Here is a 56,788-nt window from a genome sequence, read left to right as displayed (position 1 = left end):
GCCGCTTCGCGGGCTTGCAACAGCGTCAGGGTCAAAGAAGGTCTGGGGTTGGCCATGTTCGAACTGTGTGAATGGGCGAGTCGGCAGCTTAGTGTCGTCGCCAGGCGGCTGCAAGAAGCAAAGCCGCGCTATGTCACTGTGGAAGGGGGTTCTGTGGGAGCAAAGCTTGCTCGCGATGGAGGCGCCTCGATTTCTGAAAGACCTCATCGCCAGTATTCGCGAGCAAGCTTTGCTCCCACAGAAATCCCTCCCGCCACCATTCAGCGCAACCCCGATTGCCGCTGGCGATACTCCCCCGGCGTGAGCTGGGCGTAACGTTGGAAAAACCGACTGAAATACGCCGGGTCCTTGAAGCCGAGCTGGTAGCAGATTTCATTGGCCGAGCTGCCGGTGAACAACAGCAGTCGCTTGGCCTCCTGCATCAACCGCTCCATGATCAGGCGCTTGGAAGGCAGGTCGGCGATGCGACGGCACACGTCATTGAGGCGCGCCTCGGTCACGCCAATGCCTTCGGCGTAGCGCGACAACGGCCAATGCTGCAGGTAGTGGGCCTCGATCAGCTCGTTGAAGCGGTGAAAGATCTTCAGGTCTTCATGCCGCGCCGGCCTGGCTTCCAGGGAGTTGGAACACAACCGCAGCAAGCTGATCATGATCAGTCGCGTCAACCCGTCCAGCGCCGCGCTGCGCCCCGGATGCCCCGCCACCACCTCCTCGCTCAGTTCCTCGAACAGGAATTCCAGGCGCCGCACCTCCCCCGCCTGCCCAGGCCCCAGTTGCGCCAAGGCCACGCAGGCGGCCGGCATCTGCACGCCAGCCGGCGCCAGGCTCGGGTCAGCATCGATCAGTTGCCACACCAATTGCTGGCGCACCGTCAGCACATGCCCGTCGCTGTCGGCCTCGGTCACGAAGGCATGGGGAATGGTCGGCGGCGTGAGGAAGAACATCGGGCCGGATTCGACGTACTGCTGGTCATCGAGGTATACGCGCACGGTGCCACTCTTGACGTAGTGCACCTGGAAGAACCGGTCGTGGCGGTGCACCGGCATGTTGCGGCCGAAAAAACCCGCCAGGTTGGCGAGCCGGTCGTAATGCACTTCGGCGTCGCTGTAGCGCTGGTCATACACCTGACCAATGTTGATGTTCGGAATCGGCTGGCGGTCGGTCATCACGCAATGCTCGTTTTTATGCTGATTCAGGTACCTGCCGCTCTCATCCTGCACCGAATCTGGCAAGGCAACCAGTGCCGGTCATTCTGTCACGCTTGACGATAGTTAACATCTTAATTATAACTGTTAACACATTAACAATAACCGCAGAGCCCTCATCACTCTGCCATCGCCAGGAGACAAGCATGAGCCGTGCCCTGCATGACGTCGCGACCGGCACCCTGTTCGGGGTCGCGCTGAACTACCAGGGGCTGCTGAAACAGCGCCTCGCCGAGTTCGAGCAACCGCCCTATCAGAAGCCGCCGCTCAAGCCCGTTCTGTTCATCAAGACGCCCAATACCCGCAACCGGCACGACGCCGACGTGGTTCACCCCGGTCACGGCGAAAGGCTGCAACCAGGACCGGCCCTTGGCGTGGTGATGGGCAAATCGGCCAGCCGCGTCAGCGCCGCCGAAGCCCTGGACTACGTGGCCGGCTACACCATCGTCAATGAATTCAGCCTCCCGGAAGACAGCTATTACCGCCCCGCCGTCAAGGCCAAGTGCCGGGATGGCTTCTGCGCCATCGGTCCGGAACTGGTGCCGACCGCCCAGGTGACCGACCCCCACAGCCTGGCGATCACGCTGTACGTCAACGGCGAGGTTCGCCAGCAAAACAGCACGGCCAACTTCGTTCGCAACATTCCCCAGTTGATTGCCGAAATCAGCGAGTTCATGACCCTGCATGCCGGCGATGTGCTGATCACCGGTACGCCTGAGGGCCGGGTCGATGTTCTGCCCGGTGACCGTGTCGAAGTGGACATCAGCGGCCTGGGCCGCCTGGTCAATACCGTCGTGGCCGAGCAAACAGGAGCAGATTCATGAAACACGCGCGCATTCGTTTTGAAGGCCAGGAGCACGCCGTCACCGTCGAAGCCCACAACGCCGTGCGCCTGGCCGACGGTCGCCTGCTGGCCGAAGACCAGGTCCAGTGGCTGCCACCGGCCAGCGGCAGCATGTTCGCCCTGGGCCTGAACTACGCCGATCACGCCGCCGAACTGGCGTTCAAGCCACCGACCGAACCCCTGGCGTTCATCAAATCGCCCGGCACCTACACCGGCCACAACCAGGCGACCTGGCGCCCCGACAACGTCGTCTACATGCATTACGAGTGCGAGCTGGTGGCGGTCATCGGCAAAGCCGCGCGCAACGTCAAGCGCGAGGATGCACTGAGCTACCTGGCCGGCTACACCGTGTGCAACGACTACGCGATCCGCGACTTCCTGGAAAACTACTACCGCCCTAACCTGCGGGTGAAGAACCGTGACGCGACAACGCCCGTCGGCCCCTGGATCGTCGATGTGGCCGATGTGCCGGACCCGAGCAACCTGAAGCTGCGCACCTGGATCAACGGCGAGTTGCGCCAGGAAGGCAGCACCAAGGACATGATTTTCGACATCCCCTACCTGATCGAATACCTGTCCAGCTTCATGACCCTGCAGCCCGGCGACATGATCGCCACCGGCACGCCGGAAGGCTTGGCGGACGTAATGCCCGGTGATGAAGTGGTGGTGGAAGTGGAAGGCGTGGGTCGCCTGGTCAATCGAATCGTTAGCGAAGCCGAGTTCTTCGCATCCCGTAAAGAGGCTTGAGCAGCATGATCAAACACTGGATCGACGGCCGTGAGGTCGAAAGCAAAGACGTCTTCGTCAACTACAATCCGGCCACCGGGGAGGCCATCGGCGAAGTCGCCAGCGGCGGAGCCGAGGAAGTCGCCCAAGCGGTCGCGGCGGCCAAGGAAGCGTTTCCGAAATGGGCCAACACCCCAGCCAAGGAACGCGCCCGGCTGATGCGCAAGCTCGGTGAATTGATCGAGCAGAACGTGCCGAAGCTGGCCGAACTGGAAACCCTCGACACCGGTTTGCCGATCCACCAGACCAAGAACGTGCTGATCCCACGCGCCTCCCACAACTTCGATTTCTTTGCTGAAGTCTGCACGCGGATGGACGGCCACACGTATCCGGTCGACGATCAGATGCTCAACTACACCCTGTACCAACCGGTGGGTGTCTGCGCGCTGGTGTCGCCCTGGAACGTGCCGTTCATGACCGCGACCTGGAAGACCGCGCCGTGCCTGGCGCTGGGCAACACGGCTGTGCTGAAGATGTCCGAACTGTCACCGCTGACCGCCAACGAGTTGGGTCGCCTGGCGGTCGAAGCCGGCATTCCCAGCGGTGTGTTGAACGTGATCCAGGGCTATGGCGCCACCGCCGGCGATGCGTTGGTGCGCCACCCGGATGTGCGGGCGATCTCTTTCACCGGCGGTACCGCCACCGGCAAGAAAATCATGCAGACCGCCGGGTTGAAAAAGTACTCGATGGAATTGGGCGGCAAGTCGCCGGTGCTGATTTTCGAAGACGCCGACCTCGAACGTGCCCTTGATGCGGCACTGTTCACGATTTTTTCCCTCAATGGCGAGCGCTGCACCGCCGGCAGCCGGATCTTCATCCAGGAAAGTGTCTACCCACAATTCGTCGCCGAGTTTGCCGCCCGCGCCAAACGCCTGATCGTCGGCGACCCGCAAGACCCGAAAACCCAGGTCGGCTCGATGATCACCCAGGCCCACTACGACAAGGTCACCGGCTACATCAAGATCGGCATCGAAGAAGGCGCCACCCTCCTGGCCGGTGGCCTGGAGCGCCCGGCCAACCTGCCGACGCACTTGAGTCGCGGCCAGTTCATCCAGCCGACGGTATTCGCCGACGTCAACAATAAGATGCGCATCGCCCAGGAAGAAATCTTCGGTCCGGTGGTGTGCCTGATCCCGTTCAAGGATGAAGCCGAAGCCTTGCAACTGGCCAACGACACCGAATATGGCCTGGCCTCGTATATCTGGACCCAGGACATCGGCAAGGCCCATCGCCTGGCCCACGGCATCGAGGCCGGCATGGTGTTCATCAACAGCCAGAACGTACGCGACCTGCGCCAGCCTTTCGGTGGCGTAAAGGGTTCCGGAACCGGTCGCGAAGGCGGACAGTACAGCTTTGAAGTGTTTGCCGAGATCAAGAACGTTTGCATTTCCATGGGCAGTCATCACATACCGCGTTGGGGGGTATGACGTAGAGAAAATCTGGTGATAAACCTTGTGGCAAGGGGATTTATCCCTGCTCCTGTGGGAGCAAGGCTTGCCCGCGATGAAGACTATGCGGCCTACCAGAAATCGAGTCGCCTGCATCGCGAGCAAGCTTTGCTCCCACAACCGAGATTCAACAAGAACAATTTTTCAGGAGAATCATCATGGGCGAAGTCGTCCTGGCTGCGAAAATCTGCCACGTTCCCTCGATGTACCTGTCGGAGCTGCCCGGCAAGCACCACGGTTGCCGCGCCGCAGCGATTGCCGGCCACAAGGAAATCGGTCGCCGCGCCCGTGAGCTGGGCGCCGATACCGCCGTGGTGTTCGACGTGCACTGGCTGGTCAACAGCGCCTACCACGTCAACAGCGGCGCGCACTTCAAGGGCATCTACACCAGCAACGAGCTGCCGCACTTCATCAAGAACATGGAGTACGAATACTCGGGCGCCCCGGAACTGGGCGAACTGATCGCCGCCGAGGCCAATGCCGTGGATGTGCGCACCCTGGCCCATAACATCCCAAGCCTTGAACTGGAATACGGCACGCTGGTGCCCATGCGCTACATGCACATGGATGTCCCGCAAGACCAGAAATTCAACGTCGTGTCGATTGCCGCCTGGTGTGCCTGGCATCGCCTGCAGGACAGCTTCGCCTTCGGCGCCGCCGTGCGCCGGGCCATCGAGAAAAGCGATCGCAAGGTACTGGTACTGGCGTCCGGCTCGTTGTCCCACCGCTTTTCCGATGATCGCAACGCCGAAGCCAACATCCATAACTGGACGCGGGAATTCGACAAGCAGGTCGATCTGCATGTCGTCGAAATGTGGCGCCAGGGCCGCTGGAAAGAGTTCTGCGCCATGCTCCCGGACTATGCCGAACACTGCTTCGGCGAAGGCAAGATGCATGACACGGCGATGCTGCTGGGGTTGCTCGGCGGGCCGGACTACGACAAGCCCGCCGAAATCATCACCGAGCCTTTCGGCAGTTCCGGCACCGGACAGATCAACGCCATTTTTCCAGTCTGAACAGCAGCCGCAAGCGACAAGCTGATCGCTTTCAACTTGTCGCTTGCGGCTTACAACTCAAAGCTGCCGACGCAGGAGGCCCCCATGCCCCATTTCATCGCTGAATACACCGACAATATCGAACAACAAGCCGACCTGCCCGGCCTGTTTGAAAAGGTCCATGCCTTGCTGGGCGAAAGCGGCGTATTTCCCCTGGGCGGCATCCGCAGCCGTGGCGTGCGCCTGGACACCTGGCGCATGGCCGACGGCAAGCACGACTACGCCTTCGTGCACATGACCTTGAAAGTCGGCCATGGCCGTGACCTGGCCACCCGCCAGAAAGTCGCGGAAAAACTCTTCGAGGCGATCACCGCGCACTTCGCCGAACTCCAGGCCCAACGCCTGCTGGCCCTGTCATTCGAGATGATCGAGCTGCACGAGCAACTCAACTTCAAGGCCAACAACGTCCACGCCTTCCTCAAGGGCCAGGCCTCCTGAATCCGTCTGCCCCGCACTCCCCATCGGCCTCTCTGACAAAAAGTACAAGATCATGAGCACAGCCAATACCGCCGACACGGCCGGCACCATCGCCCACGACCGCACCCATGCCACCATCACCTGGCGGCTGATGCCGCTGTTGCTGGTCTGTTACCTCTTCGCCCACCTGGACCGCATCAACATTGGCTTCGCGAAGATGCAGATGAGCGCCGACCTGCAGTTCAGCGACACGGTCTACGGCTTCGGCGCCGGCCTGTTCTTCATCGCTTATGCGCTGTTTGGCGTGCCCAGCAACATGGCCCTGGACCGGGTGGGCCCGCGGCGCTGGATCGCCACGCTGATGGTGGTCTGGGGCGCCCTGTCCACCGGCATGTTCCTCATCGAAAGCGCCGCCGGTTTCTACGTGTTGCGCTTTCTGCTGGGCGTGGCCGAGGCCGGTTTCTTTCCTGGCATCCTGGTCTTTCTCAACCGCTGGTATCCGGCCCGGCGCCGGGCCCAGGTGACCGCGTTGTTTGCCATCGCCGTGCCAATGGCCGGGGTGATTGGCGGGCCATTGTCCGGTGGCATTCTCGAGCATTTCCATGACCTTGGCGGCCTGCGCGGCTGGCAGTGGATGTTCGTCATCGAAGGGCTGCCGGTGATCCTGCTCGGCCTCGTTGTGCTCAAGTGCCTGCCGGACAGTTTCGAGACGGTCAACTGGCTCACGCCACACGCCAAGCAACAACTGCGTGAACAACTGAGCCTTGAAGAACAGCGCAAATCCATCACCTCGTTTTCGGCGATTCTCAACAATCCGCAGGTCTGGTTGTTGGTGGCGGTGTACTTCGCCGTGATGCTGGCGGTGAACACCCTGGCCTTCTGGATGCCGACCCTGATCCACGGCGCCGGCATCGGCAGCGACGGCAAGGTCGGGCTGCTCAGCGCAGTGCCCTACCTGGCCGGCTGCTTTTTCATGATCGGTTGCGGACGCTCCTCCGACCGCCATCGCGAACGCCGCTGGCACCTGTGCGTGCCGCTGTTGATGGCCGCGCTGGGCATTGCGGTCGCCGGACTTTCCCCGGGCAATCCGACCCTGGTGCTCAGTGGCCTGATCGTCGCTGGCATGGGCGCCAGCGCGGCGTTGCCGATGTTCTGGCAAATGCCGCCGGCCTTCCTGTCCAACGGCACCCAGGCCGCCGGCATCGCCCTGATCAGTTCCTTCGGCAGCATCGCCTCATTCTTCGCGCCCTACCTGATCGGCTGGATGCGCGACACCACCCAGAGCGCCAGCCTCGCCCTCTATGTGCTGGCCCTGCTCATCGCCCTTGGCGGCTTGCTGGTGCTGCGCACCCGGGCTGCCATCGTCAATCCTCAATAAGAGACCCTTGCCATGCTTGACCAGACCTTCATCCAACAAGCCGCCGCCCGCCTCGACCATGCCGAACGCTCCCGCGAGCAAGTGCGGCAGTTTTCCCTCGACCACCCGGACATCACCATCGAGGATGCCTACGCCATCCAGCGTGCCTGGGTGGCCCAAAAGATCAAGGACGGGCGCAAGTTGGTCGGCCACAAGATCGGCCTGACCTCCCGAGCCATGCAGGTGTCGTCGAACATCACCGAACCGGACTACGGCGCGCTGCTCGATGACATGTTTTTCGATGAAGGCACCGACATCCCGTTCGAACGCTTCATCGTGCCACGGGTGGAAGTGGAGCTGGCGTTCATCCTCGGCAAGCCGTTGAAAGGCCCGAACGTGACCGTGTTCGACGTGCTCGACGCCACCGAATGGGTGATCCCGGCGCTGGAAATCATCGACGCGCGCATCCAGCAGATCGACCCGCAGACCAAGGCGACCCGCAAGGTGTTCGACACCATTTCCGACAACGCCGCCAACGCCGGGGTGGTCATGGGCGGTCGCGCCGTACGCCCGACCGAGATCGACCTGCGCAAGGTGCCGGCGGTGCTCTACCGCAACGGCGTGATCGAAGAGTCCGGCGTCTCGGCCGCGGTGCTCAATCACCCGGCCAAAGGCGTGGCCTGGCTGGCGAACAAGCTGGCGGCCTATGACGTCACCCTGCAACCGGGACAGATCATCCTCGGTGGCTCCTTCACCCGCCCCGTGGCCGCCAACCCCGGCGACACCTTCCATGTCGACTACGACATGCTCGGTTCCATCGCCTGCCGTTTCGTCTGATCGGAGAACGCCCCATGGACATGCCCATCAATACCTTCAAGCAACGCCTGCGCAGCGGCGAAGCGCAGATCGGCCTGTGGCTGGGATTGGCCGATGCCTACTGTGCGGAACTGGCGGCCAATGCCGGCTTCGACTGGCTGCTGATCGACGGTGAACACGCGCCCAACGACTTGCGCACCCTGCTCGGCCAGCTCCAGGCCGTGGCGCCCTACCCCAGCCAGCCGGTGATACGTCCGGTAATCGGCGACACGGCGCTGATCAAACAAGTGCTCGATATCGGCGTGCAAACCTTGCTGGTGCCGATGGTGGAAAGCGCCGATCAGGCGCGCGAACTGGTGCGCGCCATCCACTATCCGCCCCACGGTGTCCGCGGGGTCGGCAGTGCGCTGGCCCGGGCGTCGCGCTGGAACAGCATCCCCGGCTACCTCGACAAGGCCGATGAACAGATGTGCCTGCTGGTGCAGATCGAAAGCCGCGAGGGCCTGGCCAATCTGGATGCCATTGCGGCGGTGGAAGGCGTGGATGGGGTCTTCATCGGCCCGGCGGACCTGAGTGCGTCCATGGGCTTTCGCGGTAACCCCGGCCACCCGCAGGTGCAAACGGCCATCGAAGACGCCATCGCCCGCATCCGCCAGGCTGGCAAGGCCGCCGGGATTCTCAGTGCCGATGAAAAACTGGCCCGCCGCTACATCGAACTCGGCGCGGCGTTTGTCGCCGTGGGCGTGGATACAACGGTGCTGATGCGGGGCTTGCAGACACTGGCGGCGGCGTTCAAGGACACACCAAAACCTGCGACGGGTGGTGTGTACTGATCGGTATCAAATGCCTTGTGGCAAGGGGATCTGTGGGAGCAAAGCTTGCTCGCGAAACAGGCACCTCGGTCTCTGGAAGACCGCAGCGTCTTCATTGCGGGCAAGCCTTGCTCCCACAGAAAACAACCAGCCCGGGTTCTCAGCGCCTGATCGCCTTCAGGTCATTGAGCAAGCCCAGCAACGTCTGCAGTTTTTCCTGCCCCAACTTGTCCTGCAAGCGCTGGTAATTCTCTTCCATGCTCTGGCTCATCGAATCGAAGCTCGCCTGCCCTTGCGGCGCCAGGCGCACCAGCACCCGCCGCTGGTCCTGTTCGGCCTTGCGCCGCACCACCATGCCCGCCGCTTCCATGCGCACCAACACGCCGGTCATGCTGGGCTTGAGGATGCAGGCCAGTTCGGCCAAGCGATTGATCTCCAGCTCATCGTGCTGGCTGAGAATCCGGATGACCCGCCATTGTTGTTCGGTCAAGCCATGTTGATTGAGGGAAGGTCGGAAAAAACCCATGGCCGCTTCGCGGGCCTGTAGCAGGGTCAGGGTCAAGGATTGGCGCGGCTTGGGCATGGAGTAGGTTCGCGAGAAGACTTAGTTAATGAGTTAACTAAATCTTAACAGCTTCCAACTCATGCTGGACTATCCATTCACAGAATCTGGATCAAACGATGGCCCCTGTGGCGAGGGAGCTTGCTCCCGCTGGGCTGCGCAGCAGCCCCCGGCTCAGCTGTCATAACCCTGTGGGAGCGAGCTTGCTCGCGATAGGGGCCTGCCAGTCAACATCAACATCGACTGGTCGACCGCCATCGCGAGCAAGCTCGCTCCCACAGAAATGCATTTGCCTTACCGGGGCAGATGCCATTCATGTCGCTCAAGCGCCCTTGATCACGCCCTTGAGCACTTGCTTGAAATGTTCGACCTGTTCCTCGCTGAACTGACCGAACACCTTGTCCTGCTGTTCCTTGGCAATCGCCCAGAGCCCTTCGGTCTCATCGATACCCTTGGCGGTCAGGCGTACCCGCTCACCTTCATCGCTCACCAACCCCTTGCGCTTGAGATTGGCCACGGCTTCTTCGATCTCGCGCACCGGCATCGCCACCTCCCGCTGCAAGTCGCACAGGTTCAGCCCGGCGTCGTTCTCCAGCACCATCAACATCCGCGCCTCACTGGTGCGCAAACCGGTGGACAACTGACGCGGCTGGTAGCTGGCCTGGTAGGCTCGCAGCGCCTGGGTCATCAGGTAGTACAAGTTGTGGCTCAAGCGTCCCTGGAAGTGACTGCTGGGAGACTGGCCCTCTTCCCGTTTGGTCATGCGCGTGTGGGGCAGCACCATCGAGTAGGCGCCCTGGTGATAGAGCAAGGGCGAGCGTCCGAAATCGTCAAAGGCCACGACCTTGCCGATCATGATCCAGTGATCGCCACCGTCGACCTGCTGGAATTTTTCACAGTGAAAACGCGCCGAGCAATCGACGAACACCGGAGCTCCGCCTTCGCCGGTCTCGAACTGGATTTGTGCGAAGCGGTCCTCCTTGGGTCGCGCGAAGTTGTTCGACAGGTCGATCTGGTCGGCGGCCAGCACGTTCACCGCAAAATGGCTGGCGGCTTCGAACACTTCGTGGCTGCTGGAGCGCTTGTCGATGCTCCACAGGATCAGTGGCGGGTCCAGGGACACCGAGTTGAAACTGTTGGCCGTCACCCCGACCTTGCGGCCATCTTCAGTGGCGGCGGTGACCACGGTCACGCCGGTGGCAAAGTTACCCAGGGCCCGGCGGAACGCGCGGGTATCGAAAGCGGTATCGCAAAGACTGGACATGCAAGACTCCCGGCCGCCTCAAGGGACGGCCTCGATTATTGTTCTAAGGACAGGCGGTCAAACCATGGACGGATCGGGCTCGAGCCCCATCAGCTCACGACCGAGGATCTGCGCGCAGACGTCGTAGTCGGTGTAGGCATGGGCGCCAGTCAAGTGAGCGTCGCGGAACAGCCGTTGCAACTCGTTGTTCTCGAACCAGGCGCCGCCGCCGGCTGCCTCCATCAAGCGGTCGACGGCCTGGATGCACATCTTGGTGGCATAACCCTGGTTGGTCCGCCAGAACGCCAGGGTTTCCCGGCTGGGGTATTCGTGGCGCTCGCCATGTTCAGCGTGCTCCTGCCAGGTTTTCTCCAGGAAGGCACGGGCCGCCGCCACCTGATGGGTCGACTCGGCCAGGCGCATCAACGCCGGGGTGGCGGCACCGACGGCCGCGCCGGTGTAGGCCCGCACGCGGTTGCGGGTTTTCTCGCGAAAGACCTCCAGCATGCGCTCGGCCACGCCCAGGCTGACCGTGGAGAAACCACTGGCGAAATACGGCCGGTACGGCGAGTAGAAAATCTTGCTGTCGGGGTACAGGCCGAATCCGCCGGACTTGCCTTCCATCATGTCCTTGGCTTTCTGGATCCGGTGTTCCGGCACAAAAGCGTTGTCGATGATCAAGGTCTTGCTGCCACTGCCGCGCATACCCACCGCGAACCAGTCATCGCGAATCTCATAGTCGCTGCGTGGCAGCACCGCAAAGCAATAGTCCTGGGTGCCTTCGGCGTTTTTGCGGCGAAACCCCACGATCGCCCATTCGGCATGATCACAGCCGCTGCTCCAGCCCATTTCACCACTGAACATCACACCGCCGTCGACTTCTTCGGTGCGGCCAAACGGTGCGATGCTGCTGCTGGCGGTGGCATCCGGGTCATCGCCCCAGATTTCCTGCTGGGCCTTGGCCGGGAACATCGCCAACTGATGGCTGTGGGTGCACAACAGGCTCATGGCCCAAGCCGTGCTGGCACAGGCACCGGCCAGCAGCGCGATGCAATCGGCGAACTGCGGCAGGGAAATCTCCAGGCCACCGTACGGTTTCGGCTGGAAGGCCCGGTGCATGCCGATGCTTTTGAGCAAGGCGATATTCTCGGCAGGCACGCTACGGTCTTTCTCCGCCTGGAAGGCGTTGGCGGCAATGGCTGGCAGGAGGGGCTTGAGGTCTTCGAGCAGCGGGTTTGGCTTTTTCATGGACGGGCTCTTTTATTATTGGCGTCTGCCGATCCCGCCTTTGCCCGGCAACCCGAGGTTGCACAAACAGCGAGATCAGTGATTAAGGCCGGTCCAGTATGGGCAATCGCGGGCAGCTGAAAAATGCACCTTCCAGATCCAAGATTGTACTTTTCATGGGCCAGGTTCCGACCCCATGGCGCGCTCGGTCAAATCCTCCGGCATGGAGGATCAAGACAAGCGCCCCGCCAGGGCTCTTAATAGAGCCATCCCCTGCCATGCCCCGCGTAGGCGTGGCAACGGAGTTTCCTTTCACTTTGTCAGGTTGCGTCATGATCAATATCGAAACGCCCACCTATTACACGGCCACCAAGAAATACAACCTCAGCTTCCCCACGCTGGAACAGGACGTGGACGCCGATGTCGTGGTCATTGGCGGTGGTTTCTCCGGCATCAATACCGCCCTGGAGCTCGCCGAAAAAGGCATCACCAACATCGTGGTGCTGGAGGCGCGTTACCTGGGGTTCGGTGGCACCGGGCGCAATGGCGGGCAGATCATGGCCGGCATCGGTCATGACCTGGAAAAGATCAAGAAGGACGTGGGTGAAGACGGCCTGCGCCAGGTCTTCGAGATCAGCGACCTGGGCGCCGACATCATCAAGGACCGCATCGCCAAGTACGCTATCGATGCCGATTTCTGCCACGGTTACGGCTACATGGGCTTCAACGCCCGCCAGGAAAAGACCCTGCGAGCCTGGGAAAAAGACTTCAAGTCGATCAACAGCAAGCACGAGATCCGCTTTCTCGGCGGCTCCGACGTGCAGCAGATCATCGGCTCCAAGGCCTACGGCAGCGCGTTGCTGCACATGGGCGGCGGGCATGTGCACTCGCTGAACCTGCTGCTGGGTGAAGCCAAGGCCCTGGTCAGCCACGGGGTGCGGATTTTCGAAAACAGCCCGGCCCTGGAAGTCAGCTATGGCGAACGCATCACCGTGCGCACCGGACGCGGCTCGGTCAGGGCCAGCAAGCTGCTCTGGGCCTGCGACAGTTTCCTCAACAAGCTGGAACCGGAACTGCACCGCTCGACCATCAACACCTACGCCTTCCAGATGATGACCGAGCCGTTGTCGGACGAACTGATCCAGCGCATCAGCCCGATTCGCGGTGCCTACAGCGATATTCGTCCGGTGATCGACTATTACCGCGTCACCAACGAAAACCGCCTGCTGTTCGGTGCCGCGACGCCATTGGTGGAGCACATTCCCCTGGACCTCAAGGCTTGGAACCGGCGCCTGATGCTGAAGATCTTCCCGTACCTCAAGGACGTAAAGATCGACCTGGCCTGGGGCGGTCCGATGGCCTGCAGCCCGAACCTGTTCCCGCAGATCGGCACTCTGCCCGGCCGCAGCAACGCGTTTTTCGTCCAGGGTTACTCAGGCTTCGGCGTCACCCCGAGCCACATCATCTGCAAGGTGCTGGCCGAAGGCATGAGCGAAGGCTCGGCGCGCTACGACCTGGTCAGTTCGATCCACCGCCCGACCATCATTGGCAAAGACGCCATTCGCCCCTTGCTGCTGACCGCCGGCAAGTCCTGGCACCAGCTGTCGGGCTACTGGAACGGCCGGCGTTGATGGTCATGATGCCAGTCAAATAAGCGAAAACCCTGTGGGAGCGAGCTTGCTCGCGAAGACGGCGCAACAGTCAACCTCATACTGCCTGACCCACCGCTATCGCGAGCAAGCTCGCTCCCACAGGGGCCGAGGTTTAACGGACTGGCACTGGACACACCTCACCTTTGTTTTTTCAATCACCAGGAGTCACTGCCATGCCCCTTACCACCCTCAAAAAAGACATCCAGCTGTCCGACCTGGACGCCTGGGGTACCGTCGCCGATCTTGGTTCACAAATTCTCGAAGGCGAAGTCAAGGCCTTCGGCAAGATGACCTTCGGCGCCCCCACCGACCCGGTCAGCAGCGCCTACTTCGGTACCACCCAAGGCAAGTTCCGGATGGTCTACCCGTTCGCCGAACAAGCTACCGTGGTCACCGGTGAAGTGATCCTCACCGACGAGGCCACCGGCCAGAGCACCCGCTACAAGGCCGGCGACAGCTGGTTCGTGACCAAGGGCACACCGGTGCTGTGGGAAATCGTCAGCGAAAGTTTCGTCAAGCACTACTTCGCGGTAGTCTGACCGCACAGGGCTGCCGGTCCCACCGGCAGCCCCCTTGCGAAGGTAGCGACCATGAGCGTCATTCCTACCCAGGACATCGCCGGCCAGTGCCTGCACGCCTTCACCCAGTTGGTTCCCGTCAGCCGGGCGGCCTTCTACTGCGTGGATCGGCAGTTGCAAGCCCACGACTTCAGCCTCCATGGGATGAGCGGCGATATGCACCGCGACTACCTGGACAATTACCGCCAGTTCGACCCGCTACAGCCGCGCCACTGTGCGTCCAGCGAGCTGGCCGTCGTGCCGTTGGGCCTGGCGATGGCCCGCCAGCCGCTGCGTGACAACCATCGTTATCGCGATTTCCTGCAACGCTACGGCGTGGTCGACGTGGTGGAAGTCTTCGCCCACCGCGATGGTCAGCCCCAAGCCGCGATTTCGTTGCTGCGCACCGCCGAGCAAGGCGTCTTCACCCCTCAGCAGTTGAGCCAACTCAGCGCGTTGCAGGCCTTGCTGCAACTGGCCGTGGCCCATTTACCAACCCATGAAGATGCACTGGCCGACCTGACACCCAAGGAACGCCAGATCGCCTTGCTGCTGCGCCAAGGCGTCAGCAACAAACAATTGGCCCGAGAACTGGAGGTAGGTTTGCCGACCATCAAGACTCACCTGATCCACCTGTTCCGCAAGGTGGGTGTGAGCAGTCGCACCGAGTTGGTCAGCGCACTGTTCCTTTGATCAACCATTCGGTTGATAGGCCGCCGTTGCCCGGCACCGCATGATCCGAGTGGCTAATTCAACCACCGGAGCCTTGCACATGAGCACATCTACAGACTGGATCACCGTCGGCGCCCTGGCCGATGGCTTTGCCCCCGAAGCTTTCATCCTGCCAAACCTGGCCGACCTGGACGGCAAGACGTTCACCCTGCATTTCGCCAACGGCTGGCAGATCGAGCATCGCTTCGAGCAGGACACCCTGACCTGGAACGCCGCCGATGGGCACTCCAGCGGCACCGCGACCTACCGGGCCACATCGGTACGCCCGGGCCTGTACCTGGTGGACTTCATCAAGCGCGAAGGCCAGCTGACGTCGTCGGTAAGCCTTGTGATCGATACCGCCAGCGCCGCCTTCACCGCCGTGATCGGCCGTATGCCAAGCCAGCAGGAAACCGGCGAAGGTCTCTACAGCCGGGCGTTGGCCGGCAAGCCACTGACCTCGGTTCAAGCGCAGTTCCTGCACGGCAGCCTCGATCGTCCCTGGCAGCCTGGCCTGTGCCCGCACGCACCGACCACCGAGCTGGTGGGGCTGCGCAACCTGTATCGCTACAGCCCGAGCGAAGTCTACGAACACATTTACCTCAACGACCAGTTCTACTCGTGGCAGTGCCTCAAGGGCGTTGAACAAGGCCTGTGCGACACCGATCGCTGCGACACCTACAAGATCGCCGATCAGTTGTACCTGTTCGTGTGGCGGGAAAAGATCATCCCGACCCTGGGGCTGGTGCTGATCGACCTGCAGCAGCACCGCAGCGACGGCAAGATCTTCGGTTACGCCGGTGAGTCTTTCGATGAGTTTTCCAATTTCCCGGTCAGCTCCTACTGCCAGGTGCTCAATCAGACGGAGTATCCCGATGCCTGACTCACGCACCGTCGTGATCACCGGTGCCGGCACCGGCATCGGTGCCGCCTGCGCCCGCCTGTATGCCGCCGAAGGCGCCGATCTGGTGCTGATCGGTCGCCGTCGCGAGCCCCTGGAAGCACTCGCCAAGGACATCGGCGGCCTGGTGCTGGTGGGCGATGCGGCCTGTCCAAACACCTGGGACGGCTTCGTCGAGCAGATTCGCACGCATTATGGCCGTCTCGACGTGCTGCTGGCCTGTGCCGGTGGCTTGGGCATGGGCAGCGCCACCGAGACTCAGCCATCGGCCTGGGAAGCGGCCCTGCGCAGTAACCTCGACAGCGCCTTCTACAGCGCCCGGGCGTGTCTGCCACTGCTGCAGGAAAGCGCTGGCAACATCGTGCTGATCGCCTCCATCGCGTCGTTGGCGGCAGGCCCTCACGTGTGCGGCTACACCACCGCCAAACATGCGCTGCTGGGCCTCAACCGGTCCCTGGCAAGGGATTACGGGCCTCACGGCGTACGGGTCAATGCGGTCTGCCCAGGTTGGGTCCGCACCCCCATGGCCGATGAAGAAATGCAGGTGTTGATGCAGTTCCATGGCGAAACGTTGCAGCAGGCCTATGACCGGGTCTGCGCCGACGTGCCGTTGCGCAGGCCGGCCAGTGCGCAGGAAATCGCCAACGTCTGCCGCTTCCTGGCCTCGCCTGATGCGTCGATCATCACCGGAGCGACGCTGGTGGCTGATGGTGGCTCCAGCATCGTCGACGTACCAACCCTGGCCTACAGCCGGATGGAGGCCAACGATGTCTGAGGATCTGGATTTCACCGGCCAGACCGTACTGGTCACGGGCGGCGCCCAGGGCATTGGCCGGGCCATCGTCGAAGCGTTTGCCCTGCGCGGGGCCCAGGTGGTCATCGCCGACCTGGGCCTGGCCCGGGCCGAGGCAGTGGCCGACGAATTGGCCGCCGTGGGCTGTCAGGTGCAAGCCGTGGGGGTTGACCTGGCCGACGCGACGGCGATCTTCAACATGATGGCCGCGCTGGAGCAACGCTTGGGGAGGCTGGATATCCTGGTGCACAACGCCGGGTATTTTCCGCTGACGCCGTTCGCCGAAATCACCCCGGCGATACTTGAACGAACGCTGGCGGTGAACCTGTCGGCGCTGTTCTGGCTGACCCAGGCGGCGCTGCCGATGTTCCGGCGCCAGGGCCGAGGCTGCGTGCTGGTGACCTCCTCGGTCACCGGCCCGCGGGTGGCGTATCCGGGGCTCAGCCACTACGCGGCCTCCAAGGCCGGGGTCAATGGCTTCATTCGCAACGCCGCGCTGGAACTGGCGGCCGAGAATGTTCGCGTCAACGGGGTCGAACCGGGCATGATCGCCACGCCGGCCATGGCCAACCTGGGCGACGATGAAGTCAACCAGGACATCGCACGCCGGGTGCCGCTGGGTCGATTGGGCCAACCGAGCGACATCGCCGGCGCCATGCTGTTCCTGGCGTCGAGCCTGGCCAGTTATGTGACCGGGCAGACGTTGGTGGTCGATGGGGGTTCGACCTTGCCGGAGGTTTGAACCTGAGTGGGAGGAGTCAGCTTGCGGTGAGGGTGGATGGACCACCGTCATCGCGAGCAAGCTCGCTCCCACAATTTTTTCCGAGTCGTTCAAGGCATCCGCGACCACCACAGATCCCCTGTGGGAGCGAGCTTGCTCGCGATAACGATCGTCCAGCCAGCGACGACCTTGTTCAAGCCACCCCCTGCCCCACCTGCAAACGACTGGAACGAAATTCCTTGGGCGACAGCTCGAACTGCTTCTTGAACGAACGGCTGAAATGCGCCGAATCGGTAAAGCCCCATTTGTAGGCGATCGAGGTTATGGACTCGTCCCGCAGGAACGGGTTGGTCAGGTCATCGGCGCTGCGCTTGAGCCGGGCCCGCTGGATGTAACGGCAAACGCTGTCGTCCTGCTCTTCGAACAAACGGTACAGATGGCGCACCGAAATATTCAATCGATTGGCCAGGCCCACCGGGCTGAGGCCAGGCTGGGTGAGTGATTCGTCGATGACCTTTTGCACGTAGCTGCGCAAATGGCTGCCTTGCAAGGCCACCCCTTCTTCACGGCCATCGCTCCCCGGCTCCAGGGCCGAGCCCAACAGTGAAACGAAGGCACTCTGCAAGGCTTCACCCTCGCCCGCCGCGCCCTCGCCGTCCGGTGTGTCCTTGCACAGTTGGTCCATCAATACATGCAGCATGCGCCCACAGGCCTTGCTGGACGACACCTTGCCGAAGGTCTTGGTTTCCCCGCCCAATTGCCGCGACACGTCCTGGCGAGACAAGGACAGCACCGCGTGCTCGATCAGGCCGAACGGGGTGATTTCAAGCGCGCCAACGGAATCCATCAACAGCAACTCACCGGGCGCCAACTGGATGCTCCGGCCGTGTTGGGTAATGCGGCAGTAACCGCTGCGCTGGCTGACCAGGAGGCAATCCTGGTCATCATCGTAATCCGCGTTGGGTGAGTGACGCTTGATGTTACCGGCGTTGGTGCGCAGGTTCGCGAGGGCAAGGCCACCCCGATGGACATTCGACACTTCACCAATGAACAACGCGCGATTGAAGGCCAGCTCGGTATCGAAGTGGCCGCAAGTCGCCCGCAGATCCCGGTTCCAGGTGTCCAGACCGTCCTGCCCAACCTGTTGCATGCTCATGGCATTCTCCGCAATGGCTTTTTGTTTTTGTACGGCAATAGTTAACATGTTATCTATATGCACGCAACAAGTACCTGATCGCCAGAGCAGTAGCAGGAATGATGCCAGGACAGCACAACAGAATCAGAGCGTTGCCAACACCCGCTGCAGGCCGCTCAAGGTCGCCAGCAAGACGCCGCGCTGTTCGCGGCTCAACGGGATATAGCGACGAAAGGCCGGCATGCGATTGACCACTTCGCTACCACCCATGTGCTCCAGGCGCACGCACCACTGGCTTCCCTGCAGATCGATGCGCAGCCGTTTGAAATCCAGCGGCATGAGGGCCTGATACAGCGCAGGATCCTTCTCCACGGCCGCCTGCAACCGGACCGCCAGGTCACCGCGCCCGTCCCGTTGCCAGCAACGAATGCCGCTGCGCCGCACAGCGCCGCCGTGGTGCAATTCCAGGCGTGCCGTGCCCTCTCGGGAAGCAGGCACGCGCAGGACGAACTCGGTCATCACCAGGTGCATCAACAACTGCGACTCGGTGCGTTCGACAATCTCCAAGCGCAAGCCGTCGTCGGTGACTGCCGTGGCCATGGCCGGGCCCGCAACCTCGAATCGTGCCAATGCGAGGTTGCGCCGCAAGTGCTCCAGGGTCACCCCGGGCCGATAACCGGCCGGGGCGCGCTGGGTGCTGAACAACTCAAACAGTTTTTGCAGCAGGGTCGACAAACTCGCCCGCAGGTTGCCCTGGCTCATGGGAAAACTCCTTGGCCAGCACGTGTTCCACCGACGCCGGCTTGAATGGATTGACCTTCTGCACCACCAGGGTCCAGAACAAGGCGTACGCCGCTGTGCCGCCGAGCATCACCGCGAAAGGCACGTAGATGTCCGCCGGGTTCATGCCGGGCGGGGTGATGAACCACATGCCCAACACAATGCCGACACTGGACAGGATCTGTGGCAACGGGAACCACGGCGAGCGATAGGCCCGCGGCAGATCAGGGCGACGAATCCTCAGGCTGATCACCGAAACGGTCACCAACAGGTAGGCAAAACTCCAGGCGCACACCGCGGCCAGCACCAGGTGCATGATGTTGTCGGGATTACCGCCCAGCCACAGCGCATGCAGGCAAGGAATCAGCATCGCCACCAGGATGCACAGCAACGGCGTCTTGAAGCGTGGATGCAGGTAAGTGAAGACCTTCGGCAACGCGCCGTCCACCGCCATGCCGTAGAGAATCCGCGGCACGCCGGCCATCAGGGTGTTGATGGTTGCCGCACCGGCAAACAGAAAGCCGATGCCCAGCCACATCGGGCCGATATCGCCCATGACCTGTTCGGCGAACCGTGGAATCGCCATGGGGGTGTCCAGCAGATGCACCCCGCTGGTGGCATCGAGCAGCACGTTTTCCACCTGGCGCTTCATCGCCGCGCCGTAGATGAACATGCAGGCGGCAACGCTGAACAAGCCCAGCATCATCGCCCGGGGCATGGTCCGGGCAGACTGGCGCAGGTCCGGCGCCAGCGGCGTGACGAATTCGCAGCCGACAAACATGAACATGGCCATGCCCACCAGCGACAGCACCGTGACCAGATCGGTGCCCACCACGGACGCGCCGAACCAGCCCTCCAGCTCCACCGCCGGCGCGGCGATCAGGCCCAACACGCCGAACACCATCAGGGTGGTCCACATGCCGAACGTCAGGATGATTTCGGCCCGGCCAAAGGCACTGACACCGAACGCGTTGAGCACGCCAAACACCACCACGAACCCCACGCCCAGCAACCAGGAACCGCCCGCCGATTCGGCCAGGGTGTTGAGGTGCTCGAAGTTCACCAGGGCCATGACCCCGGCCAGGATGGTCTCGGCGGTGCCGGCGAACACATGGACAATCAGGTAGGCCGACAAGGTACCGGTAATCGCGAAGAAACGGCCCATGCCACAGTTGATGTAGTCATAGACCGAGCCGGTGGTCGGGAGAATCGATGCGGCCTCGGCGAACGTCGTCGCCTGGGCCAGCATCATCACCACGGCGATCAGCATCGCCACGGCAAAGGCGCTGCCGCCGATGCCAAAGCCCATGGTCGCGGTGAGAATCACGGGGCTTGCCATGATCAGGCCAATGGTGCTGGCCAACGCGGTGGGAAAACCCACCGAACCCCGGTTCAAGTGCTCGGTGAGCCTGTCATTGATCGACATCGTGCAGATCCTCGAAAGCGGATTTTTAGTATGGATGCTACAGCCGTCCAGGAGCCGGCGATCACGCCTTCCCCAACCGGTCCCTGATCGAAACGGCGTTGCGTGCAGCCTTACTCTGCGCCGCACCCACCCTGGGCGTCTTGCCCATGTCTGCCGCCGGTTTTGTTGCTGCCTGCCAACATCGTCACGCTGGCGGGCTGGATCAACTCCTTGGCAGGCAGATGAAAGACATCCCCGGGTGCCGCTCCCTTTAATACGCACTCTGCTGTCCTATCACACTGGGGAATCCACCATGGAGCACACACGCCGTACACCTTTGCTACGCAATGCCATCGCCCTGGGCATCGCCCTGCTGGTCGCCGATTCATCGGCCCAGGCTTATGAGCTTTACTCCGACGAAGACACCACCGTCACCGGCAACTTCCTGGCGGTCTATGGACTGTTCAACAGCCGCAAGAACTACGACGGCACCGCCGGTGGTTCGAGCTGGCGCGAAGGCTTCATCAAGTATGGCCTGAGTATCGACCAGACACTCGGCAGCCTGGGTAGCGTCTACGGGACGGCCAACCTGGTCAGCTCGGGCACCTGGGGCGATGGTGATGCGGCCGGCCTGAGCGACGGCTCCGAACGCACCACGAAGTTCGACGAAGCCTTTGCCGGCTGGCGCTCGGGCGACCTGTTCCCGGCACTGGGCAAGGACGGTGTCGACCTGTCCTACGGCCGTCAAGTGATCACCCTCGGCGACGGTTTCATCATCAACGACGATGGCCTGAACCTGGGCAAAGGCGTGGCCGATGGCGAGCTCAACCGAGGCGGCGCCTATTACCTGGCGGCCCGGCATGCCTTCGATAAAACCGCCGTTGTGCGCCTGGGCGGCAAGGAAGGCGTGCATGGCAGCCTGATGTGGCTCAAGTCCGACAACCGCGCCCAGGCCAACACCGAGATGGCCGCCGGCACCTTGGAATACACCGCCGCGCCTGGCACCCTCGGACTGACCTATATTCATGGCATCGATGTCGATGACCGCTACGCCAGTGACTTCCAGAAGCAGCGCGACGGCATGGACATCTACAGCCTGCGCGGCGCCGGGAATGCCGGCATCGAAAACGCCCACTTTTCCTTCGAGTACGCCTGGCAGGACAAGGACGCGGGACCGGAGAAAGCCTGGTACGCCGAAGCCGGATACACCTTCGCCGACCTGCCCTGGACGCCGGACCTGACCTATCGCTACAGCCGCTACTCCAAGGACTGGGACTCGATGTTCAATGGCCAGAACCGTGGCTATGGCACCTGGTTCCAGGGTGAAGTGTCGGGCAACTATGCCGGCCCGTTCAACAGCAACACCGCCATCCAGCACGTCGGCCTCAAGCTCAAACCGGCAGAAAACGTGACCATTGGCGCGTTGTTCTTCGACTACCAGACCCTGCACACCCGCGAAGCGCTGAACCTCGACGCGCAGGAGCTGGACCTGTACGTGGAATGGGCGGTCAATGAACACCTGATCGTCACGCCGCTGGTGGGTTTGTACAAGCCTGAGAAAGATGCGGACAACGGGGGCAATCAGGTCGGCGGCAACGGCACCAACGTCTACAGCCAGTTGGTGGTGGCGGTTCCGTTCTAGACGACTGACCGTAGGAGCTGCCGGAGGCTGCGATCTTTTGATCCTTCGCTTGGAACTCAAGTGCCTGGGAAAAGATCGCAGCCTCGTTGCACTCGTCAGCTCCTACACAGCTCCGGAGGATAGCGATTACCTTGTTTATTTGTGCTGGTGCAACATGGTCTGGATCTGATGGGTCGCCTGCCGGGTGCTTTGCGCCAGCTTGCGTACCTCATCGGCCACCACCGAGAAACCGCGCCCGACCTCACCGGCCCGGGCCGCTTCAATCGCGGCGTTCAAGGCGAGCAGATTGGTCTGGTCGGCGATGCCCTTGATCACCCCCACCACCGTGGCAATCTGGGCATAGGTCACCTGGTTCTGCTCCAGCATGCGCTGATGGGTGGACTGGGCCGAGCGCTCATCGCTGATATCCCGTACCGCACCGATGACCCGGACCAGCTGCCCGCGTGGGTCGCGTACCGCCCGCCCGCGTTCGCGGCACCAGATGTAATCGCGACTCTTGTGACGCATCCGGTATTCGAAGACGTATTCACCGCTGGCCTGGGGACCGAGAATCTCCCGGTCGAAAATGGCCATGATCTTCGGCAGGTCGTCCGGGTGGGTGATACCGACTTGGGCATCCCAGCCATCGGGCAAGTCGTCGGGCCCGTAACCCAGCAGCGAACGGAACTGACTGGAAAAGCGCATACCACTGGCCGGGTGCTGGAGATCACCGTCGACCACGGTAATGTCCCAACAACCTTCCGTCAGGGTCGACTGCAGTAGCTCCCAGATCTGCGCATCCTGATGATGTTGCTGTAGTTGCTGGCTGTGTTCACTCAGACGATGTTCAAGCACCTGCTCGCGCTCGCAGGCTTGCTCCAGTTGCTGACGAACCTTGTGCAGCTCACGCTCGCTTTGCTGCCATTGCAGCGTTTGCGCCTCCACGTGTGCCTCGACCTGATGCAACTGCGCAGTGGTGATCGCCATCTGCCGCGCATGCTGCTCCAGGACGGTCCGCAGTGGCGGATACGCGTCGAGCATCGGCGTGTCCTCCCTTTCGCCGGCCAGCACACGCTGCACCTGTGCGATCAACGCCAGTTTCTGTTTGTTGGTCTGGAGAAACATCGCCCGCCCCTTTGCCCATCAAGTCGAAACCGAATCTGATCGCAAACCGGCCGGGCTGGCTTGTCCCTGCCTGCACAGGACCTTGCTCCTGGCTGCCAATCGCGCAGGCTGGCAGCCACAGACATACCGCACGGCAGGCACAGTCAAGCCGGGCGGCCGCGCCGGGATTACCCTCGGGCTTTCCCTTGTTCGCGATCAGGAAACCCTCATGAGCGATATTGCCCTGCTGCCTCAGGTCGAAGCCTTTCTCGGTCGACGCCACGCCCTGTTCATCGACGGTGGCTACGTCGAAAGCCAGAGCCGCCAGACGCTGGACGTCGTCAACCCCGCCACTGGCCAAGTCATCGCCCAGATCAGCGACGCCAACCCCAGCGATATCGATGCGGCGGTGGAATCGTCCCGTCGCGGCTTCAAGCAGTGGTCTCAAACCGCGCCGGCGGTGCGCGGTCATGTGCTGCTCAAGTTGGCGGACCTGTTGGAGCGCAACCGCGAAGAGCTGGCGCAGATCGAAACCTGCCAGTCTGGGAAGATCATCCACATCTCTCGCGCCTTCGAGGTCGACCAGGCCGCGCACTTCCTGCGCTACTACGCCGGCTGGGCGACCAAGATCAGTGGCGAGACGATCACCCCATCGTTGCCCTCCTTCGCGGGTGAACGCTACACCGCGTTCACCTTGCGCGAACCGGTCGGGGTGGTAGTCGGTATCGTGCCGTGGAATTTTTCCACCATGATCGCCATCTGGAAACTGGCGTCAGCGCTGGTAACTGGTTGCAGTGTCATCATCAAGCCCAGCGAGTTCACCCCCCTGACCATCCTGCGCATCGCCGAACTGGCCATGGAAGCCGGCCTGCCGGCCGGTGCCCTGAACGTGTTGACCGGCGGCGGCCAGGTGGGTAAAGGACTGATCGAACACCCAGGCACCAACAAGGTTTCATTCACCGGTTCGGTACCCACCGGCCTGGCGGTGGGCCAGGCGGCCATGGGCGCCGGGTTGACCCGGGCAACTCTGGAATTGGGTGGGAAGAATGCGGCGGGGTTCCTGCGTGATATCGACCCCGAGGTGGCGGTCAACGGCATCATCGAGGCGGGTTTTCTGCATTCGGGGCAAATCTGCGCGGCGGCGGAACGGTTCTTCGTCCACCGCTCGCAGATCGAGTCGATCATGGACAAACTGGCCCAGCGCCTGGGCAAACTCACCATCGGTTCGCCGCTGGACGAACGCACCGAATTCGGCCCTGTGACCAACCGCCAGCACCAGCACAAACTCGCGGAATTCTTCGCCAAGGCCCGTGCGCAGAACAACACCATTGTCCACGGCGGCAAGCTGATCGATGGACCGGGTTGCTACGTCGAGCCGACCATCATCCTCGCCAATCGCCGCGACGACGCCTTGCTCAATGAAGAAACCTTCGGCCCGATCGCCACGTTCTTTCCTTACGACACTGAGGAGGAGCTGCTGGAACTGATGAACGACACGCCCTACGGCCTGAGCGCCAGCCTCTGGACCAACGACCTGGGCAAGGCCCTGCGCATGGTCCCCGCCATCGAAGCCGGTACGGTCTGGGTGAACATGCACACCCTGCTCGACCCGGCCGTGCCTTTTGGTGGCAGCAAATCTTCCGGGATGGGCCGTGAGTTCGGCAGTGCCTTCATTGACGACTACACCGAACTGAAATCGGTGATGATTCGTTACTGAGCAACAAAAGGGCTCTGGAGCCTCCCTCCAGAGCCCTGCCAAAAATCCCCTCTGTGGGAGCGAGCTTGCTCGCGATAGCGGAGGGTCAGCCAACGATGATGTTGAACCTGACACCGCCATCGCGAGCAAGCTCGCTCCCACAGTTTTCCCCGGGTCGTCCAAAGCTTCTGTGCCCACCCAACTCCCCTGTGGGAGCAAGCCCGCCCCTACAATTTCACCGCCGACAGGCGTTGACCGGTGGCACTCGACCGCGCCAGGGTTGGGCGCGCTCCAGTTGGGCAGCCAGGGCCAGCAAGGTGCTTTCCTCGCCAAAACGCCCGGCAAAATGCGCGCCCATCGGCAGGCCATCGGCGCTCCAGGACAACGGCACCGACATCGCCGGCTGGCCGCTGGCATTGAACAGCGCGGTGAACGGCGAATAGCTGTGGTAGCGCTCGATCAGTTGATCCAGGCTCATGCACACATCCTGCAGATCCAGTTCGCCAATCCGCACCGGCTCGCGGGTCAGGACCGGAGTCAGGATCACGTCGTAATCCTGCATGAACACCGCCAACTGCCGGCCGAGAGCATGAATCCATTCCACCGCCGCGGCATATTGGGCGCCGCTGACGTTGCCCTTGTCCCGCAAGATGATCCGAGTGCGCACCTCCAGTTCTTCCGCCTGCACGGCAAACCCACGCATCTGGCCCAGCAGGTCGACATAGTGACGAGAGCTGGCGCCAATGATGGTGAACACATGGTCGAGAAATTCCAGTAATCCCACCGGTAGGCTCACCGGCTCGACACGATGCCCCAGGGCCTCGCACAACCGGGCCGCCTCGCCCACGGCCTGCAGGCTTTGCGGCGCGGTAGGCCAAGGCCCAAGCTGTTCGACCAGGGCGATGCGCAGCGGCTTGGGATCAGCCTGCACCGCCATCACATACGGCAACGCCTGGACCGGTGCGGCATAGGGCGCCCCCAGGTCCATCCCGGCGGTGGCGTCCAACAGCGCCGCACTGTCGCGCACCGACAGGGTGATCGCATGCGGCGTGCCCATCCCCGCCCAGCCCTCGCCCACGATCGGCCCCGACGGCATCAAGCCGCGACTGGGCTTGAACCCGAACACGCCACAGCAAGACGCCGGCACCCGCAATGAACCGCCGCCGTCGTTGCCATGGGCGAACGGCACCACGCGGGCCGCCACCAACGCTGCCGCGCCGCCGCTGGAACCCCCGGCGCTGTGATCATGGCTCCAAGGGTTACGGGTGGCACCAAAGCGCGCGGACTCGGTGGAATACGACGTGCCGAACTCCGGTGAAGTGCTGGTGCCCATCACCTGGCATCCGGCGCGGCGCAAACGCGTCACGACTTCCGATTCGAAGTCCGCCCGAAAGTCCCCCAATGCGCGAGAGCCATTGGTCATCGCCGCGCCGTGGACCGGCGAAAACAGGTCTTTGATCAAGGTCGGCACACCGGCCAGCAGGCCTTGGCCAACTTGTGACGTGCGCGTCGCTTGCCGGGCAGAATCGTACAAACGCTCAGCCACCGCATTGAGCTGCGGCTCGACCCGCTCGAGGCGCTCGATGGCGGTTTCCAGCAGTTCGCCGGGCTGGACCTCGCCACGCCTGACCCACTCGGCCAGCGCGGTGGCATCTTCACTGTCCATCAGTTGGTGGATGTCTTGCATACCCATGTCTCAGATTCCTTATGTCACGACGATTGATGTGAGCCGACGCTGCTCGCCTGCCCCTGGCCCCGTGCGCGCAGGCCGACAGCGACCCAGAGCAGCGCCAAGGCAAAACTGGCCAAGGCCAGCCACTGAATGGCGTGACGCAGGTCACCGGCGAAGACCATCACCAAGGCCACCACCAGCGGACTGACGAATTGACCGATGTACAGGCACGAGGTAAACCCGCCCATGCCGCGGCCGCGGGTGGTGGCGGTCAAGGCATTCATCACCGGCGCCATCACGTTGGGCACCAGCAATCCGGCCCCCAGGCCCTGGATGAACACCGCCACCAATACTTCGTTGTAGTTTTGCCCGCGCATCAGCAGCCACAGCCCCAGGCCCATCAGGCCGAGCAACAGCGCGTTGCAACCGGCGATGCCGAAGCGGCGGCGCAACAACGGCCACATCAGCGAACCGCCCAAGGTCGCCAACAGGCTCAGTCCCGCCGCCAGACCGATCATCGTGCTGGAGGTGATGCCCAGGCTGACCAACAGCGTCGGCGCCTGGATCGGCATGATGAACGTCAGGACCATGCCGCCCAGGATCATCAGGTAGCCGACCAGCAATTGCAGCACGGCGACCTTGGCCGGCGCCGACTCATCGACGCGCTGCTCGACAACCTGCCGCGTCGCCACGGGCGGCTCCCAGAGCACTTTCATCATGACCGGCACCAGCAGCAGTGGCAGCAAATACAACAGGAACGGCGCACGCCACGAGTGCTCGCCGAGCACACCGCCCACCACGAAGAACAGCGCGCCCACCAAGCCGATGGTCACCACCTGCCGGTTGACGTAGCGCAGCCGCTCCTCACCCTGCCAATAGTCGGCGATCAACGTCGCGCAGCAGGTCATCACTGCCGCCTCCATGCAACCGAACAACAGCCGCGCACCGACAATCGAAGGCAGGCTATCGAGCAGGGCCGGCAACGCGCCGAGCAAGGCGTACAACACCGTGGCAATCACCAGCAACGCCTTGCGCCCGACCCGGTCGGCCAACCAGCCCGCCAAAGGCGCGCACACGGCTATCGCCAGGGCGGGACCGGTGATCGCCAACGGCACCAGCAGATCGGCGCGCGGTTCCAAGGGGCCGAATTCGGCGCCCAACCGAGGCAGGATCGGCGTGACCATCACCGCGCCCATGATCGTCAGGCTGCTGCCCAGCATCAGTACCCCGCCTTCGCGCCAACTGGCCTGACGCGACGGGGTGGCCGCCGTTGAAACGGAATTTGATTGGTTCATGGCGAGCCCCTTTTAGAAACTGTGAGAAATTCGCAGCGCCGCGGTGTAGCCCTCGGCGCGGTTTCGCGCATCGAGCTCCTTGTAGACATGCAGCCACACCGGGGGTATGCCGGGCTTGAAGTAGCTCACCGCCGGCCCGACCGCCAATACCCGAGCGCGATTGCCCGCGTCCAGGCCCGGTGCATCGTCGTCGGTGAATTGCCGGTAGTAATAGCCACCCACGCCGACGGTCCACGGGCCGACGTGTTGACCCACGGCGAATTCGTGACGGTACTCGACGCCATTCTTGTAGTCGGTGGCGTGGTTGCGCGTATTGATGTCGGCTTCGAAACTGGAAGACACCTCAAAGCCGCTGTCGGAGATGTACGTGGCGTTGAGGATCGGCGAGAAGGTCCAGTGATTGAGCCCCGGTGAGATCAAGCGATCCTTGTCGTAATCACCGGTGGGAGCCTGGATCTGGAACTGGGCATTGACGAACAGATTCGGCGACAGGGTCCACTGCAGGATCACCGGCAGCACCTGCATGTCGGCCATGCGAAACGGATCGGCCTCCAAGTCCAACGGGCCGACAGGCGTCTGCACCTGTACCGAAGCGTCCATCTGGAAAAACGGCACGACGGCACCGAAGCCATACTTGGCCCCCAGCACGGTGTAATCGGTCATGCGCATGTAGGCGACGCCGATGGACAAGACATCCAGGGAGAAATTGTTGTCCACGGACTTGCCGTGGCGATCCTTCTGCACGTTGGCCGAATAAAACGCGGTACGCAGGCCGACGGTGCCAAAGGGCGTGGCCGGCGGCATCATGCCCGCGCCGAAATCGTAGACCCCGACCGCCGTGGTCGGCGCGCCGTTTTCGGTGCCATGGGCAGCGCCACACACACCGATCAGCCCCAAGGTCAACCAAGTGCAGCGCCAGGCGTTTACTTTTTTATTTTGATTCATCGAATGCCCCTCCAACCCTGTGGTGTTGGGGTCATCCTAGGGAGCCGGCCGCTCAGCCGTTATCCGTTTTCAGCACAGTTGCGTGCGACGCAGGGTTTGTGAAGGTGTCTCGCCGAACAGCACCCGATAGTCGCTGGAAAACCGGCTCAAGTGCCAGAACCCCCAGCGTGCCGCCACCTCCTGTACACCGTGGGCGTGGCTGCCGTTGCGCAGTTCACGGCGCACGGCATTGAGGCGCAACGCCCGCAAATAGGCCACGGGGTTGATGCCCAGGGTTTCCTGGAAGCAATACTGCAGTTTGCGTCGGCTGGCACCGATGTGGTTGCACAGGTCGAGGATCGACAGCGGCTCATCGACATGGGCCAAGGCGTACTCCCGGGCGCGGTCGACCATGCGCTTGCGCGCCGTGGGATTGAGCGGCGGCGCCTCGTCCGGTGCCACCAGTTCCAGTATGTGCAGCATCACCGTGTCACGCAGGCCACGGCGAATCGACTCGTACCCCAGCAATGAGTCACGCCCCTGCTCGCCCCCTTCAAGCTCATCGAACAACGCCGCAAGCTCGGCGGGCAGCGTCGAGTTGCCGAGACGGTAACACTTGGGAAGATCGGTAATTCGAAAGCGACTGCCTTGACGCTCCAGCACATGCTCCAACGCCTGCTCATCGATGGCGACACCGAGCAGATCCAGATGCTGGGGCGTGCGCAGCTCGGGCAGGTTATGGCCACGGGCGACCAACAGGCTGGGCTCGACAATAGGGTGCCCGGAGCAAAAGACCGGCCCATCCGCGCTCAGCGGCACGCTGAAGGTGATGGCGCCCTCCCAGGCCATACCCTGCTTGGTCAGGGCCTGATTAGAGCGGTCGCGCACCAACTGCATCCACTCCGAGCGGAACTCGATCAACTCGCCGTCGAAGCGCCCGGGGGTCAACTGGTCATAGCAAACCTGCCAACCGCCCATGTTCCGGGCATGCTCATCGATGTCCGTGGTGCGGAACCGATTGATCGGCAGCACCGGCAACCCCTCCGACGAGACCGCTGGCTGCGCCATGTTGTCATTGTTCATTGACCCGACCTTTGATGATTCCAGGGCTTATGGGTCAAAGCTCAGGCAAGTTCCATTCCGCCCCGCAGGCCGGTCGTGCAATTGTGCCGAAAACGGATACCGGCTCGGATTCAGCTGCCAGCGTCGGCATGGGCCTCTTCGAAGAAATAGTCCTTCCAGCTGTCGGCCTTGTTTTTCAATACGCCCAGTTCATGCAGTTTCTCGGCATAGATGTAGGTGCGTTGCGGAACGACGGTGAAGTCGATTTCGGGGTCGGTGACGATTTTTTCCACCAGCGCCAGCGGCAACTTGGACTGTTCTACGCGGATGTAGGTCTGGGCAGCGGCCGCTTTGTCAGCCTTGATGATGCCTTGCGCCTCCACCAAGGCGTCGTAGAACGCCTTGTAGGTCTTGGGGTTTTCGTCGTGGAATTTTTCCGTGGTGTAGAGCACGTTGAACGTCGCCGGCCCGCCCAGCACATCATAGGAACTGAGCACCTTGTGCACGTTGGGGCTTTGCAGTGCCTGGTACTGGAACGGTGGGCTGGAGAAGTGCGAGTTGATCTCCGACTGGCCGGCGATCAGCGCCGCCGTCGCATCCGGGTGTGGGAGGCTGACCGAGATGTCGTCGAATTTCTTGAAATGATCGTTGCCGAACACCTTGGCGGTTTCGATCTGCAACGTGCGCGACTGGAACCCGACACCCGCCGCCGGGACGGCGATCCGATCCTTGTCGGTGAAGTCCTTGAGGCTCTTGACGTGCGGGTTGTTGGTCAGCAGGTAGTTGGGCATCGACCCCAGCGAGGCGATGGCCTTGACGTTCTGCTTGCCCCGGGTCCGATCCCAGATCGTCAGCATTGGCGGAACGCCCGCCGACACCACATCCAGGGCGCCGGTCAGCAAGGCCTCGTTCATCGCCGTCGCGCCGGAAATGCTGTTCCAGTCCACTTTGATATCCAGGCCCTGGGCCTTGCCATGCTTCTCGATGAGCTGCTGGTCACGCACCACATCGAGGATCAGGTAGCCGATGCCGAATTGCTGGGCGATGCTGATCTTGCCTTCGGCGTGGGCGAAGGGATTGAGCAGCGCAGAGGCCGCCAGGGAAACCAACAAGGTGAGCGCGGAACGCTTGAAAGCCATGGTCGGGTGAACCTCACAGTAAGGGAAAAGACTGAAGATCACGACTTTAAAGCTATAAGAAAATTAATTTAAATACCGGAATAGCATATCAATAGCACCTAAATGTCCGACATCCGGGTCCATGAAATCGCACTCCCGGACACGATCACTTGATAACCTTGCACACCTCCCCTGACGAACACCCAGCTCGAAGCGAACATGAACGAGATGACCCTGGATGTCGGCATCGCCGCCGAGTCCATTTCCCAACCGCGCACCCTGGTATTCCTCGCGTACCCGCAGATGGGCTTGCTGGACCTGACCGGTGCCCAGACCGTGTTCTGGGCCGCCACCAAAGCCATGACCGAACGCGGCCTGCCCGGCTACGCCATGCACACCGCCAGCCTGAAAGGCGGATTGATACAAAGCGCCGAAGGCTTGGTCGTAGACACCCGTGCCCTGCATGAGCTCGACGGAGCGCTCATCGACACGCTGATTGTGCCCGGCGCGCCGGACATACGGCAGGCGATGATCGACTGTGTCGACCTGGTGCAATGGCTGCGGCTGGCCTCGGTCCTGGCCAGGCGCACCGCATCGGTGTGCAGCGGCACGTTCCTCATGGCCCAGGCGGGCTTGCTGGACGGACGCCGGGCCGCCACCCATTGGGCCATGTGCGAGATGCTCAAGAGCATTTTCCCGTCGATTGAAGTGGACCTCGATGCGATCTTCATCCAGCAGGACAACGTGTGGACCTCGGCCGGTGTCAGCGCTGGCATCGACATGGCCCTGGCATTGGTCGAAGCCGACTGCGGTCGCGATGTAGCCCTGCAGGTGGCCCGTGAGTTGGTGGTGTTTCTCAAGCGCCCCGGCGGGCAGGCGCAGTTCAGCCAACTGTTGCAATTGCAGATGCAGGAGAGCGCCGGGTTCGACGAATTGCACGTGTGGATTTCCGAACACCTGGACGACAACAACCTCACCGTCGAGCGGCTAGCACGCCAGGCCAGGATGAGCCCACGCAATTTTTCCCGGGTCTACAAACACCAGACCGGCCGAACCCCGGCCAAAGCCATCGAGCTGTTCCGCCTTGAAGCCGCGCGTCGAATGCTGGAAGACTCCCAGCGCAACATCGACCAGATCGCCCGCGCCTGCGGTTTCGGTGATGAGGAACGCATGCGCCACACCTTCCAGCGTCACCTGTCGATCTCACCTCGGGAATATCGCAACCGGTTTTCTCGCTGAGCGCGAGACTCTCGCGACTGTTCCGTCAGGCCACTCGCTTGGATCGCTCCCGCGCGTCGTCCTGCTCGGCCAGAAGCGCGCTGCAACGGGAACGCAACCAACGCTCCCCCGGATCATTGTGCGAGGCGCCGCGCCAGACCATCGAAAGCGCGTGCTGTGGCAAGCAGACAGGGGCCGCTTGCGCCCGCATGCCGGTCACCACGGCCATCGCCTGGGCAACGTAATCCGGCACGATGGCGATCATGTCGCTCTCGGCCAACAGCACGGGCAAGGCGCTGAACTGCGGCACGGTCAACACCACCCGGCGCTGTCGGCCCATCAGGCATAACGCGCGGTCCGAATCATCGATGACATTGCCCATGGACGACACGACGGCATGGGGCCGACGGCAGAATTCGTCCAGGGTCAGTTCGCCGGGCTGCGAATCGGCGCGCAACAGCATCGGTCGAATCGGCCGCAGCGTCTTGCGCCGGGCATTGGCCGGCAGCTCCAGCGTCGGGCTGATGCCCAGGGAAATCTCGCCGCTGGCCAACAGCTGGGAGACCTGCCATTGATCGGCCCGGCGCACCACCAATGTGGTGCCTGGCGCCTCGACCCGCAAGCGTCGCAATAGCTCCGGCAGCAGCGCGTACTCGACGTCATCGCACAGCCCGATATGGAAGGTCGCCTCGCTGGTGGCCGGCTCAAATGCCTGACAGCGGCTCAAGGCAGCGGCGATGCCATCCAGCGCCGGTGACAGATTGGAGAAGATTTCCCGCGCCCGGGAGGTCGGTTCCATCAACCGCCCCGAACGAATGAACAAGGGGTCATCGAACATCAACCGCAGGCGCGCCAGGGCACTGCTGATCGTTGGCTGGCCGAGAAACAGCTTTTCGCTGACACGGGTCACGTTTCGCTCGTGCATCATGGTTTCGAAGACCACCAGCAGATTGATATCAGCACGACGCAGGTCATTTCTGTTCATCATCGTCGTCGCCCCAGGCACCAGGCCATTGAGTCAGGAGTGGACAGGATCGTCGCCTGCGCGCTCCATCAAGGCCTGCGGCGACAAGGTGTTGAAAGCGTAATCCGGAGACAAGCCAGTGTCTGTTGAACGTGGGGACACTCAACTCACCCTTTGGGCGGCTTCATCGATACTTCGGTATATACCCGGCCCCGTATCGAACACCGACTTTGTGGCGAACACTGCCTTTGTGGCGAGGGAGCTTGCTCCCTCGCCACAGGTTTTGTGTTTTGTCCGGCGGTGACGTGGGTTGTTCAAATCCCATTATTGGACCACCAACCTGTGGCGAACACCGACTGTCGTGGCGAGGGTCGGCACCTGGCGGGATTTCAGGGTTTTATGTCCTACCTCAGACAAAGCGGCGCTTCGTAAGATACGAACCGATGCTCTGTCCCCGACATCCCAGAGCGAGACCACGTAAAAACAAAAGGTCTGTCAGCGTGCCCCTACCCTCCGCAATGCTCAAGAACGTCTATGACAGCCTGCGATACAGCCCAAGCCAGAGGGGGCCGCGACTGTCGATGGGCATCAGCACCCACCCACTGGTCAACGCCCTCGGCTGGGCGGTGGGCCTGGTGGTGGCCTGCGGGATTGTCATCATCAACTCCGAAACCCACTCCGACCTGGCCCCCACCCTGCTGTACATCACCTTGTTGTTGATGGCGGCCAACCTGTTCTCCATCAATCTGGTGATCACCGTCGCGCTGATGTGCATGGGTTTGCTCACCGCGATGTTCTTGTACAACGGCGGCTATCACCTCTGGGAATCGACCACCGGCTTCTTCCGTTGCCTGACCGCACTGTCCGCCATTGCCTTCCTGGCCCTGCGCAGCAAACAGGCTTCCGACAACCTGCGGCACAACGAGGCCTACCTGATCGGCGCCCAGCGCCTGAGCCAGACCGGCAGCGTGGGCTTTCGCGGTGATCGACAAGCGTTATCCTGGTCGGAGGAATCGGCACGGATATTCGAGTACCCGCCCAGCAAGACGCCGACGGTGTCGATGATGCTGGAGCGCACCCACCCTGAAGACCTGGAGGCGGCCCGCGCTGTTTTCCAACAGGCCGCCGCAGGCGAACCGCAGATCGAGGTCAAGCTGCGGCTGCTGATGCCTGATGGACGCATCAAGCACATCCACATGATCGCCAGCCCTCTGCCCGCCCAGCATGGCCGCTTCCAGTACCTCGGCGCACTCATGGACGTCACCGCCAGCAAGCAGGCCGAAGAAGCGTTGTTCCGCGCCCAGAGCCAACTGGCCCACGTCACGCGCTTGACCTCCCTGGGGGAAATGGCCGCGTCCATTGCCCACGAGGTCAACCAGCCATTGACGGCCATCACCAGCAGCGGCGAAGCCTGCCGCCGGTGGCTTGAACGTGCGGAACCCGATCTCGGGGAAGCCCTGGATTGCCTCGACCGAATCGTCGCCAACGGCTGCCGCGCCAGCGAGGTCATCAACGGTATCAGGGCGTTATCGCGCAAGTGCGACCCGTTGCGCCAGCCCGAGCGACTGGACGACATCGTCCGCGAGACCCTGAACCTGGTCCAGCAGCAACTGGCTCATCATAAAGTCCGGGCGAAGGTGGACCTGGCATCGACCGACAGCCAGGTCAGCGCAGACCGGGTGCAGCTGCAGCAAGTGATCATCAACCTGATCATCAATGCCTGTCACGCCATGGACGGAGTCAAGGTACACGCACGAACGCTGCACATACGCACCTGGATGGAGGATGACGACGTGCTGCTGGAGGTGACTGACCACGGAACCGGTATTGCCCCCGAGGTCCTGCCGTCCTTGTTCAATGCGTTTTTTACCACCAAGGAAAACGGCCTGGGCATGGGCCTTTCCATCTGCCGGTCCATCATCGATTTCCATGACGGCAGGATCTGGGCGACCAGCGAGGCCGGCCAAGGCACCTCGTTCAGGTTCGCGCTGCCGCGGCTCAGGGGCGCCGCCCTGTCGGGGAGCGAGCAATGAACGCCATGCCACCCACCAGCCCGGTCATCGACAACGCCCCTATCGTCTATATCGTTGACGACGATGCACCGCTGCGCCAATCCCTCGGCAGCCTGCTGCGCTCCATCGGCCTGCAGGTGCATCTGTTCGATTCGGTCGCGCAGTTCATGAACCATCCCAGGTCCGACCAGCCCAGTTGCCTGGTCCCGGATGTGCGGCTGCAAGGTACCAGCGGCCTGGAGTGCCAACGGGCGCTGGCCGCCGCCAACGTCCAACTGCCGATCGTGTTCATGACCGGCCACGGTGACATCGCCATGACTGTGCGGGCGATGAAGGCCGGAGCGGTGGATTTCCTCGCCAAACCGTTCCGCGAACAAGACCTGATCGACGCCGTGACCGCCGCCCATCACCAGGACCGCCGACGTCGCGACGCCGAACGCGGCCATCAGCAAGTGCTCGACCGCTACGCCACATTGACGCCCCGGGAGCAGCAGGTCATGGCGCTGGCGGTGTCGGGCCTGATGAACAAGCAGATCGCCGGGGAACTGGGCTTGAGCGAAATCACGGTCAAGATTCACCGCGGCCAGGCCATGCGCAAAATGTGCGCACACTCGTTTGCCGATCTGGTGCGCATGGCCCAGGTGCTGGAGTGGCGCGGCGAGCAGTAGAAAGTTCATACACACGTATACTTGGCGGAACCATTGGACGGCGTATCTTGCAGTGACACGGGCGCCTTTATGGCTACCTGATATCACCCCCAGGTATCGACATGTCCAACACCGCAACTATTTCAATCATTGATGACGATGAGTCAGTTCGAATTGCATTGGATGGCTTGTTACGTTCCCACGGATATCGGGTTAAGACATACGCGGGTGCCTTGGACTTTTTATCTTCCTGCGAACTTGAAAACACCGCGTGCCTGATATCGGATATTCAAATGCCTGGCATGAACGGCATTCAGATGTACGATCGATTGTCGGCCCTGGGCATTCATATCCCGACCATCTTCATCACCGGCTACCCTGGCATGTCACCCCGTATCAGCGCGGGTGCGCCCGAGCCGGTGGCATTTTTCCCAAAACCTTTCGACTGCGCTGAATTGATCGCCTGCATCGAATCGGTACTTGCCCGGTCCGCTTGACTGCGTCGCCCCCCTCATACCTTCGTATAGATCACCCCTACCCAGGCATAGGCCCGATGACCTTATGTAGAAGTGTTAAATACAGGCCCTGCCAATAAGCTTTCCTACAGCGAACCGAAACTGAATGTGCTCGATGGCAATTCATTGCAGCCAGGCGCTTTTGGAGTACTTCGCGACACGGTCACGCTGAAACAAGTTAAACAATTCAACGTATCGATTTTGTCTTCGGGAGCTCATCATGAAACAACATATTCTGGTTGTTGGCGCAGGTTTCGGCGGGGTCTGGAGCGCGTTGAGCGCGGCCCGGCTGTTGGACCAACATGATCGTAATGACGTGCAGATCAGCGTCCTGGCCCCTCAGGCTGAACTGCGCATCCGACCTCGGTTCTACGAACCGGACGTGCACACCATGGCCGCACCGCTGGGTGGTCTGTTCGGCGCGGTGGGCGTGAAGTTCGTACAAGGCTCGGCGAGCAGTATCGATGTCAGCAACAAACAGGTTGGCTACGTGGATGTGTTCGGTACCCAGGGCACCCTGGGCTATGACCGCCTGGTGCTCGCGGCGGGCAGCCAGCTGGTTCGTCCCGACCTCGAAGGCATGATTGAGCATGCTTTCGACGTTGATGAAATCGAACAGGCAAGCCGTCTCGAAGCCCATATCAAGTCCCTGAAGCGTCTGCCGGACAGCCCGGCCCGCAATACCGTGGTGGTGGCCGGCGGCGGCTTTACCGGCATCGAAACCGCCACCGAAATGCCCGCACGCCTGCGCGCTGTCCTCGGCGAGGACGCAGACATTCGGGTCATCGTGGTGGATCGCGGGCCGCAGATCGGCGCAGCGTTGGGCGACGGCATTCGCCCGTCCATTGTCGAAGCGTCCGAGCACCTGGGGATCGAATGGATCCTCAACGCTTCGGTCGAATCGGTGGATGCCGGTGGCGTCACCCTGTCGAGCGGCCAGCGTATCGAGTCCCATACCGTGATCTGGACCGTGGGGTTCCGCGCCAGTCCGTTGACCCAACAGATACCCGCTACCCGCGATCGCCAGGGTCGCCTGCACGTCGATGCCAACCTCAAAGTCCTGGGCCAGAACGACATATTCGCCACCGGTGACGTGGCCTACGCTGCCACTGACACGCTGGGCAACTATGCGGCGATGTCCTGCCAGCACGCCATCGCCCTCGGCCGCTACGCCGGCAACAACGTCGCGGCCGACTTGCTGGGCGTCGCGCCGATGGCCTACAGCCAACCCAAATATGTGACCTGCCTGGACCTGGGCGCCTGGGGCGCGGTGTACACCGAAGGCTGGGATCGCCAGCTCAAGTTGGTCGGGCAGGAAGCCAAGGACCTCAAGACCCAGATCAACACGGTGTGGATCTACCCGCCCGCAGCTGATCGCGCCACCGCCCTGGCCGCCGCCGACCCGTTGATCCCGGTGGCCTAAACCCGGTTCCGCCCCGGCCAGTCCCTCCTTTCTGCGCCGGTCTTTCCCAGACGCCTGCCAACGATGCTTGGGCAGGCGTTTTTTTCAGGCGCTCGGCCCAAAGCCAGCCTGAATATCGTCACTACCCAGCAAAATCCGTATCAACGCCCGCCCACCGCCCTCCGTGCACAAGGTAAGGTAGGCAGAAATCATCCGGATCGAGGTGTGTCGTGGCGTCCTATTCCTTGCGTCAGCTAAAGTACTTCGTCACCACCGTCGAATGTGGCAGCGTCGCTGAAGCATCCCGCAAGCTGTACATCGCCCAGCCGTCGATCGCCTCCGCCATCAAGGGCTTGGAAGACAGTTTCGGCGTGCAGTTGCTCATTCGTCATCACGCCCAGGGGGTATCGTTGACGCCTGGCGGCGCGCGGTTCTATCGCAAGGCCCAGGAACTGTTGCGCATGGCCCGGGAGTTCGAGCAGAACGCGCTGGCCGATAACGATGTGGTCAGCGGGCAGATCGACATCGGCTGCTTCGAAACCGTCGCCCCACTCTACCTGCCGCGGCTGATCGCCGGTTTTCGCGAGCGCTTCCCGGGGGTGGAAATCCGCGTGCAGGATGGCGAGCAGCAGGAACTGGTGCAAGGCCTCACGGGGGGGCGTTTCGACCTGGCGATTTTCTACGAACACGACCTCGACAGCACCATCGAGACCGAAGCACTGACGGCGCCGCAACGCCCCTACGCGTTACTGCCGGCGGGGCATCGCTTTGCCGATCAGGCCCAGGTGTCGCTGCGCGACCTGGCCCTCGAACCCATGATCCTGCTGGACGTACAGCCCAGTCGCACCTATTTCGTGAGCATCTTCGAAGAGCTGGGCCTGACCCCCAACATTGTCTTCAGCTCGCCGTCCATTGAGATGGTACGCGGCATGGTCGGCCAGTCCTTTGGTTTTGCCGTACTGGTGACTCGCCCGCACTCCACCTGCACCTACGACGGACAACACCTGGTGTGCGTCGACATCGCCGAGGACGTGACCGGTTCGGCGCTGGTGGCAGGCTGGCTCAAGCGCGCCCACCTCACCAAGCCGGCCCAGTTGTTTGTCGACTACTGCAAGGAACAGTTCAAGCAATGGCTGGCCTGAGCCCCAATCAACTCTAGCCACAAAAAACACGGTGCTCGCCACTGGTGGGTGGTCGCAAATAATGGGATTTGAATAACCCGCACCACCGCCCTGCCAAACACAAAACCTGTGGCGAGGGAGCTTGCTCCCGCTGGGGCGCGAAGCGCCCCCAGACCAGGCGGACTGGATCAACCTGGCACACCGCGACAGCAGTGTTGGGGCTGCTGCGCACCCCAGCGGGAGCAAGCTCCCTCGCCACAAAGGGTTGTGTTCGCAACAGGAGCGGTGTCTAGCGAGCCGCCCAGGCGTTGAAACGTTGTTCCAGTTCCTCACCATGGTCGACCCAGAACTCCGCGTCCACGGCTTGGGCTTCAGCCAGGTTGGCCTCGGCGGTGGGCAACTGTTCCTGTACCGCCGTCGGCAACAGCGCCAGTGTCTTGCGGTGCACCGGCCCATAAGGGATGTTTTCCGAAAACACCTTCTGGGTCTGCGGCTGGCTGGCAAAGGCAATGAACTGCTCGGCCAGGGCCTTGTTCGGCGTGCCCTTGACCACGGCCCAGTACTCCGGGTCGTACAGACTCTGCGGCCAGACAATGCTCAGCTTCATGCCTTCCTTTTGCGCCGACGCAATGCGTCCGTTGTAGGCCGCACTCATCGCCACGTCCCCCGCCACCAGCCATTGTGCCGGTTGGGCGCCGGCTTCCCACCATTGAATGTTCGGTTTGATCTGGTCCAGTTTGGCGAAGGCCCGGGATACACCTTCAGGGGTGTTCAACACCTTGTACAGGTCCTGCGCCTTGACCCCATCGGCCAGCAAGGCGATTTCCAAGGTGTACTTGGCCCCCTTGCGCAGGCCTCGCTTGCCCGGGTACTCGGCAACGTTCCAGAAATCCGCCCAGGACCTGGGTGCCTTGGCCAGCTTGGTCTGGTCATAAGCCAGGACCATCGACCACACGTAGGTGGCGACACCACACTCATTGAGCGCACCCGGCACATAGTTGGCCGGGTCGCCAAGGCCGGTCAGGTCGAGCTTTTCGAACAGGCCTTCTTCACAGCCCCGCAACAGCTCGGGGCTTTCCACTTCGACCACGTCCCAACTGGTGTGACCAGCCGCGACCATGGCCTTGATCTTCGACAGTTCGCCGTTGTATTCACCGGCCACGATACTTCCTGCACCGCTGGCGTTGAAAGGTTGGAAGTAGGCCTTGTCCTGGGCCTGCTTGGTGGCGCCGCCAAAGGAAATCACGGTCAAGCTCTGGGGCGCGGCCATGACGTTTGAACTCAACAACGCCAATGCACACGCGATATTGCAACGCAAGGATCTGGACATGAAGCGGTTCCTCGAAAATGCCGGCTCGCCCGCACGAGCCGGTGACGGGACTCAGAGGCGACCGTAAGCGCGGGCGGTGCGATCTACAGCAATACGGGTCTTGTCGACCAGTTCGTTGATGTCGGCATGGCTGGCGACCAGCGCCGGGGCCATGATCATCCGGCCCAGGGTGGAGCGAATGATCAGGCCCTCCTCAAAACCAAAGGTGCGGCATTGCCAGGCCATGTCGTTCTCATTGGCGAAGCGCTTGCGGCTGGCCTTGTCTTCGGCCAGTTGCAGGGCCGCCACCATGCCGGCGCCCTGGATCTCGCCAATCAGCGGATGCCCGCCGAAGGCTTCGCGCAAACAACGCTGCAAGTACGGCCCGGTGTCTTCCTTGACCCGGGTGACAATGCCCTCGTCACGCAGGGCCTTGAGGTTGGCAATCGCCACCGCCGCAGCTACCGGGTGCCCGGAATACGTCAGGCCGTGGGCGAAGACACCGCCCTGCTCCACCAGCACCTCGGCCATGCGCTTGGACAGGATCAGCCCGCCCATGGGGATGTAGCCGCTGGTCAGGCCCTTGGCGATGGACAAGGTGTCGGGTTCGAAGCCGAAATACTCATGGGCGAACCATTCGCCGGTGCGCCCGAAGCCGCCGATCACCTCGTCGGCGCACAACAGCACGTCGTACTGGCGGCAGATGCGCTGGATTTCCGGCCAATAGCTCTCAGGTGGGAAGATCATGCCGCCAGCGCCCTGGAAAGGTTCGGCGACGAACGCCGCGACGTTCTCCGCGCCCAACTCGAGAATTTTTTCCTCCAGTTGCCGAGCGGCACGCAGGCCGAACTCGGCAGGCGTCAGGTCACCTTCATGGGCGAACCAGTAGGGTTCATCGATGTGGGTGACATCCGGAATCACCCCGCCCATCTCGTGCATGAACTTCATGCCGCCCAGGGCCGAAGCGCCCAGGGTCGAGCCGTGGTAGCCGTTCCAGCGGCCAATCATGACCTTCTTCTGGGGCTTGCCGAGAATCTGCCAATAACGACGCACGGTGCGAATCAGCACCTCGTTCGCCTCGGAGCCGGAGTTGGTGTAGATGGCGTGGCTGTAGTGACCCGGTAGCAGGCTGAACAGCAGTTCCGACAGTTCCACCACGGCCGGATGGGTGGTGTGGAAGAACATGTTGTAGTAAGGCAACTGCTCCAACTGACGGCTCGCCGCGGCGGCCAGGTCCTGGCGACCGTAGCCCAGGTTGGTGCACCACAGGCCCGACATGCCGTCCAGGTAGCGTTTGCCGTCGTTGTCCCACAGCGCCAGGCCTTCACCCCGAACGATCACCCGGGGCCCTTCGGCATTGAGGGCTTTCTGGTCGAGAAACGCATGAATGTGGTGCGCGGCGTCCAGCGCCTGGTATTCGCGGGTCGTGCGGTTTGGATTCAGTGGCGCATTCATCAGAGGTCTCCTTGCTTATTGGTCTTGAAGGCTTCGGTGTCCTGGGCGGACGCCAGCGGCTCGGGCTTGAACAATGGTTTGCCCATCACGCACTTGACCCACACCACCGCAATCAGCGAAACGATGCCCAGCACCGCGCCAGCGCTGGCGAAGATCGGAACGGTCATTTCGGGGCTGGGGGATACATGCCAGATGGCAAAGAGCATGCCGGCGATGCCGAACAGCTGGGGCAATGGGTAGAACGGCGTACGGAACGGCCGATGCACATGGGGGTAGCGTCGACGCAGAGCAATCACATTGACGTGGGTGATGATGTAGGCCAGCAGCCAGGCCAGTGCGGCAGCCAGCAGCAGAAGGTTGATGGCGTCAGGGCTGTCGTGCATCAGCAGCAACGGCAAGCCGGTCACCGCTGCGACAAACAGCACCGCGACCCACGGCGCGCCACTGCGCTTGCCCTGCCGCTTGAAGACCCCAAACGCCTGCCCACTGCGGGCCATGCCGAGCAACATGCGCGGGATGGCGGCGAGGGAACTGTTGAGCGTGCTGCACGTAGCGGTGATCGCGGCGGTCACCAGGAATACCTGTCCCGCCTCACCGAACACCGTGGTGGCGAACAGATAATGGGGCAGACCATTGCTGGCCAGCTCCGCTTGTGGAACGGTGAGCAGAGCCCCCAGGCAATACAGGCAAATGACCACGAAGATCACGGTGAGACCGATCATCATCGAGGCCGGAATGTTGCGCTCCGGACGGCGCGTTTCTTCCACCAGCGGACAGACGAACTCAGCCCCGACGAAACCCCACACGGCCATCGCCGCCAGGGCAATCACACCGAGCCCCATGGGGTTCCAGCCAGAATCCGCCACTAGCATCGACACGCTGCTGGCGCCATCGCTTGCCAGCGCACCCAGCCCCATGACCAGCAACATCACCGTCATCACCAGCGCCAAGACAGTCTGCAAGCGCGAGAAAATATCGATGTTGAACAGGTTGAGCACGGTGAACAGGCACAGCACGCCAAGGGCTACGCTCAGCGGTGGCATTGACTGCGGATAAACCTTGTCGATGATGAATTCCATCAGCAGCAACTCCGCCGACAGGGCAAACATCGCCACCACCACATAGCCGGAGAACGTTGCCAGGATCGCCGGGAACTGGCCGATGGCGACTTCGGTGTAACTGCTCAGGCTGCCAGCACGGGGAATCATCAACGCCAGTTCCGAGAACGAACAGGCGTAACTCAAGGCCAGCAGCCAGGCCAGGATCAACGGAATGACAAAACCCATGCCGGCGATGCCGGCGCCTTGCAGCATCAGCACCATGACACCCTGGGAAACCACCAGGCCCACGGCCACCGCCAACAGGGCGCTCAGGCCCAAACGTCGGCGCGGGCCTGCCAGCGAGGGGATAACGGTTTGTAGCGGCACGCTTGAGGAACTGTCCATCGGTTGCTCCATTTTCTTGTTTTAGGGAGAACAAATCGATTGCGGGTGAAGCCTGTGCTGGGGTCGTCAGCCGCGCAGCTGGATCCAGGTGGTCTTGAGTTGCGTGTATTTGTCGAACGCATGCAGCGACAGGTCGCGACCGAAGCCCGACTGTTTGCCGCCACCGAAGGGCACCGTGACGTCCAGCGCATCCACGGTGTTCACCGACACCGTGCCGGCGTTCAGGCGCCGTGCTACGCGATGGGCGCGGTTCAGATCGTCGGTCCACAAGGACGCCGCCAGCCCATAGATGTGTTCGTTGGCCATGGCGATAGCCTGTTCTTCGTCATCGAAGACGCTGATTGCCAATACAGGCCCGAACACTTCTTCCCGGGCCAACTGCATGGCCGGGTGCACGTAGGTAAAAATCGTCGGTTCGATGAAGTTGCTCGAACCCTCGAAGTCCAGCTGGCGACCACCGCAGACCAGGCTCGCGCCTTCGGCCTGGGCCTGCTGGATGTACTGCATGATTCGCGCGGTCTGGCGCGCATCGACAATGGCCCCGGCACGACTCGACGGATCCAGCGGATTGCCCGGCTGCCACAGGCGCGCCTGATCGATCAGGCGTTCGACGAACTCATCGTGGATCGAACGCTGCACCAGCAGCCGTGAGTTGGCCGAGCAGACTTCGCCCTGGTTGAAGAAGATCCCGAACGCGGCTTTCTGTGCCGCCAGGTCCAGGTCCTGGCAGTCGGCGAACACCAGGTTCGGGCTCTTGCCGCCGCACTCCAGCCAGACCTGCTTGAGGTTCGACTGGGCCGAGTACTGCATGAAGTACTTGCCGACTTCGGTGGAGCCGGTGAACACCAGCGAATCGACGTCCGGGTGCAAGCCCAATGCCCGCCCCGCCTGCTCGCCAAGGCCCGGCACAACGTTGAGCACCCCGGGTGGCAACCCCGCTTCCAGGGCCAGTTCGGCCAGGCGCAGGGCTGAGAACGGTGACTGCTCGGCGGGCTTGAGCACCACGCTGTTGCCGGCGGCCAGCGCCGGCGCGAGTTTCCAGGCGGCCATGTCCAACGGGAAATTCCACGGCACCACCGCCGCGATCACACCCAGCGGTACACGGGTGATGGTGGCCAGGACGTTCGCCGCGGAAGGAGCGACCTGGTCGTAGAGTTTGTCGAGGCTTTCGCCATACCAGGCGAACACATGCGCAGCGCCGGGCACGTCGATATTCCAGGCGTCCATCACCGGCTTGCCCATGCTCAAGGAATCCAGCAGCGCCAGCTCTTCGCGATGGGCCAACATCAACTGCGACAGGCGCAACAGCACGGCTTTGCGCTCGGTCGGTGCCATGCGCGCCCAAGGGCCTTGTTCGAAAGCCTTTCGTGCACTCACGACTGCAAGGTCGACGTCCCGTTCACCGCAAGCCACCACATTCGCCAGCCGCTTGCCGTTGGCCGGGTTGATGACCGCGAAGCGGGCACCGTCGAGCGCCTCGCACGGTTCGCCGTCAATCAGGGCGCTGTCACGCAGGCGCAGGTTTGCCGCCCGGGTTTTCCAGTCATTGAAATCGTTCACCGCAATGTCCTTCGGTCAGATGTCGTTGGGGGTGCAGAGATGGCTCGCCAACCGATCCATCAAGCGATCGCAGGCGGCCATTTGTTCAACGCTCACGTATTCGTCGGGCTTGTGCCCCTGGTCCATGCTGCCGGGGCCACAGACCACCGTCGGCACGCCGGCCTGGTGGAACAGGCCGCCTTCGGTGCCAAAGGCGACCGTGCTGAAGGCGTCACTACCGCACAGCCGCGCAACCAGTTGGGCGGGCGCGCTGTCGGGCGACGTGGCCAGGCCCGGGTAGGCCGACAGCGGTTCGAAGCGGATCGCCGTATCCCGCGCCACCGCCTGCATTGCCGGTAGCAGGGTCTGCTCGGCATAACCTTGCAATTGCTCGGCCACCCCATAGGGATCGAAATCCGGCAAGGCGCGCACTTCGAAATCGAAACGGCAGTCGGCCGGGACGATGTTCAGTGCCGTGCCGCCATGGATTACCCCGACCTGCACCGTGGAGAACGCCGGGTCGAAGCGCAGGTCGTGCCGTGAGGGTTCGGCCAGCTGCGCACCGATCTCGCCCAACCGTCCGATCAGGCGCACCGCCTGTTCGATAGCGTTGACCCCGTAAGGGGCATAGGCCGAATGGCAGGCCGCCCCTCGGACATGGCAACGCATCGCCAGCTTGCCTTTGTGCCCCAGCACCGGTCGGAGCTGGGTGGGTTCGCCAATCAGGCACAGGGCCGGTTGCGGAACTCGCCGGACCAACACCTCCAGCAAGCTGTGAACGCCCAGGCAACCCACCTCTTCGTCATAGGAAAACGCCAGGTGCACCGGTCGCCGCAGCGGGCTGGACAAGAACACCGGCACCGCCGCGAGCACCGAGGCCAGGTAGCCCTTCATATCCGCCGTGCCCCGCCCGAACCATTTGCCGTCCATCTCGGTCAGGCAGAACGGATCGACCGTCCAGGCCTGCCCGTCCACCGGCACCACATCGGTGTGTCCGGACAACACCACGCCACCGGGCACCGACGGGCCAATGCTCGCCAGCAGGTTGGCCTTGGTTCGCTCGGCGTTGTAGATCAGCTCGCTGTTCACGCCGAGCTCTTGCAAGTAGTCGCGCACGAACTCGATCAAGGCCAGGTTCGAATCGCGGCTGACCGTGGCAAAGCCCACCAGCTTGGCGAGCAGCGCGCGACTGCGCAGCTCACTCATCGCCCGGCACTCCATAACTCGGCGCCAGGGTCGGGTTGAGCGCACGGGTCAGGTAATCCTGCAATTGCGGCTGATAGGCGAGCCAGAGCTGTTCCAGCTCGCCGATGGGGTTGTTCTCGGCCCAGTCCACCCGCAGATCGACGATGGGCCAGGTCAGGTCATCGACCACCGACAGCGCCGCCGAATGCACCGCCCCGGCCTCCCCGCCCGCCGCTTGCCCGGCCTGCAACGCGCTCATCAAGCGTGACGCAAGACAGCCACCGCTGTGTTCGAAGGCCGTGACCATGGCCTCGATCACCGCAGCGTTGGCCAACAGATTGCCGGCCGCCACGCATTGCTCACCGGCCACCGCGTTGTGGGTGCCCAGGGTATGCTCGCCGCTGAACATCGCCGTGCGCCCTTCGGCATCGATCACCGCCACCTGGCGGTATTGGCTGTAGCCGTTGCGCGGCAGGGTCCGCTCCAACGCCGCTTGTGCCGCCAGGCCGCCGGCCAGTTCATCGAGAATCTGTGGTCCCAGGGCCGGCAGGGTGATGTTCTGGCTCGACACCGCGCCGACGCCCGCGCGCAACCAGGGGCAACGGGCACCGACGGCAATGCTCGAGGAGCTGATGGCAATGCCCAACTGGCCGGTTTCGGCACAGCGTCCAACGATGGAAAAGGTCATGTTCCGCTCCTTATTCAGGGATCACCGCGATCACGTCGATTTCCATCAGCCACTGCGGCTGGCCCAGGGCACTGACCACCAACCCGGTGGAGATCGGAAACACGCCCTTGAGCCACTTGCCGACCTCCTGGTACACCGGTTCGCGATAGCGCGGGTCGATCAGGTACGTGGTGGTCTTGACGATGTGGCTCAGGTCGCTGCCGGCCTCCTCCAGCAACTGCTTGACGTTGCGCATGGCCTGCTCGGCCTGGGCGCGAGGATCGCCAAGGCCCACCAGTTGGCCGTTGAAGTCGGTGCCGACCTGGCCGCGCACGTAGACGGTGTTGCCGGCGCGCACGGCCTGGCACAGGTCGTTGTCCAGCGTCTGGTTCGGGTAGGTGTCCTTGGTATTGAACATGCGAATACGTGTGTGAGTAGGCATCAGCGGACTCCCGAGAGACTGGTTTTCGAACGGTGTGAATCGCTGTCGAGTGCCGGGGCCTGGCGCTGGGCAGCATCTTGATAAGCGAGGTAAATGCGTTGCTTCACGATGTGGTCGGCAATATGCCGGGCGTCATGCCAGACACCCCAGATGAACGCCGAGCCTCGACGTGACAACCACGGCAAGCCGACGAAATACAGGCCAGGCTCACTGCAAACGCCACGCTGATGCCGAGGCTTGCCATTGGCGCCGAGGGCGTCGACCTTCAGCCAGCTGTAATCCACCGAGTAGCCGGTGGCCCAGATGACGCTGGTCACGCCGGTGGCGAGCAGGTCCAGTTCCAGGATCGGCTGGGTCAGGCATTGCGGGTCGGGCAGCAGGTGGCGGGCTTCAGGTTCGAGCGGCAGGTCCAGGCCGTTACGGGCAATGTAGGCGTCGGCGGCATCCAGCAGCGCCAGGTAGTTTTCGTCGCCGCGGGCGATGTTGTCGGCAAGATTCGGTTCGAAGCTCACCACATTGCCGTTGAACGATTTGGTCAGCCCCACCAGGGTGATGCCCTCGTGGGCCAGCCGGCGAAAATCCACGGTATGGCCGCCACGGGCACCGCTCACGGCGATGGTGACGTGCTCCTTGCCCGGCTGGACCGCCTCCGCATCCCATTCGCCCAGCACGCCCAGCCACCAGCAGAAATCGCGGTTGCGATAGGCCCGTGGCGGGCGGTCGTGGGCCCCCACCGAGAGATAGACCTGCTTGCCAGCGCGCCGCAGTTCATCGGCGATCTGCACGCCCGACGACCCCGCCCCCACCACCAACACCGCCCCCTCGGGCAATTGCCCGGGGTTACGATACTGGGCCGAGTGAAGCTGGGTGACCGTGGCCATATCCGGTGCAATCGGTGGGATCACCGGCCGCTGGAAGGGCCCGGTGGCGACGACCACATGGATCGCTTCGATCAGGCCTTCGGAAGTTTCAACGCTGAAGCCCGGACGGCCGACATTGCGCTCCACGCCCTTGACCTCAACGCCGGTACGGATCGGTGCATTGAATTTACGGGCATAGGCTTCGAAGTAATCGGCCACCTGGTCCTTCGTCGCGAAGGCATCCGGGTCGAGCCCTTCGAATTCCAGCCCCGGAAAGCGGTCATGCCAGGCCGGCCCGTTGGCCACCAGCGAATCCCAACGCGCCGTGCGCCAGGCCTCGGCAATGCGGCTGCGCTCCACGACGAGATGAGGCACGCCTTGCCGGCTCAAGTGCTCACTCATGGCCACGCCGGCCTGGCCGGCGCCTATAACAAGCGTATCGATGCGTAGGGTTTCATCAGGCATGTTTGTGCACTTCCGGCAGTAGGTTTGGTTCAGGCAGGCATGGCGCCGCCTCGGGTTCGGTTTTCTTGTTGTTTTGCGGTTGCGGTGATCGAGATGAGGTGTCGAGGCGATTGTGTTGGCAGGCGGGGATTTGCGAAACGAGGGTTTTTGTCGTTGCTGGGAAGGAAAAAAATGGGCTACTGCGCGAGCGTGCTGATCACTGGGACGAGGCGAGTCACTGTGGCGAGGGGATTTATCCCCGCTGGGGCGCGGAGCGGCCCTAATACCAACAACCCGGTGTGTCAGGCAGATTGAGTTGACTGCTTAGAAGGGCTGCTGCGCAGCCCAGCGGGGATAAATCCCCTCGCCACAATATCCAGGAGCGGCACAAATGGGCAGTGTCAGATTTTTTGTGTGCGCGCCGGAAACGCCTTGAGCTCCAGCTTCTCCATCACCAACCCGATGAACGCCGAAACCGCCAGCGGCAACTGCCGCCGGCTCGGATACAGCACATTCAGGCCGAAGCCGCTGCGTTGGTACTGCGGCAGCACGCGCACCAGTCTTTCGGCTTCCAGGTCGAGAGCGCTCAGTGCCCCTGGCAGCACGGCGATGCCCAGACCGGCGACGGTTGCCCTACGCAACGCCTGGGCGGTGTTGGCGTGGAATCGGCTGGCGATCTGCACGTGTTCCTCGATACCGTCCGGGCCGACGAGTCGCCAGTCGGTCAAGCCGCTGGGGTGGGCGAAGCTCACGCCGTCGTGGTGAGCCAGGTCCTGCAGCGAACGCGGTACGCCGCGTGCGGCAATGTAGGCGGGACTGGCAACCATGCCGTCACCGTCGTTCTGCAGCAGTTGGCGACCGACATACCCCGAGTCCTGCAGCGGACCGCCGCGAAAGGCCACGTCGATGCGGTCGGCAATCAGGTCGACACGGGCATCGCTGAGCACAAAATCGAGTTGCACACGAGGGTGTGCGGCTAAAAAGTCGGCCACCCATTCCATCGGGAAAAAATCGAAAAAATCCGCCGGCGCCGCGATACGCACCAGGCCGCTGGGCTCTTCGCTACCCATCATCAGTTCCTGCCCTGCATCCATCAGACCATCCACCGCCTCCACGCAGCGCTCATAAAACCCCTGGCCCACCTGGGTCAACGTGAGTTTGCGGGTCGAGCGCTGCAGAAGTCGCGACTCCAACTGCGCCTCCAACTGTTGGACCCGGCGGCTGACGGTGTTGGCAGGCATGCCCAAGCGCCTGGCCGCCTCGGCGAAGCTGCCGCTGCGGACCACCTGGACAAACAGCGCGACATCGTTGAGATCGAGCATGGCGCCGACATTCCTTCGTTTAATGGATGAGTTCAATCCGATTGTATCGGCTAATCAATCCATTGGCAGGCACTTATCCTTCTCCCATCGAGGCCCAACGCCCAAGACTTGGAGGCAATCCCATGAACAGCATCGTCGCAGCACCGCCGCGCGTCATCGTCCATCGCACTTCCGGCAGCAGCCACGGGCCGATCACCCGACTCATGAGCCCCGGCGACCTGGGCCAGCTCTGCAAGCCGTTCGTGTTTCTCGATCGCATTGCCGCCAAGGCCGACGCCATGCAAAGGGGATTCGGCATGCACCCTCACTCTGGAATCGCCACGCTGACCTATCTGATCGAAGGCCAGGTGATTTACGAAGACACCACCGGCCAATCCGGCACACTGCCCAGCGGCGGCGTGGAATGGATGCAAGCCGGCAACGGTGTATGGCACAGCGGGCGGCCGGTCGCCAGTTCGCCGATCCAAGGCTTCCAGCTCTGGGTGGCGCTGCCGGCGGCTGAAGAAAATGCCCCGCCCCACAGCCTCTATCTGGCACCCTCCGAGATCCCCCGTGAAGGTCCGGCGCGGGTATTGCTCGGCCAATACGGCGCGACCCGCAGCCCTGTTACGGCGCCAGCGGGCATGAATTACCTCGCCGTGCAATTGCAGGACAACGAGCACTGGCGCTACACACCACCGGCCGGGCACAGCGTTGCCTGGCTGGCGGTCAACAGCGGCAGCCTCGATGCGGGCGGCAACGCCAATGCAGGGGAAATGGTGGTATTCGAAGAGTCCGGCGCGGCCATCGACATCGTGGCCCGGGGCGCGACGTCCTTCGTGCTCGGTTCGGCGGTCAAGCATCCCCATGACTTGGTGATGGGCCACTACTCGGTGCACACCAGCGTGGCGGCTCTGGAGAAAGGCGAGCAAGAAATCCAGCGCATCGGCGCCCTTTTGCAGCAAGAGGGTCGGTTGGGCTGACCGACCCTCGATTCAATCCCTGTTCTTAACCGATCCCTTAGAGGTGAATCATGACTGACATCGGTCTCGATCTTCTGTTGTCCCGAGTTCAACTCGGCAAGCTGTCCCTGAAAAACCGCATGATCATGGCGCCGATGACCCGCAGCCGTGCCGGAGCAGGCGATGCGGCCACGGCCCTGATGGCCGAGTATTACAGCCAACGCGCCAGCGCCGGCCTGATCATCAGCGAAGGCTCCCAGGTGTCGGCCCAGGGCAAGGGTTACCTGAGAACGCCGGGGATTTTCACCCCTGAGCAAATCACTGGCTGGAAACAGGTGACCGACGCGGTCCATGCCGAGGGTGGGCAGATGTTTTTGCAGCTCTGGCACGTGGGCCGTCTTTCCCATCCCTTGGTGCAAGTCAACGGCGCCCAACCCGTTGCCCCCTCGGCGATCAAGGCCGATGGCGAGATCTACACCCCCGAAGGCCTCAAGCCCTATGAACTGCCACGGGCGCTGGAGCTCGATGAAATCCCCGGCGTGATCGCCGACTTCCGCCAGGCTGCCGTCAACGCGAAACAGGCCGGTTTCGACGGCGTGGAAATTCACGGCGCCAATGGCTACCTGATCGACCAGTTCCTGCGTGACGGCACCAACCAACGCACCGATGCCTACGGCGGCTCGGTCGAGAATCGCGCCCGTTTCCTCAAGGAGGTCGTCGAGTCGGTGATCGAAGTCTTCGGGGCCAGCCGTGTCGGTGTGCGCCTGTCGCCGATCTTCAGCTACTTCTCGATGAGCGACAGCCACCCACAAGCCACTTTCGACTACACCGCCAGGATGCTCAGCCGCTATGGCCTGGCTTACCTGCACATCGTGGAACTGGGCGAAGGCCCGTTCGACTTCCGGGAGCTCAAGCGCCGCTTCGGCGGGCCCTACATCGCCAATGGCGGCTACAGCGCCGAACGTGCCGCCACCGCCATCAGCCGCGGTGAAGCAGATCTGGTGGCGTTCGGCACACCGTTCCTGGCGAACCCGGACCTGGTGGAGCGTTTCAAACGGGGCCAGGCGCTGCCCCCCCCTGATGCGTCGACGTTCTATCAAGGCGACGAGCGTGGTTATACGGACTATCCGACCCTGGCCAAGGCCCAAGCAGGCCAAGAGGCTTAATAACCGAGACCTGTGGGAGCAAGCCTGCTCGCGATGGCGTCAAGTCAGTCGATATGGAGGTTGACTGACACACCGCATTCGCGAGCAGGCTCGCTCCCACATTTGATCCAGGTCCTCCCCGATCTTCCGGTGGCGCAAGTCCCCTGTGGGAGCGAGCTTGCTCGCGAATGCGGAGTGTCAGCCAACAATGATGTCGAATCTGATACCGCCATCGCGAGCAAGCTCGCTCCCACACTGTTGCCGGTCGGCCGCAATATCTACATCCACCATCAATCTCCTGTGGGAGCGGGCTTGCTCGCGAATGCGGATTGTCAGCCAACAATGATGTCGAATCTGATACCGCCATCGCGAGCAAGCTCGCTCCCACACTGTTGCCGGTTGGCCGCAATATCTACATCCACCATCAATCCCCTGTGGGAGCGAGCTTGCTCGCGATAGCGGTGGCTCAGAATGCATCAAACAGTCAGGTGCTTTCCGGCACATCGATCTGAAGCGGCACCACCCGCCTCGGCGCCGGGCCTGGCTGTGTGACGCTCGTGGCCTCGACCAGTGCTGCGATCGCCTGTTCGGCCATGGTCACCACGGGATGGGACAGCACCGCCTGGACCAGCCCCGTCTTCCGTGTCAAAGGAGTCAGGTCGTGGCACACCACTGCGTGCGTGTTCGGCTGGGAGGAACGGGCCGATGAATCCGGGCGTTTCATGCGCAAGGAAATCCAGGCCTACGTCGACAAGTACTTCAGGTAAACGGATTCATTCCAATAACCGGACTAGCCGCGGCTCGATCGCCTGTTCACTCACCTCAACCCTGGCAGCGTCACCGGCAGCTTGAACCGCCGCCGGCCGGCGCTGCCAGGGTTGAGGTAGAGCCGCTCGCCCCGCCATTCGATCAGTGGTTTATGGGAATGGCCAGTGATCACCAGTCTCACGCCGGGTTCGAGTGGCGCCGGCACATCCGCGATGTCATGGACCAGCAGTACCGGCCACCCCCCCAGGTCGAATTGCAGGCAATCGGCAAGGTGCCCTGCCCACTCGGCCTCCAGATCGTTGTTCCCGCGCACCACGTGCAGCTCGCCGATGGAAGCCAGGGCGTCGAGGATGTCCGGGCTGCCGATATCACCGGCATGAATGATCCGCTCACAGCCTTGCAGCGCGTTAAGCGCTTCGGGGCGCAGCAGGCCGTGGGTATCGGAAATGACGCCAACTTTCATGAAACCTTTCTCCCCAATCCTGTGCCGCCGCTTATACCTGCCTCGTCGCAGTTAGCTAACATGCTGAATTCGAATAGGATAGGCTGCGTCGTGAAAGGTGCAGACCCATCGTGGAAAGGATATGTCAATGCTCGGACGCAAGCAGCCAGAGCCCAAGATCGAAAGCCCCAATGAAGCCTTTTCCCAGCAGGCTGTGCGGGCCGGAGCTGCATTTCGGTTGACCGTGAGTTTCATGCTCGTGGTCGTCATCGCCTTCCTGGCCGTCGAAGGCTGGCGGACCTGGCGCGACTACCGCGCCGCGTTTGCGTCTGCCCGGGATTCGGTGACGAACCTGGCACGGGCGACCGCCCAGCACGCCGAAGATACGATTCGACAAGTGGATGTGGTTACCGCCGCCCTCGCCGAACGCGTGGAGGGCGACGGCCTGCAGAACATGGACGTTCCGCGCATCCATAAGCTATTGGTGCAGCAAGCCGCCATCATGCCGCAACTGCATGGGCTGTTTATCTACGGCCCGGACGGTCAATGGCTGGTGACGGACAAGGAAGTGATCCCGGAAATGGCGAACAACGCCGACCGCGACTACTTCCAATACCACCGCACCCACGAGGATCAAGGGGTGCGCATCGGCGACGTCGTCAAGAGCCGTTCCACCAACGACCTGATCATTCCCATTTCCCGCCGCTTGAACAACCCCGATGGCTCGTTTGCCGGCGTATTGCTGGGGACCGTGAAGGTCAGCTATTTCGTCGACTACTACGGCGACTTCAAAATCGATGGCAAAGGCGCGCTGGTCCTGGCCAAGCGCAGCGGAACGATCCTGGTCCGACGTCCTTTCGTCGCGTCGGTGATTGGCAAGAGCCTCGTCAACAGCGTGATCTTCCGGGAACATTTACCCACCTCCAATCAAGGGGTTGCCGAAGCCAGGGCCGTCGTCGATGACACCGAGCGCCTGTACGGCTACCGGGCCTTGACCACGTATCCGCTGGTGGTGGAAGCCGGCTTGTCCCGCGAATCGATCATCGCACCCTGGCGCCGCGACCTGTTCAAGACCGGTCTGGTGCTGATTTTCCTGATCGCGATACTGGTGGGCTTCGGGCTCATCGTGTTGAGCCAGCTGCGCTACCGCATGACCATGGAGAAACAGATTCGCAGCGCCCACCAGGCCATGCGCGACATGGCGCTGACCGATAGCCTGACCGGGCTGGGCAACCGCAGGCGCCTGGACATCGCCTTGGCCGATGAAATCCGTCTGGCAAGGCGCCAGGGTTCCTCCCTGGCCCTGATCATGCTCGACGTCGATTACTTCAAGCGTTTCAACGACAGGTACGGCCATGCCGCCGGCGACGATTGCCTGCGGGCGATCGCCGCCGCGCTCAGGCAGACCATCAAAAGGCCGGGTGACCTGGCGGTCCGCTATGGCGGTGAAGAATTCACCATGTTGCTGCCCAACACCGACAGCGCCGGGGCCGCCAAGGTCGCGCAGCAAATCCTCGAAGCCGTCAGGGCCTTGAACATCGAACACGGCGACCATCCCTTGGGCATCGTGACCATCAGCGCGGGCGTCACCACCTGCCTGCCGAGCGGCGAAGACGTCACCCCGGCCATGTTGATCAGGGCCGCCGATGCCTTCTTGTACCTGGCCAAGAACACCGGGCGAAACCGTTGGTGCAGCGCCGGCTCGACGCCGGAGTGAACCCGGAGGGGAGCACCGCGCATCGGTCCGGATCGTGCAAACCCAAGTCCACAGGTGCCTGTAAGGCTCCTGCCGGCTACAATGCGCGCTTCGACCGTGACCAGCCTGACTAAAAACAAATGTCCTTGCCCAAACATCATCTGGAATTGCTCAGCCCCGCCCGCGACGTGACCATCGCCCGCGAGGCCATTCTGCATGGCGCCGACGCCGTGTACATCGGTGGCCCGAGTTTCGGCGCGCGTCACAACGCCTGCAACGAGGTGGGCGATATTGCCCGGCTGGTGGAGTTCGCCCACCGCTACCACGCCCGGGTGTTCACGACCATCAACACCATCCTGCACGACAATGAACTGGAGCCGGCCCGCCAGCTGATCCACCAGTTGTACGATGCCGGTGTCGACGCGTTGATCGTCCAGGACCTGGGGGTGATGGAGCTGGATATCCCGCCTATCGAGCTGCACGCCAGCACCCAGACCGACATCCGCACCCTGGCCCGGGCCAAGTTCCTCGACCAGGCCGGTTTCTCGCAACTGGTCCTGGCCCGTGAGCTGAACCTGCAGGAAATCCGTGCCATCGCCGACGAGACCGATGCGGCCATCGAGTTCTTCATCCACGGTGCGCTGTGCGTGGCCTTTTCCGGCCAGTGCAACATCTCCCACGCCCAGAACGGCCGCAGCGCCAACCGTGGCGATTGCTCCCAGGCCTGTCGCCTGCCCTACACCCTCAAGGATGACCAGGGCCGGGTAGTCGCCTATGAAAAACACCTGCTGTCGATGAAAGACAACAACCAGAGCGCCAACATCCGCGCCCTGGTCGAAGCCGGCGTGCGCTCGTTCAAGATCGAAGGGCGCTACAAGGACATGGGCTATGTGAAGAACATCACCGCCTATTACCGCCAGCGCCTGGACGATGTCCTCGAAGACCGCCCGGACCTGGCCCGCGCGTCCAGCGGCCGTACCGCCCACTTCTTCGTCCCCGACCCGGACAAGACCTTCCACCGTGGCAGCACCGACTATTTCGTCAGCGAGCGCAAGATCGACATCGGCGCCTTCGATTCGCCAACCTTTACCGGCGTGCCGGTGGGCGTGGTGGAAAAGGTCGGCAAGCGCGACTTGCAAGTGGTGACCTTCGATCCGTTGTCCAACGGCGACGGGCTCAACGTGCTGGTCAAGCGCGAAGTCGTCGGTTTCCGCGCCAACATCGCCGAGCCCAAGGGTGAATTCGAAGAGGACGGCCAGAAGCGCTACCGCTACCGCGTCGAGCCCAACGAGATGCCGGCCGGGATGTACCAATTGCGCCCCAACCATCCGCTGAGCCGCAACCTGGACCACAACTGGCAGCAAGCGTTGCTCAAGACCTCCTCCGAGCGCCGGGTCGGCCTGGCCTGGGTTGCGCGCCTGGGCGAAGAACGCCTGGAACTGACCGCCACCAGCGAGGAAGGCATCAGCGCCAGCGTCGCCCTGGACGGGCCATTCGGCCTGGCGAACAAGCCGGAACAGGCCTTGGAGCAACTGCATGACCTGCTCGGCCAACTGGGCACCACCGAGTACCACGCCACCGCCATCGAGCTGGATGCGCCCCAGGCGTTCTTCATCCCCAACTCGCAGCTCAAGGCGTTGCGCCGCGAAGCCATCGAAGCCCTGACCGCCGCCCGCATCAAAGCCCACCCGCGCGGTGGCCGCAAGGCCGAGACCAGCCCGCCGCCGGTGTACCCGGAATCGCACCTGTCGTTCCTGGCCAACGTCTACAACCAGAAGGCCCGGGATTTCTATCATCGCCACGGGGTCAAGCTGATCGATGCGGCGTTCGAGGCCCACGAGGAAACCGGTGAAGTGCCGGTGATGATCACCAAGCACTGCCTGCGTTTCTCGTTCAACCTCTGCCCCAAGCAAGCCAAGGGCGTCACCGGCGTGCGCACCAAGGTCGCGCCGATGCAGTTGATACACGGCGATGAAGTGCTGACGCTGAAGTTCGACTGCAAACCCTGCGAGATGCATGTGGTGGGCAAGATCAAGGGGCACATCCTTGACCTGCCATTGCCCGGCAGCACGGCGCAACCCGTGGTCGGCTACATCAGCCCTGAAGACCTGCTCAAGACGATTCCGCGCGCACCGCATTAAACCCATACCCACCGCCCCTGTGGCAGTGGGTACTTACAAAACTGGCATCCGCCACAGATCCCCTGTGGGAGCGAGCTTGCTCGCGATAGCGGCGGCACATCCAGCATCAACGCAAGCTGACCCACCGCTATCGCGAGCAAGCCCGCTCCCACATTGGATCTGTGGTGGACTGAGGATTTGTGAACACCC

General features: G+C 62.5%; 50 protein-coding genes and 3 pseudogenes (1 of these 53 cut by a window edge). 26 read left to right on the top strand and 27 right to left on the bottom strand.

Annotation, left to right across the window (positions count from 1 at the left end; all coding sequences use genetic code 11):
* Window positions 1-56, bottom strand: partial view of a homoprotocatechuate degradation operon regulator HpaR gene (gene hpaR, locus AC3A5O_RS14570; RefSeq protein WP_060742174.1) — the beginning only. 367 nt of this gene lie to the left of the window's left edge; only the first 56 of its 423 coding nucleotides appear in the window; it begins with the start codon at window positions 54-56; its stop codon lies off the left edge, out of view.
* Window positions 57-260: 204 nt separating this feature from the next.
* Window positions 261-1,166: a 4-hydroxyphenylacetate catabolism regulatory protein HpaA gene (gene hpaA, locus AC3A5O_RS14565; protein ID WP_305481485.1), complete on the bottom strand. Its 906-nt coding sequence runs from the start codon at window positions 1,164-1,166 to the stop codon at window positions 261-263.
* 185 nt (window positions 1,167-1,351) lie between these two features.
* Between hpaA and AC3A5O_RS14560 the strand changes: the two genes are divergently transcribed.
* The 8 genes from AC3A5O_RS14560 (at window position 1,352) to hpaI (ending at window position 8,761) form a co-directional block, all read left to right on the top strand.
* A complete protein-coding gene (locus AC3A5O_RS14560; protein WP_305470904.1) occupies window positions 1,352-2,029 on the top strand; it encodes a fumarylacetoacetate hydrolase family protein in 678 nt (225 codons plus the stop codon).
* Complete coding sequence (locus AC3A5O_RS14555; protein WP_487753357.1) at window positions 2,026-2,796, top strand: fumarylacetoacetate hydrolase family protein; 771 nt, start codon at window positions 2,026-2,028, stop codon at window positions 2,794-2,796. The genes AC3A5O_RS14560 and AC3A5O_RS14555 overlap by 4 nt, the downstream gene beginning before the upstream one ends.
* A gap of 5 nt (window positions 2,797-2,801) precedes the next feature.
* A complete protein-coding gene (gene hpaE, locus AC3A5O_RS14550) occupies window positions 2,802-4,262 on the top strand; it encodes a 5-carboxymethyl-2-hydroxymuconate semialdehyde dehydrogenase (RefSeq protein WP_487753356.1) in 1,461 nt (486 codons plus the stop codon).
* 179 nt (window positions 4,263-4,441) lie between these two features.
* Window positions 4,442-5,299: a 3,4-dihydroxyphenylacetate 2,3-dioxygenase gene (hpaD, locus tag AC3A5O_RS14545; protein WP_122569439.1), complete on the top strand. Its 858-nt coding sequence runs from the start codon at window positions 4,442-4,444 to the stop codon at window positions 5,297-5,299.
* Between the two features lie 84 nt (window positions 5,300-5,383).
* Window positions 5,384-5,776 (top strand): tautomerase family protein, encoded by a 393-nt coding sequence (locus AC3A5O_RS14540; protein WP_122569440.1) that lies wholly within the window; start codon window positions 5,384-5,386, stop codon window positions 5,774-5,776.
* A 52-nt stretch (window positions 5,777-5,828) separates the two neighbouring features.
* Window positions 5,829-7,133: an MFS transporter gene (locus tag AC3A5O_RS14535; RefSeq protein WP_305470899.1), complete on the top strand. Its 1,305-nt coding sequence runs from the start codon at window positions 5,829-5,831 to the stop codon at window positions 7,131-7,133.
* Window positions 7,134-7,145: 12 nt separating this feature from the next.
* Window positions 7,146-7,949, top strand: coding sequence for a 2-oxo-hept-4-ene-1,7-dioate hydratase (gene hpaH / locus AC3A5O_RS14530; protein WP_122569442.1), 804 nt, complete (start codon window positions 7,146-7,148; stop codon window positions 7,947-7,949).
* Window positions 7,950-7,963: 14 nt separating this feature from the next.
* Window positions 7,964-8,761 carry a 4-hydroxy-2-oxoheptanedioate aldolase gene (gene hpaI, locus AC3A5O_RS14525; protein WP_487753355.1) on the top strand — a complete coding sequence of 266 codons (798 nt, stop codon included), beginning with the start codon at window positions 7,964-7,966 and terminating at the stop codon, window positions 8,759-8,761.
* A gap of 139 nt (window positions 8,762-8,900) precedes the next feature.
* Here the strand turns inward: hpaI and hpaR (AC3A5O_RS14520) are convergent, their stop codons facing one another.
* The 3 genes from hpaR (AC3A5O_RS14520) to AC3A5O_RS14510 all read right to left on the bottom strand — a co-directional run bounded on the left by hpaR (AC3A5O_RS14520) (window position 8,901) and on the right by AC3A5O_RS14510 (window position 11,793).
* Window positions 8,901-9,323, bottom strand: coding sequence for a homoprotocatechuate degradation operon regulator HpaR (gene hpaR / locus AC3A5O_RS14520; RefSeq protein WP_122569444.1), 423 nt, complete (start codon window positions 9,321-9,323; stop codon window positions 8,901-8,903).
* 301 nt (window positions 9,324-9,624) lie between these two features.
* The gene (locus AC3A5O_RS14515; RefSeq protein ID WP_122569445.1) at window positions 9,625-10,566 is read right to left on the bottom strand and encodes a p-hydroxyphenylacetate 3-hydroxylase reductase component; all 942 of its coding nucleotides are present in this window, start codon (window positions 10,564-10,566) and stop codon (window positions 9,625-9,627) included.
* Between the two features lie 57 nt (window positions 10,567-10,623).
* Window positions 10,624-11,793, bottom strand: coding sequence for a p-hydroxyphenylacetate 3-hydroxylase oxygenase component (locus AC3A5O_RS14510; protein ID WP_122569446.1), 1,170 nt, complete (start codon window positions 11,791-11,793; stop codon window positions 10,624-10,626).
* Between the two features lie 311 nt (window positions 11,794-12,104).
* Between AC3A5O_RS14510 and AC3A5O_RS14505 the strand changes: the two genes are divergently transcribed.
* The 6 genes from AC3A5O_RS14505 (at window position 12,105) to AC3A5O_RS14480 (ending at window position 17,128) form a co-directional block, all read left to right on the top strand.
* Complete coding sequence (locus tag AC3A5O_RS14505; protein WP_122569447.1) at window positions 12,105-13,403, top strand: NAD(P)/FAD-dependent oxidoreductase; 1,299 nt, start codon at window positions 12,105-12,107, stop codon at window positions 13,401-13,403.
* Window positions 13,404-13,597: 194 nt separating this feature from the next.
* Window positions 13,598-13,963, top strand: coding sequence for a cupin domain-containing protein (locus AC3A5O_RS14500; RefSeq protein ID WP_122569448.1), 366 nt, complete (start codon window positions 13,598-13,600; stop codon window positions 13,961-13,963).
* Window positions 13,964-14,014: 51 nt separating this feature from the next.
* On the top strand, window positions 14,015-14,674 hold the full coding sequence (locus AC3A5O_RS14495) for a helix-turn-helix transcriptional regulator (protein WP_305470896.1): 660 nt from the start codon (window positions 14,015-14,017) through the stop codon (window positions 14,672-14,674).
* Window positions 14,675-14,753: 79 nt separating this feature from the next.
* The gene (locus tag AC3A5O_RS14490; RefSeq protein WP_122569450.1) at window positions 14,754-15,575 is read left to right on the top strand and encodes a molybdenum cofactor biosynthesis F family protein; all 822 of its coding nucleotides are present in this window, start codon (window positions 14,754-14,756) and stop codon (window positions 15,573-15,575) included.
* Window positions 15,568-16,368, top strand: a complete 801-nt coding sequence (locus tag AC3A5O_RS14485) for an SDR family NAD(P)-dependent oxidoreductase (protein WP_487753354.1) — start codon at window positions 15,568-15,570, stop codon at window positions 16,366-16,368. Before AC3A5O_RS14490 ends, AC3A5O_RS14485 begins: the two co-directional genes overlap by 8 nt.
* Window positions 16,361-17,128 carry an SDR family oxidoreductase gene (locus AC3A5O_RS14480; protein ID WP_122569452.1) on the top strand — a complete coding sequence of 256 codons (768 nt, stop codon included), beginning with the start codon at window positions 16,361-16,363 and terminating at the stop codon, window positions 17,126-17,128. Before AC3A5O_RS14485 ends, AC3A5O_RS14480 begins: the two co-directional genes overlap by 8 nt.
* A 172-nt stretch (window positions 17,129-17,300) precedes the next feature.
* Here the strand turns inward: AC3A5O_RS14480 and feaR are convergent, their stop codons facing one another.
* From feaR to AC3A5O_RS14465, 3 genes are all read right to left on the bottom strand, one after another.
* The gene (gene feaR / locus AC3A5O_RS14475; protein WP_305470894.1) at window positions 17,301-18,263 is read right to left on the bottom strand and encodes a transcriptional regulator FeaR; all 963 of its coding nucleotides are present in this window, start codon (window positions 18,261-18,263) and stop codon (window positions 17,301-17,303) included.
* Window positions 18,264-18,386: 123 nt separating this feature from the next.
* Entirely contained in the window at window positions 18,387-19,004 is a 618-nt protein-coding gene (locus AC3A5O_RS14470) for a DUF3156 family protein (protein ID WP_487753353.1), read from the bottom strand.
* On the bottom strand, window positions 18,949-20,448 hold the full coding sequence (locus tag AC3A5O_RS14465; RefSeq protein WP_122569454.1) for an APC family permease: 1,500 nt from the start codon (window positions 20,446-20,448) through the stop codon (window positions 18,949-18,951). The genes AC3A5O_RS14470 and AC3A5O_RS14465 overlap by 56 nt, the downstream gene beginning before the upstream one ends.
* A gap of 292 nt (window positions 20,449-20,740) precedes the next feature.
* On the opposite strand from AC3A5O_RS14465, the gene AC3A5O_RS14460 reads away from it, so the two are divergent.
* Window positions 20,741-22,069 (top strand): alginate export family protein, encoded by a 1,329-nt coding sequence (locus AC3A5O_RS14460; RefSeq protein ID WP_487753352.1) that lies wholly within the window; start codon window positions 20,741-20,743, stop codon window positions 22,067-22,069.
* Window positions 22,070-22,213: 144 nt separating this feature from the next.
* Here AC3A5O_RS14460 and AC3A5O_RS14455 read toward each other — a convergent pair.
* Window positions 22,214-22,405: pseudogene (locus tag AC3A5O_RS14455) on the bottom strand (methyl-accepting chemotaxis protein); the annotation flags it as partial.
* 105 nt (window positions 22,406-22,510) lie between these two features.
* Window positions 22,511-22,753, bottom strand: a pseudogene (locus AC3A5O_RS14450) (PAS domain-containing protein); the annotation flags it as partial.
* A gap of 628 nt (window positions 22,754-23,381) precedes the next feature.
* On the opposite strand from AC3A5O_RS14450, the gene AC3A5O_RS14445 reads away from it, so the two are divergent.
* Entirely contained in the window at window positions 23,382-24,869 is a 1,488-nt protein-coding gene (locus AC3A5O_RS14445; RefSeq protein ID WP_305492301.1) for an aldehyde dehydrogenase family protein, read from the top strand.
* Window positions 24,870-25,083: 214 nt separating this feature from the next.
* Here the strand turns inward: AC3A5O_RS14445 and AC3A5O_RS14440 are convergent, their stop codons facing one another.
* The 5 genes from AC3A5O_RS14440 to AC3A5O_RS14420 all read right to left on the bottom strand — a co-directional run bounded on the left by AC3A5O_RS14440 (window position 25,084) and on the right by AC3A5O_RS14420 (window position 30,940).
* Entirely contained in the window at window positions 25,084-26,541 is a 1,458-nt protein-coding gene (locus AC3A5O_RS14440; RefSeq protein ID WP_487753351.1) for an amidase, read from the bottom strand.
* Between the two features lie 17 nt (window positions 26,542-26,558).
* Window positions 26,559-27,815, bottom strand: coding sequence for an MFS transporter (locus AC3A5O_RS14435; protein ID WP_122569460.1), 1,257 nt, complete (start codon window positions 27,813-27,815; stop codon window positions 26,559-26,561).
* A 12-nt stretch (window positions 27,816-27,827) separates the two neighbouring features.
* Window positions 27,828-28,760, bottom strand: coding sequence for a SphA family protein (locus AC3A5O_RS14430; RefSeq protein WP_487753350.1), 933 nt, complete (start codon window positions 28,758-28,760; stop codon window positions 27,828-27,830).
* A 69-nt stretch (window positions 28,761-28,829) separates the two neighbouring features.
* Entirely contained in the window at window positions 28,830-29,822 is a 993-nt protein-coding gene (locus AC3A5O_RS14425) for a helix-turn-helix domain-containing protein (protein ID WP_305492297.1), read from the bottom strand.
* A gap of 110 nt (window positions 29,823-29,932) precedes the next feature.
* Window positions 29,933-30,940, bottom strand: a complete 1,008-nt coding sequence (locus AC3A5O_RS14420) for an ABC transporter substrate-binding protein (RefSeq protein WP_487753349.1) — start codon at window positions 30,938-30,940, stop codon at window positions 29,933-29,935.
* A 207-nt stretch (window positions 30,941-31,147) separates the two neighbouring features.
* On the opposite strand from AC3A5O_RS14420, the gene AC3A5O_RS14415 reads away from it, so the two are divergent.
* Window positions 31,148-32,158: a GlxA family transcriptional regulator gene (locus AC3A5O_RS14415; RefSeq protein WP_436278782.1), complete on the top strand. Its 1,011-nt coding sequence runs from the start codon at window positions 31,148-31,150 to the stop codon at window positions 32,156-32,158.
* Window positions 32,159-32,183: 25 nt separating this feature from the next.
* On the opposite strand, the gene AC3A5O_RS14410 is transcribed toward AC3A5O_RS14415, so the two are convergent.
* Window positions 32,184-33,125, bottom strand: coding sequence for a LysR family transcriptional regulator (locus tag AC3A5O_RS14410; RefSeq protein ID WP_122569464.1), 942 nt, complete (start codon window positions 33,123-33,125; stop codon window positions 32,184-32,186).
* A 557-nt stretch (window positions 33,126-33,682) separates the two neighbouring features.
* On the opposite strand from AC3A5O_RS14410, the gene AC3A5O_RS14405 reads away from it, so the two are divergent.
* The 5 genes from AC3A5O_RS14405 to AC3A5O_RS14385 all read left to right on the top strand — a co-directional run bounded on the left by AC3A5O_RS14405 (window position 33,683) and on the right by AC3A5O_RS14385 (window position 38,819).
* The gene (locus AC3A5O_RS14405) at window positions 33,683-35,134 is read left to right on the top strand and encodes a PAS domain-containing sensor histidine kinase (RefSeq protein WP_487753360.1); all 1,452 of its coding nucleotides are present in this window, start codon (window positions 33,683-33,685) and stop codon (window positions 35,132-35,134) included.
* A complete protein-coding gene (locus AC3A5O_RS14400) occupies window positions 35,131-35,781 on the top strand; it encodes a response regulator transcription factor (protein ID WP_487753348.1) in 651 nt (216 codons plus the stop codon). Before AC3A5O_RS14405 ends, AC3A5O_RS14400 begins: the two co-directional genes overlap by 4 nt.
* Window positions 35,782-35,882: 101 nt before the next feature.
* On the top strand, window positions 35,883-36,257 hold the full coding sequence (locus AC3A5O_RS14395; RefSeq protein ID WP_305470869.1) for a response regulator transcription factor: 375 nt from the start codon (window positions 35,883-35,885) through the stop codon (window positions 36,255-36,257).
* Window positions 36,258-36,495: 238 nt separating this feature from the next.
* Window positions 36,496-37,698 carry an NAD(P)/FAD-dependent oxidoreductase gene (locus AC3A5O_RS14390; RefSeq protein ID WP_487753347.1) on the top strand — a complete coding sequence of 401 codons (1,203 nt, stop codon included), beginning with the start codon at window positions 36,496-36,498 and terminating at the stop codon, window positions 37,696-37,698.
* Between the two features lie 209 nt (window positions 37,699-37,907).
* Window positions 37,908-38,819, top strand: coding sequence for a LysR substrate-binding domain-containing protein (locus AC3A5O_RS14385; protein WP_487753346.1), 912 nt, complete (start codon window positions 37,908-37,910; stop codon window positions 38,817-38,819).
* Window positions 38,820-39,087: 268 nt separating this feature from the next.
* On the opposite strand, the gene AC3A5O_RS14380 is transcribed toward AC3A5O_RS14385, so the two are convergent.
* From AC3A5O_RS14380 to AC3A5O_RS14340, 9 genes are all read right to left on the bottom strand, one after another.
* Window positions 39,088-40,068 carry an ABC transporter substrate-binding protein gene (locus AC3A5O_RS14380; protein WP_436278784.1) on the bottom strand — a complete coding sequence of 327 codons (981 nt, stop codon included), beginning with the start codon at window positions 40,066-40,068 and terminating at the stop codon, window positions 39,088-39,090.
* Window positions 40,069-40,179: 111 nt separating this feature from the next.
* A complete protein-coding gene (locus AC3A5O_RS14375; RefSeq protein ID WP_487753345.1) occupies window positions 40,180-41,562 on the bottom strand; it encodes an aspartate aminotransferase family protein in 1,383 nt (460 codons plus the stop codon).
* The gene (locus AC3A5O_RS14370; protein WP_487753344.1) at window positions 41,562-43,007 is read right to left on the bottom strand and encodes an APC family permease; all 1,446 of its coding nucleotides are present in this window, start codon (window positions 43,005-43,007) and stop codon (window positions 41,562-41,564) included. Before AC3A5O_RS14370 ends, AC3A5O_RS14375 begins: the two co-directional genes overlap by 1 nt.
* Before the next feature lie 66 nt (window positions 43,008-43,073).
* Complete coding sequence (locus tag AC3A5O_RS14365; protein ID WP_487753343.1) at window positions 43,074-44,567, bottom strand: aldehyde dehydrogenase; 1,494 nt, start codon at window positions 44,565-44,567, stop codon at window positions 43,074-43,076.
* A gap of 15 nt (window positions 44,568-44,582) precedes the next feature.
* On the bottom strand, window positions 44,583-45,752 hold the full coding sequence (argE, locus tag AC3A5O_RS14360) for an acetylornithine deacetylase (protein WP_487753342.1): 1,170 nt from the start codon (window positions 45,750-45,752) through the stop codon (window positions 44,583-44,585).
* On the bottom strand, window positions 45,745-46,419 hold the full coding sequence (locus tag AC3A5O_RS14355; RefSeq protein ID WP_487753341.1) for a DUF1028 domain-containing protein: 675 nt from the start codon (window positions 46,417-46,419) through the stop codon (window positions 45,745-45,747). The genes argE and AC3A5O_RS14355 overlap by 8 nt, the downstream gene beginning before the upstream one ends.
* Before the next feature lie 10 nt (window positions 46,420-46,429).
* Window positions 46,430-46,840 (bottom strand): RidA family protein, encoded by a 411-nt coding sequence (locus AC3A5O_RS14350; RefSeq protein WP_003201555.1) that lies wholly within the window; start codon window positions 46,838-46,840, stop codon window positions 46,430-46,432.
* A complete protein-coding gene (locus AC3A5O_RS14345) occupies window positions 46,840-48,165 on the bottom strand; it encodes a flavin-containing monooxygenase (protein WP_487753340.1) in 1,326 nt (441 codons plus the stop codon). Before AC3A5O_RS14345 ends, AC3A5O_RS14350 begins: the two co-directional genes overlap by 1 nt.
* Window positions 48,166-48,545: 380 nt before the next feature.
* Window positions 48,546-49,466: a LysR family transcriptional regulator gene (locus AC3A5O_RS14340; RefSeq protein ID WP_487753339.1), complete on the bottom strand. Its 921-nt coding sequence runs from the start codon at window positions 49,464-49,466 to the stop codon at window positions 48,546-48,548.
* A gap of 122 nt (window positions 49,467-49,588) precedes the next feature.
* Between AC3A5O_RS14340 and AC3A5O_RS14335 the strand changes: the two genes are divergently transcribed.
* Both AC3A5O_RS14335 and AC3A5O_RS14330 read left to right on the top strand, forming a co-directional pair.
* The gene (locus AC3A5O_RS14335; protein WP_305481471.1) at window positions 49,589-50,428 is read left to right on the top strand and encodes a pirin family protein; all 840 of its coding nucleotides are present in this window, start codon (window positions 49,589-49,591) and stop codon (window positions 50,426-50,428) included.
* 50 nt (window positions 50,429-50,478) lie between these two features.
* Entirely contained in the window at window positions 50,479-51,573 is a 1,095-nt protein-coding gene (locus AC3A5O_RS14330) for an alkene reductase (protein WP_487753338.1), read from the top strand.
* Window positions 51,574-52,036: 463 nt separating this feature from the next.
* Here AC3A5O_RS14330 and AC3A5O_RS14325 read toward each other — a convergent pair whose 3' ends face one another.
* Together AC3A5O_RS14325 and AC3A5O_RS14320 are read right to left on the bottom strand one after the other, a co-directional pair.
* Entirely contained in the window at window positions 52,037-52,276 is a 240-nt protein-coding gene (locus AC3A5O_RS14325; RefSeq protein ID WP_439653597.1) for a type 1 periplasmic-binding domain-containing protein, read from the bottom strand.
* A gap of 49 nt (window positions 52,277-52,325) precedes the next feature.
* Window positions 52,326-52,783: pseudogene (locus AC3A5O_RS14320) on the bottom strand (metallophosphoesterase family protein).
* Window positions 52,784-52,910: 127 nt separating this feature from the next.
* On the opposite strand from AC3A5O_RS14320, the gene AC3A5O_RS14315 reads away from it, so the two are divergent.
* Window positions 52,911-54,479: a sensor domain-containing diguanylate cyclase gene (locus tag AC3A5O_RS14315; protein ID WP_487753337.1), complete on the top strand. Its 1,569-nt coding sequence runs from the start codon at window positions 52,911-52,913 to the stop codon at window positions 54,477-54,479.
* 119 nt (window positions 54,480-54,598) lie between these two features.
* Window positions 54,599-56,599 carry a peptidase U32 family protein gene (locus AC3A5O_RS14310; protein ID WP_122569478.1) on the top strand — a complete coding sequence of 667 codons (2,001 nt, stop codon included), beginning with the start codon at window positions 54,599-54,601 and terminating at the stop codon, window positions 56,597-56,599.
* The last annotated feature ends 189 nt before the right edge of the window (window positions 56,600-56,788 follow it).

It is taken from the genome of Pseudomonas sp. Soil_N_39, assembly GCF_057655955.1.
Note: the sequence above shows the minus strand (reverse complement) of the source record. Positions and strands in the feature narration are given on the sequence as shown.

What these genes read in the sequence shown, in the direction of transcription:
- hpaA (WP_305481485.1), bottom strand. Translation starts at nt 1,166, where the DNA reads ATGACCGACCGCCAGCCGATTCCGAACATCAACATTGGTCAGGTGTAT.
- AC3A5O_RS14560 (WP_305470904.1), top strand. Translation starts at nt 1,352, where the DNA reads ATGAGCCGTGCCCTGCATGACGTCGCGACCGGCACCCTGTTCGGGGTC.
- AC3A5O_RS14555 (WP_487753357.1), top strand. Translation starts at nt 2,026, where the DNA reads ATGAAACACGCGCGCATTCGTTTTGAAGGCCAGGAGCACGCCGTCACC.
- hpaE (WP_487753356.1), top strand. Translation starts at nt 2,802, where the DNA reads ATGATCAAACACTGGATCGACGGCCGTGAGGTCGAAAGCAAAGACGTC.
- hpaD (WP_122569439.1), top strand. Translation starts at nt 4,442, where the DNA reads ATGGGCGAAGTCGTCCTGGCTGCGAAAATCTGCCACGTTCCCTCGATG.
- AC3A5O_RS14540 (WP_122569440.1), top strand. Translation starts at nt 5,384, where the DNA reads ATGCCCCATTTCATCGCTGAATACACCGACAATATCGAACAACAAGCC.
- AC3A5O_RS14535 (WP_305470899.1), top strand. Translation starts at nt 5,829, where the DNA reads ATGAGCACAGCCAATACCGCCGACACGGCCGGCACCATCGCCCACGAC.
- hpaH (WP_122569442.1), top strand. Translation starts at nt 7,146, where the DNA reads ATGCTTGACCAGACCTTCATCCAACAAGCCGCCGCCCGCCTCGACCAT.
- hpaI (WP_487753355.1), top strand. Translation starts at nt 7,964, where the DNA reads ATGGACATGCCCATCAATACCTTCAAGCAACGCCTGCGCAGCGGCGAA.
- hpaR (WP_122569444.1), bottom strand. Translation starts at nt 9,323, where the DNA reads ATGCCCAAGCCGCGCCAATCCTTGACCCTGACCCTGCTACAGGCCCGC.
- AC3A5O_RS14515 (WP_122569445.1), bottom strand. Translation starts at nt 10,566, where the DNA reads ATGTCCAGTCTTTGCGATACCGCTTTCGATACCCGCGCGTTCCGCCGG.
- AC3A5O_RS14510 (WP_122569446.1), bottom strand. Translation starts at nt 11,793, where the DNA reads ATGAAAAAGCCAAACCCGCTGCTCGAAGACCTCAAGCCCCTCCTGCCA.
- AC3A5O_RS14505 (WP_122569447.1), top strand. Translation starts at nt 12,105, where the DNA reads ATGATCAATATCGAAACGCCCACCTATTACACGGCCACCAAGAAATAC.
- AC3A5O_RS14500 (WP_122569448.1), top strand. Translation starts at nt 13,598, where the DNA reads ATGCCCCTTACCACCCTCAAAAAAGACATCCAGCTGTCCGACCTGGAC.
- AC3A5O_RS14495 (WP_305470896.1), top strand. Translation starts at nt 14,015, where the DNA reads ATGAGCGTCATTCCTACCCAGGACATCGCCGGCCAGTGCCTGCACGCC.
- AC3A5O_RS14490 (WP_122569450.1), top strand. Translation starts at nt 14,754, where the DNA reads ATGAGCACATCTACAGACTGGATCACCGTCGGCGCCCTGGCCGATGGC.
- AC3A5O_RS14485 (WP_487753354.1), top strand. Translation starts at nt 15,568, where the DNA reads ATGCCTGACTCACGCACCGTCGTGATCACCGGTGCCGGCACCGGCATC.
- AC3A5O_RS14480 (WP_122569452.1), top strand. Translation starts at nt 16,361, where the DNA reads ATGTCTGAGGATCTGGATTTCACCGGCCAGACCGTACTGGTCACGGGC.
- feaR (WP_305470894.1), bottom strand. Translation starts at nt 18,263, where the DNA reads ATGAGCATGCAACAGGTTGGGCAGGACGGTCTGGACACCTGGAACCGG.
- AC3A5O_RS14470 (WP_487753353.1), bottom strand. Translation starts at nt 19,004, where the DNA reads ATGAGCCAGGGCAACCTGCGGGCGAGTTTGTCGACCCTGCTGCAAAAA.
- AC3A5O_RS14465 (WP_122569454.1), bottom strand. Translation starts at nt 20,448, where the DNA reads ATGTCGATCAATGACAGGCTCACCGAGCACTTGAACCGGGGTTCGGTG.
- AC3A5O_RS14460 (WP_487753352.1), top strand. Translation starts at nt 20,741, where the DNA reads ATGGAGCACACACGCCGTACACCTTTGCTACGCAATGCCATCGCCCTG.
- AC3A5O_RS14445 (WP_305492301.1), top strand. Translation starts at nt 23,382, where the DNA reads ATGAGCGATATTGCCCTGCTGCCTCAGGTCGAAGCCTTTCTCGGTCGA.
- AC3A5O_RS14440 (WP_487753351.1), bottom strand. Translation starts at nt 26,541, where the DNA reads ATGGGTATGCAAGACATCCACCAACTGATGGACAGTGAAGATGCCACC.
- AC3A5O_RS14435 (WP_122569460.1), bottom strand. Translation starts at nt 27,815, where the DNA reads ATGAACCAATCAAATTCCGTTTCAACGGCGGCCACCCCGTCGCGTCAG.
- AC3A5O_RS14430 (WP_487753350.1), bottom strand. Translation starts at nt 28,760, where the DNA reads ATGAATCAAAATAAAAAAGTAAACGCCTGGCGCTGCACTTGGTTGACC.
- AC3A5O_RS14425 (WP_305492297.1), bottom strand. Translation starts at nt 29,822, where the DNA reads ATGAACAATGACAACATGGCGCAGCCAGCGGTCTCGTCGGAGGGGTTG.
- AC3A5O_RS14420 (WP_487753349.1), bottom strand. Translation starts at nt 30,940, where the DNA reads ATGGCTTTCAAGCGTTCCGCGCTCACCTTGTTGGTTTCCCTGGCGGCC.
- AC3A5O_RS14415 (WP_436278782.1), top strand. Translation starts at nt 31,148, where the DNA reads ATGACCCTGGATGTCGGCATCGCCGCCGAGTCCATTTCCCAACCGCGC.
- AC3A5O_RS14410 (WP_122569464.1), bottom strand. Translation starts at nt 33,125, where the DNA reads ATGATGAACAGAAATGACCTGCGTCGTGCTGATATCAATCTGCTGGTG.
- AC3A5O_RS14405 (WP_487753360.1), top strand. Translation starts at nt 33,683, where the DNA reads ATGGGCATCAGCACCCACCCACTGGTCAACGCCCTCGGCTGGGCGGTG.
- AC3A5O_RS14400 (WP_487753348.1), top strand. Translation starts at nt 35,131, where the DNA reads ATGAACGCCATGCCACCCACCAGCCCGGTCATCGACAACGCCCCTATC.
- AC3A5O_RS14395 (WP_305470869.1), top strand. Translation starts at nt 35,883, where the DNA reads ATGTCCAACACCGCAACTATTTCAATCATTGATGACGATGAGTCAGTT.
- AC3A5O_RS14390 (WP_487753347.1), top strand. Translation starts at nt 36,496, where the DNA reads ATGAAACAACATATTCTGGTTGTTGGCGCAGGTTTCGGCGGGGTCTGG.
- AC3A5O_RS14380 (WP_436278784.1), bottom strand. Translation starts at nt 40,068, where the DNA reads ATGGCCGCGCCCCAGAGCTTGACCGTGATTTCCTTTGGCGGCGCCACC.
- AC3A5O_RS14375 (WP_487753345.1), bottom strand. Translation starts at nt 41,562, where the DNA reads ATGAATGCGCCACTGAATCCAAACCGCACGACCCGCGAATACCAGGCG.
- AC3A5O_RS14370 (WP_487753344.1), bottom strand. Translation starts at nt 43,007, where the DNA reads ATGGACAGTTCCTCAAGCGTGCCGCTACAAACCGTTATCCCCTCGCTG.
- argE (WP_487753342.1), bottom strand. Translation starts at nt 45,752, where the DNA reads ATGAGTGAGCTGCGCAGTCGCGCGCTGCTCGCCAAGCTGGTGGGCTTT.
- AC3A5O_RS14355 (WP_487753341.1), bottom strand. Translation starts at nt 46,419, where the DNA reads ATGACCTTTTCCATCGTTGGACGCTGTGCCGAAACCGGCCAGTTGGGC.
- AC3A5O_RS14350 (WP_003201555.1), bottom strand. Translation starts at nt 46,840, where the DNA reads ATGCCTACTCACACACGTATTCGCATGTTCAATACCAAGGACACCTAC.
- AC3A5O_RS14345 (WP_487753340.1), bottom strand. Translation starts at nt 48,165, where the DNA reads ATGCCTGATGAAACCCTACGCATCGATACGCTTGTTATAGGCGCCGGC.
- AC3A5O_RS14340 (WP_487753339.1), bottom strand. Translation starts at nt 49,466, where the DNA reads ATGCTCGATCTCAACGATGTCGCGCTGTTTGTCCAGGTGGTCCGCAGC.
- AC3A5O_RS14335 (WP_305481471.1), top strand. Translation starts at nt 49,589, where the DNA reads ATGAACAGCATCGTCGCAGCACCGCCGCGCGTCATCGTCCATCGCACT.
- AC3A5O_RS14330 (WP_487753338.1), top strand. Translation starts at nt 50,479, where the DNA reads ATGACTGACATCGGTCTCGATCTTCTGTTGTCCCGAGTTCAACTCGGC.
- AC3A5O_RS14325 (WP_439653597.1), bottom strand. Translation starts at nt 52,276, where the DNA reads ATGAAACGCCCGGATTCATCGGCCCGTTCCTCCCAGCCGAACACGCAC.
- AC3A5O_RS14315 (WP_487753337.1), top strand. Translation starts at nt 52,911, where the DNA reads ATGCTCGGACGCAAGCAGCCAGAGCCCAAGATCGAAAGCCCCAATGAA.
- AC3A5O_RS14310 (WP_122569478.1), top strand. Translation starts at nt 54,599, where the DNA reads ATGTCCTTGCCCAAACATCATCTGGAATTGCTCAGCCCCGCCCGCGAC.